The organism is Bacillus sp. FSL W8-0848 (assembly GCF_038007805.1).
Lineage (GTDB): Bacteria > Bacillota > Bacilli > Bacillales > Bacillaceae > Bacillus > Bacillus glycinifermentans.
In genome coordinates this window covers 3,441,229-3,498,675 of record NZ_JBBOYB010000001.1, presented here as the reverse complement: position 1 = coordinate 3,498,675, position 57,447 = coordinate 3,441,229, and the positions used below count along the sequence as shown (strand labels likewise).

General features: G+C 47.9%; 55 protein-coding genes and 4 pseudogenes (2 of these 59 cut by a window edge). 36 read left to right on the top strand and 23 right to left on the bottom strand.

Features of this window, described 5'->3' with window-relative positions; translation table 11 throughout:
* Window positions 1-236 carry the 3' portion of a large conductance mechanosensitive channel protein MscL gene (gene mscL / locus NSQ39_RS18505; RefSeq protein ID WP_175075825.1) on the top strand. It extends 151 nt beyond the left edge of the window, so the window shows 236 of its 387 coding nt (coding positions 152-387); its start codon lies beyond the left edge, outside the window; it ends in the stop codon at window positions 234-236.
* A gap of 33 nt (window positions 237-269) precedes the next feature.
* Here the strand turns inward: mscL and NSQ39_RS18500 are convergent, their stop codons facing one another.
* Window positions 270-683 carry a YwpF-like family protein gene (locus NSQ39_RS18500; RefSeq protein ID WP_046130156.1) on the bottom strand — a complete coding sequence of 138 codons (414 nt, stop codon included), beginning with the start codon at window positions 681-683 and terminating at the stop codon, window positions 270-272.
* Window positions 684-865: 182 nt separating this feature from the next.
* On the opposite strand from NSQ39_RS18500, the gene NSQ39_RS18495 reads away from it, so the two are divergent.
* The 11 genes from NSQ39_RS18495 (at window position 866) to NSQ39_RS18445 (ending at window position 8,537) form a co-directional block, all read left to right on the top strand.
* Window positions 866-1,240: a hypothetical protein gene (locus NSQ39_RS18495; protein ID WP_175075824.1), complete on the top strand. Its 375-nt coding sequence runs from the start codon at window positions 866-868 to the stop codon at window positions 1,238-1,240.
* 101 nt (window positions 1,241-1,341) lie between these two features.
* Complete coding sequence (locus tag NSQ39_RS18490) at window positions 1,342-1,683, top strand: single-stranded DNA-binding protein (protein WP_046130154.1); 342 nt, start codon at window positions 1,342-1,344, stop codon at window positions 1,681-1,683.
* 218 nt (window positions 1,684-1,901) lie between these two features.
* A complete protein-coding gene (locus NSQ39_RS18485; protein ID WP_175075823.1) occupies window positions 1,902-2,864 on the top strand; it encodes a sugar-binding transcriptional regulator in 963 nt (320 codons plus the stop codon).
* Window positions 2,861-3,298 (top strand): transcriptional regulator GutM, encoded by a 438-nt coding sequence (locus tag NSQ39_RS18480; protein WP_046130152.1) that lies wholly within the window; start codon window positions 2,861-2,863, stop codon window positions 3,296-3,298. Before NSQ39_RS18485 ends, NSQ39_RS18480 begins: the two co-directional genes overlap by 4 nt.
* Window positions 3,295-3,843, top strand: a complete 549-nt coding sequence (srlA, locus tag NSQ39_RS18475) for a PTS glucitol/sorbitol transporter subunit IIC (protein ID WP_046130151.1) — start codon at window positions 3,295-3,297, stop codon at window positions 3,841-3,843. Before NSQ39_RS18480 ends, srlA begins: the two co-directional genes overlap by 4 nt.
* A gap of 16 nt (window positions 3,844-3,859) precedes the next feature.
* Window positions 3,860-4,867 (top strand): PTS glucitol/sorbitol transporter subunit IIB, encoded by a 1,008-nt coding sequence (srlE, locus tag NSQ39_RS18470; protein WP_046130150.1) that lies wholly within the window; start codon window positions 3,860-3,862, stop codon window positions 4,865-4,867.
* A gap of 15 nt (window positions 4,868-4,882) precedes the next feature.
* Window positions 4,883-5,248, top strand: coding sequence for a PTS glucitol/sorbitol transporter subunit IIA (locus NSQ39_RS18465; RefSeq protein WP_046130149.1), 366 nt, complete (start codon window positions 4,883-4,885; stop codon window positions 5,246-5,248).
* Between the two features lie 17 nt (window positions 5,249-5,265).
* Complete coding sequence (gene srlD / locus NSQ39_RS18460) at window positions 5,266-6,051, top strand: sorbitol-6-phosphate dehydrogenase (RefSeq protein WP_046130148.1); 786 nt, start codon at window positions 5,266-5,268, stop codon at window positions 6,049-6,051.
* A 24-nt stretch (window positions 6,052-6,075) separates the two neighbouring features.
* Window positions 6,076-6,741, top strand: a complete 666-nt coding sequence (locus NSQ39_RS18455) for a transaldolase family protein (RefSeq protein ID WP_175075822.1) — start codon at window positions 6,076-6,078, stop codon at window positions 6,739-6,741.
* A 137-nt stretch (window positions 6,742-6,878) separates the two neighbouring features.
* A complete protein-coding gene (locus tag NSQ39_RS18450) occupies window positions 6,879-7,637 on the top strand; it encodes a DeoR/GlpR family DNA-binding transcription regulator (RefSeq protein ID WP_046130147.1) in 759 nt (252 codons plus the stop codon).
* Between the two features lie 27 nt (window positions 7,638-7,664).
* The gene (locus NSQ39_RS18445; RefSeq protein WP_046130146.1) at window positions 7,665-8,537 is read left to right on the top strand and encodes a Cof-type HAD-IIB family hydrolase; all 873 of its coding nucleotides are present in this window, start codon (window positions 7,665-7,667) and stop codon (window positions 8,535-8,537) included.
* A gap of 199 nt (window positions 8,538-8,736) precedes the next feature.
* Here NSQ39_RS18445 and ureC read toward each other — a convergent pair.
* The 5 genes and pseudogenes from ureC to NSQ39_RS18420 form a co-directional block, all read right to left on the bottom strand.
* A pseudogene (ureC, locus tag NSQ39_RS18440) lies at window positions 8,737-10,445 on the bottom strand (urease subunit alpha).
* A complete protein-coding gene (gene ureB / locus NSQ39_RS18435) occupies window positions 10,442-10,816 on the bottom strand; it encodes an urease subunit beta (RefSeq protein ID WP_175075821.1) in 375 nt (124 codons plus the stop codon). The pseudogene ureC and the gene ureB overlap by 4 nt, the downstream one beginning before the upstream one ends.
* Window positions 10,813-11,130 (bottom strand): urease subunit gamma, encoded by a 318-nt coding sequence (ureA, locus tag NSQ39_RS18430; RefSeq protein WP_046130144.1) that lies wholly within the window; start codon window positions 11,128-11,130, stop codon window positions 10,813-10,815. The genes ureB and ureA overlap by 4 nt, the downstream gene beginning before the upstream one ends.
* Before the next feature lie 413 nt (window positions 11,131-11,543).
* Window positions 11,544-14,309 (bottom strand): DEAD/DEAH box helicase, encoded by a 2,766-nt coding sequence (locus NSQ39_RS18425; protein ID WP_175075820.1) that lies wholly within the window; start codon window positions 14,307-14,309, stop codon window positions 11,544-11,546.
* A complete protein-coding gene (locus NSQ39_RS18420; RefSeq protein WP_175075819.1) occupies window positions 14,296-15,894 on the bottom strand; it encodes an SWIM zinc finger family protein in 1,599 nt (532 codons plus the stop codon). Before NSQ39_RS18420 ends, NSQ39_RS18425 begins: the two co-directional genes overlap by 14 nt.
* Before the next feature lie 217 nt (window positions 15,895-16,111).
* Between NSQ39_RS18420 and NSQ39_RS18415 the strand changes: the two genes are divergently transcribed.
* The 4 genes from NSQ39_RS18415 (at window position 16,112) to NSQ39_RS18400 (ending at window position 19,400) form a co-directional block, all read left to right on the top strand.
* Window positions 16,112-16,255, top strand: coding sequence for a hypothetical protein (locus NSQ39_RS18415; protein ID WP_175075818.1), 144 nt, complete (start codon window positions 16,112-16,114; stop codon window positions 16,253-16,255).
* Between the two features lie 220 nt (window positions 16,256-16,475).
* A complete protein-coding gene (locus NSQ39_RS18410) occupies window positions 16,476-17,201 on the top strand; it encodes a YveK family protein (protein WP_046130141.1) in 726 nt (241 codons plus the stop codon).
* A gap of 22 nt (window positions 17,202-17,223) precedes the next feature.
* Window positions 17,224-17,976: a tyrosine-protein phosphatase gene (locus NSQ39_RS18405; protein ID WP_046130140.1), complete on the top strand. Its 753-nt coding sequence runs from the start codon at window positions 17,224-17,226 to the stop codon at window positions 17,974-17,976.
* A gap of 44 nt (window positions 17,977-18,020) precedes the next feature.
* Complete coding sequence (locus NSQ39_RS18400) at window positions 18,021-19,400, top strand: UDP-glucose dehydrogenase family protein (RefSeq protein ID WP_175075817.1); 1,380 nt, start codon at window positions 18,021-18,023, stop codon at window positions 19,398-19,400.
* On the opposite strand, the gene NSQ39_RS18395 is transcribed toward NSQ39_RS18400, so the two are convergent.
* From NSQ39_RS18395 to NSQ39_RS18385, 3 genes are read right to left on the bottom strand one after another with little or no spacing between them, the layout of a single operon-like run.
* Window positions 19,350-19,886: a chromate transporter gene (locus NSQ39_RS18395; protein WP_046130138.1), complete on the bottom strand. Its 537-nt coding sequence runs from the start codon at window positions 19,884-19,886 to the stop codon at window positions 19,350-19,352. The two genes, NSQ39_RS18400 and NSQ39_RS18395, sit on opposite strands and share 51 nt — an antisense overlap.
* Window positions 19,883-20,467: a chromate transporter gene (locus tag NSQ39_RS18390; protein WP_175075816.1), complete on the bottom strand. Its 585-nt coding sequence runs from the start codon at window positions 20,465-20,467 to the stop codon at window positions 19,883-19,885. The genes NSQ39_RS18395 and NSQ39_RS18390 overlap by 4 nt, the downstream gene beginning before the upstream one ends.
* Window positions 20,468-20,482: 15 nt before the next feature.
* A complete protein-coding gene (locus tag NSQ39_RS18385) occupies window positions 20,483-20,959 on the bottom strand; it encodes an Lrp/AsnC family transcriptional regulator (protein ID WP_046130136.1) in 477 nt (158 codons plus the stop codon).
* Window positions 20,960-21,190: 231 nt separating this feature from the next.
* On the opposite strand from NSQ39_RS18385, the pseudogene ggt reads away from it, so the two are divergent.
* Window positions 21,191-22,769: pseudogene (gene ggt, locus NSQ39_RS18380) on the top strand (gamma-glutamyltransferase).
* Between the two features lie 83 nt (window positions 22,770-22,852).
* Window positions 22,853-23,452, top strand: coding sequence for a nitroreductase family protein (locus NSQ39_RS18375; RefSeq protein ID WP_175075815.1), 600 nt, complete (start codon window positions 22,853-22,855; stop codon window positions 23,450-23,452).
* A 62-nt stretch (window positions 23,453-23,514) separates the two neighbouring features.
* Here NSQ39_RS18375 and alsR read toward each other — a convergent pair whose 3' ends face one another.
* Complete coding sequence (gene alsR / locus NSQ39_RS18370; RefSeq protein ID WP_046130135.1) at window positions 23,515-24,399, bottom strand: acetoin biosynthesis transcriptional regulator AlsR; 885 nt, start codon at window positions 24,397-24,399, stop codon at window positions 23,515-23,517.
* 160 nt (window positions 24,400-24,559) lie between these two features.
* Here alsR and alsS point away from each other — a divergent pair, with 160 nt between their 5' ends.
* Window positions 24,560-26,278, top strand: coding sequence for an acetolactate synthase AlsS (gene alsS / locus NSQ39_RS18365; protein WP_175075814.1), 1,719 nt, complete (start codon window positions 24,560-24,562; stop codon window positions 26,276-26,278).
* A gap of 51 nt (window positions 26,279-26,329) precedes the next feature.
* Complete coding sequence (gene budA / locus NSQ39_RS18360; RefSeq protein ID WP_175075813.1) at window positions 26,330-27,094, top strand: acetolactate decarboxylase; 765 nt, start codon at window positions 26,330-26,332, stop codon at window positions 27,092-27,094.
* 46 nt (window positions 27,095-27,140) lie between these two features.
* Here budA and NSQ39_RS18355 read toward each other — a convergent pair whose 3' ends face one another.
* Complete coding sequence (locus tag NSQ39_RS18355) at window positions 27,141-27,908, bottom strand: class I SAM-dependent methyltransferase (protein ID WP_082094067.1); 768 nt, start codon at window positions 27,906-27,908, stop codon at window positions 27,141-27,143.
* A 112-nt stretch (window positions 27,909-28,020) separates the two neighbouring features.
* Between NSQ39_RS18355 and NSQ39_RS18350 the strand changes: the two are divergent.
* Window positions 28,021-28,954, top strand: a pseudogene (locus tag NSQ39_RS18350) (LysR family transcriptional regulator).
* 53 nt (window positions 28,955-29,007) lie between these two features.
* On the opposite strand, the gene rbsB reads toward NSQ39_RS18350, so the two are convergent.
* From rbsB to NSQ39_RS18320, 6 genes are read right to left on the bottom strand one after another with little or no spacing between them, the layout of a single operon-like run.
* Window positions 29,008-29,922: a ribose ABC transporter substrate-binding protein RbsB gene (gene rbsB / locus NSQ39_RS18345; protein WP_046130130.1), complete on the bottom strand. Its 915-nt coding sequence runs from the start codon at window positions 29,920-29,922 to the stop codon at window positions 29,008-29,010.
* A 14-nt stretch (window positions 29,923-29,936) separates the two neighbouring features.
* Complete coding sequence (gene rbsC, locus NSQ39_RS18340) at window positions 29,937-30,905, bottom strand: ribose ABC transporter permease RbsC (protein ID WP_175075812.1); 969 nt, start codon at window positions 30,903-30,905, stop codon at window positions 29,937-29,939.
* Between the two features lies 1 nt (window position 30,906).
* Entirely contained in the window at window positions 30,907-32,388 is a 1,482-nt protein-coding gene (locus tag NSQ39_RS18335; protein WP_175075811.1) for a sugar ABC transporter ATP-binding protein, read from the bottom strand.
* A 20-nt stretch (window positions 32,389-32,408) separates the two neighbouring features.
* Complete coding sequence (rbsD, locus tag NSQ39_RS18330; RefSeq protein ID WP_046130127.1) at window positions 32,409-32,804, bottom strand: D-ribose pyranase; 396 nt, start codon at window positions 32,802-32,804, stop codon at window positions 32,409-32,411.
* Window positions 32,801-33,682: a ribokinase gene (rbsK, locus tag NSQ39_RS18325; RefSeq protein ID WP_175075810.1), complete on the bottom strand. Its 882-nt coding sequence runs from the start codon at window positions 33,680-33,682 to the stop codon at window positions 32,801-32,803. The genes rbsD and rbsK overlap by 4 nt, the downstream gene beginning before the upstream one ends.
* Complete coding sequence (locus NSQ39_RS18320) at window positions 33,675-34,664, bottom strand: LacI family DNA-binding transcriptional regulator (protein WP_175075809.1); 990 nt, start codon at window positions 34,662-34,664, stop codon at window positions 33,675-33,677. Before NSQ39_RS18320 ends, rbsK begins: the two co-directional genes overlap by 8 nt.
* Window positions 34,665-35,450: 786 nt before the next feature.
* On the opposite strand from NSQ39_RS18320, the gene pgsB reads away from it, so the two are divergent.
* The 5 genes from pgsB to NSQ39_RS18295 all read left to right on the top strand — a co-directional run bounded on the left by pgsB (window position 35,451) and on the right by NSQ39_RS18295 (window position 40,095).
* Window positions 35,451-36,632, top strand: a complete 1,182-nt coding sequence (gene pgsB, locus NSQ39_RS18315) for a poly-gamma-glutamate synthase PgsB (RefSeq protein WP_046130124.1) — start codon at window positions 35,451-35,453, stop codon at window positions 36,630-36,632.
* 15 nt (window positions 36,633-36,647) lie between these two features.
* On the top strand, window positions 36,648-37,097 hold the full coding sequence (gene pgsC / locus NSQ39_RS18310) for a poly-gamma-glutamate biosynthesis protein PgsC (protein WP_046130123.1): 450 nt from the start codon (window positions 36,648-36,650) through the stop codon (window positions 37,095-37,097).
* Window positions 37,098-37,116: 19 nt separating this feature from the next.
* Entirely contained in the window at window positions 37,117-38,286 is a 1,170-nt protein-coding gene (locus NSQ39_RS18305) for a CapA family protein (RefSeq protein ID WP_175075808.1), read from the top strand.
* A complete protein-coding gene (locus tag NSQ39_RS18300; RefSeq protein ID WP_099047078.1) occupies window positions 38,283-38,450 on the top strand; it encodes a hypothetical protein in 168 nt (55 codons plus the stop codon). The genes NSQ39_RS18305 and NSQ39_RS18300 overlap by 4 nt, the downstream gene beginning before the upstream one ends.
* 424 nt (window positions 38,451-38,874) lie before the next feature.
* Entirely contained in the window at window positions 38,875-40,095 is a 1,221-nt protein-coding gene (locus NSQ39_RS18295; protein ID WP_175075834.1) for a C40 family peptidase, read from the top strand.
* Window positions 40,096-40,356: 261 nt separating this feature from the next.
* Here NSQ39_RS18295 and NSQ39_RS18290 read toward each other — a convergent pair whose 3' ends face one another.
* Both NSQ39_RS18290 and NSQ39_RS18285 read right to left on the bottom strand, forming a co-directional pair.
* A complete protein-coding gene (locus NSQ39_RS18290) occupies window positions 40,357-41,217 on the bottom strand; it encodes a Cof-type HAD-IIB family hydrolase (protein WP_046130120.1) in 861 nt (286 codons plus the stop codon).
* Window positions 41,218-41,388: 171 nt separating this feature from the next.
* Window positions 41,389-42,345 carry an LCP family protein gene (locus NSQ39_RS18285; RefSeq protein WP_175075807.1) on the bottom strand — a complete coding sequence of 319 codons (957 nt, stop codon included), beginning with the start codon at window positions 42,343-42,345 and terminating at the stop codon, window positions 41,389-41,391.
* Between the two features lie 303 nt (window positions 42,346-42,648).
* Here NSQ39_RS18285 and NSQ39_RS18280 point away from each other — a divergent pair, with 303 nt between their 5' ends.
* Window positions 42,649-43,932, top strand: a complete 1,284-nt coding sequence (locus NSQ39_RS18280) for a sugar porter family MFS transporter (RefSeq protein ID WP_175075806.1) — start codon at window positions 42,649-42,651, stop codon at window positions 43,930-43,932.
* Between the two features lie 24 nt (window positions 43,933-43,956).
* Here the strand turns inward: NSQ39_RS18280 and NSQ39_RS18275 are convergent, their stop codons facing one another.
* Window positions 43,957-44,103 carry a hypothetical protein gene (locus tag NSQ39_RS18275; RefSeq protein WP_175075746.1) on the bottom strand — a complete coding sequence of 49 codons (147 nt, stop codon included), beginning with the start codon at window positions 44,101-44,103 and terminating at the stop codon, window positions 43,957-43,959.
* Between the two features lie 150 nt (window positions 44,104-44,253).
* Between NSQ39_RS18275 and NSQ39_RS18270 the strand changes: the two are divergent.
* A pseudogene (locus NSQ39_RS18270) lies at window positions 44,254-45,385 on the top strand (zinc-dependent alcohol dehydrogenase).
* A gap of 47 nt (window positions 45,386-45,432) precedes the next feature.
* On the opposite strand, the gene kduD reads toward NSQ39_RS18270, so the two are convergent.
* Window positions 45,433-46,197, bottom strand: a complete 765-nt coding sequence (gene kduD / locus NSQ39_RS18265; RefSeq protein ID WP_175075805.1) for a 2-dehydro-3-deoxy-D-gluconate 5-dehydrogenase KduD — start codon at window positions 46,195-46,197, stop codon at window positions 45,433-45,435.
* A 14-nt stretch (window positions 46,198-46,211) separates the two neighbouring features.
* Window positions 46,212-47,039 (bottom strand): 5-dehydro-4-deoxy-D-glucuronate isomerase, encoded by an 828-nt coding sequence (gene kduI / locus NSQ39_RS18260; RefSeq protein WP_046130116.1) that lies wholly within the window; start codon window positions 47,037-47,039, stop codon window positions 46,212-46,214.
* Between the two features lie 252 nt (window positions 47,040-47,291).
* Between kduI and NSQ39_RS18255 the strand changes: the two genes are divergently transcribed.
* The 8 genes from NSQ39_RS18255 (at window position 47,292) to NSQ39_RS18220 (ending at window position 57,380) form a co-directional block, all read left to right on the top strand.
* Window positions 47,292-48,314 (top strand): LacI family DNA-binding transcriptional regulator, encoded by a 1,023-nt coding sequence (locus NSQ39_RS18255; RefSeq protein ID WP_046130115.1) that lies wholly within the window; start codon window positions 47,292-47,294, stop codon window positions 48,312-48,314.
* 89 nt (window positions 48,315-48,403) lie between these two features.
* Entirely contained in the window at window positions 48,404-49,366 is a 963-nt protein-coding gene (locus NSQ39_RS18250; protein WP_175075804.1) for a sugar kinase, read from the top strand.
* 5 nt (window positions 49,367-49,371) lie between these two features.
* Window positions 49,372-49,983 carry a bifunctional 4-hydroxy-2-oxoglutarate aldolase/2-dehydro-3-deoxy-phosphogluconate aldolase gene (locus tag NSQ39_RS18245; RefSeq protein WP_175075803.1) on the top strand — a complete coding sequence of 204 codons (612 nt, stop codon included), beginning with the start codon at window positions 49,372-49,374 and terminating at the stop codon, window positions 49,981-49,983.
* A gap of 75 nt (window positions 49,984-50,058) precedes the next feature.
* Window positions 50,059-51,042, top strand: coding sequence for a 2-keto-3-deoxygluconate transporter (kdgT, locus tag NSQ39_RS18240; RefSeq protein WP_046130112.1), 984 nt, complete (start codon window positions 50,059-50,061; stop codon window positions 51,040-51,042).
* 175 nt (window positions 51,043-51,217) lie between these two features.
* Window positions 51,218-53,086 carry an anaerobic ribonucleoside triphosphate reductase gene (locus tag NSQ39_RS18235; RefSeq protein WP_175075802.1) on the top strand — a complete coding sequence of 623 codons (1,869 nt, stop codon included), beginning with the start codon at window positions 51,218-51,220 and terminating at the stop codon, window positions 53,084-53,086.
* On the top strand, window positions 53,083-53,529 hold the full coding sequence (gene nrdG / locus NSQ39_RS18230; RefSeq protein ID WP_046130110.1) for an anaerobic ribonucleoside-triphosphate reductase activating protein: 447 nt from the start codon (window positions 53,083-53,085) through the stop codon (window positions 53,527-53,529). Before NSQ39_RS18235 ends, nrdG begins: the two co-directional genes overlap by 4 nt.
* Before the next feature lie 143 nt (window positions 53,530-53,672).
* Entirely contained in the window at window positions 53,673-54,620 is a 948-nt protein-coding gene (manA, locus tag NSQ39_RS18225; RefSeq protein WP_175075801.1) for a mannose-6-phosphate isomerase, class I, read from the top strand.
* Between the two features lie 126 nt (window positions 54,621-54,746).
* Window positions 54,747-57,380, top strand: a complete 2,634-nt coding sequence (locus tag NSQ39_RS18220; RefSeq protein ID WP_309245925.1) for an N-acetylglucosaminidase — start codon at window positions 54,747-54,749, stop codon at window positions 57,378-57,380.
* Between the two features lie 30 nt (window positions 57,381-57,410).
* Here the strand turns inward: NSQ39_RS18220 and NSQ39_RS18215 are convergent, their stop codons facing one another.
* A protein-coding gene (locus tag NSQ39_RS18215) for a CDP-glycerol--glycerophosphate glycerophosphotransferase (protein ID WP_046130108.1) crosses the window boundary here: on the bottom strand, window positions 57,411-57,447 show its final stretch. The gene runs 1,127 nt beyond the window's last position; 37 of the gene's 1,164 nt are visible here — the last part of the coding sequence; its start codon lies beyond the right edge, outside the window; it ends in the stop codon at window positions 57,411-57,413.

The window sequence follows — 57,447 nt, the reverse complement described above, 5'->3', positions numbered from 1 at the left end:
ACTTTTCAGCGCTCTCCTTTACATTCGGCGATGCCCAAATCAAGTACGGGATGTTCATTCAGACAATCGTCAACTTCTTTATCATTTCATTCTCAATTTTTATTTTTGTCCGGTATTTGTCTAAACTGAAGAAGAAGAAAGAAATTCAGGAGGAAAAAGAAGCCGGGCCTGATCCTCAGGAAGAACTTCTCAAAGAGATTCGCGACCTGTTAAAAAAGCGCGTGAACCATTCATAAAAAAAGGCTGTCGCTTTTACAGGACAGCCTTTTCTATATATTTTGCTTGAACGCTGCAAGAAGCTGATCCCCGGTATACCCTTCTTTGATCAACCCTTCTAAAATCTTGTCGGAATCCTTCCTCAGCTTGGAACTCACCATTTTTCCGTTCATTAAAACGGAGACATGCTCTCCGAGGACCGTAATGTTTTTTACTTTTGCCAAAAGCTGGGCGGGCCGGTTGCTTTTCTTTGTAATTGTTACGAACGCCTTCACTTCTTTGCCTTCTTGCAAAAGGTATTCAAAAAAATATCGATACTCTTTGGAGACAAGCCCTTCCACCATCCAATGGTTTTCTCCGTCTTCCTTGTTAATGATCAGGCCGTCGATCAGGGGGAACTCCTCAAGCCGTTTTGCCGAATCATCCTGGCGCACGATTTTCAAATCAATAAGCCTAAAGGTTTTCACTGCTATCACCTCACAAGCTTCAATAGTTGTAACACCATTATAGCATAATCAGGTTAAAAGCCTGTAAACGCTGTTTGTTTTGTTTACTAGTATAATACTAACATTTTTAAATTTTGAAAAAAGTATTTTATCGTACTTTGTTTTTCATTATACTTTAGAGTACATCGAACAGGGGGTGACATATGAACCGATTTTACTTAAAGGAAGTACTTGTAATCAGCGGCAATCCGGAGGCTGACCGCAGACGGTATAAGCTGATGATCCGTTTTTCATCCGACAGCGCCGGAAAATGCGATATCGATGTGGACTATGACGAAAGTATTGTATTTCGCTATGAAACAAAGGATAAAATGGAGATTTACGAATTCCAATTAACATTCAAAGAAAAAGAACTGTCATTCAGGCTGTTCGCCTGGGACGGAGGCTCATACGTCCGCTTATATTCAGAGCGGTGGCTGGCATCTCCTGTTTTTTTTCAGTTTTTAAAAAATACATATTTCTCTAATCAAAAAGACATGATGTTTTTGATGATTAGGAGGAAAAGCCATAAATTATAATGGTAAATTACTTTTTTCAGAATATTTTCTCTTTATCCGCATTTTTCTTCCCCGGGCTTCTCTTATAAACTGGTGATATCGCTGATGAAGGGAGGAACGGAATGTTTAACCACATCATGCTGGTCGGGCGTTTAACGAAGGACCCGGAGCTTCGGTATACATCTGACGGTGTCCCTGTTGCCAATATCACACTGGCCGTCAGCAGGCATTTCAAAAATGCCGCGGGCGACATTGAAACGGATTTCATCAATTGCACGCTGTGGAGAAAAACGGCTGAAAACACAGCCGATTACTGCAGAAAAGGTTCAATCGTCGGATTGAACGGCAGACTTCAAACGCGCAGCTATGTAAATTCAGAAGGGAACCGCGTCTTTATAACAGAAGTCGTCGCCCGCTCCGTTCATTTTTTGGGCGGGAAACCCCGCGAGCCCGCAGATGTCTGAAGAATGAACGATTCCCGTCTCAAGCCTCTTTCCTATATAAAATCAATCAATTCCCCATTTTCTCCTCAAATAGCCGGTCTTTGAGACCGGTTTTTTTACGCCGTCAAAAAAAAGACAAATTTAAATTGACTCGGGAATTTGCCGTATGTATAATGTAAGCGAATACACAACAAATGACCAGTATTTGCACAAATGTGCAAAGTGTAAAGGGTGATCATATGGAAATAAGAGATGATAATCGCCTCTTAGTCAAAATTTGCAAAATGTACTATGAAGAGGATTTGACACAAAGCCAGATTGCAAAGGCAACGGGAATATACAGAACAACCGTCGGACGGATGCTGAAGAAGGCGCGGGAAGAAGGCATCGTGAAAATTACGATCGATGATCATGTCGGGGTCTACTACGATTTGGAACGAGAGCTTGAACAGCTTCTCGGGCTTAAAGAGGTGTATATATGCGAGACAAAACCGCAGCAGACGGCGGAGGAGAAGAAGAAAAGCGTCGGGAGAGCGGGTGCCGATATTTTAAAACGCGTCATTAAAGACGGGGATACGGTCGGTTTTGCCTGGGGCACGACGATGGCGGGCATGATCGGAGAGTTTCACGGCGTCAGACAGCGCAGCGCTTCTTTCGTACCGCTTGTCGGCGGTCCCGGAACGATGGATACAAAATATCACGTCAACAGCATCGTATACAGCATTGCCAGCGATTTTGGCGGAACCCCCCATTTTATCGATGCGGCAGCGGTTGTTGAGAAAAAAGAAACAAAGGACGAGATCGTGAAGTCCCACTACTTTCAAAAAATCGAACGTCTCTGGAAAGACTTGACGGTGGCAGCCGTCGGAATCGGAGCGCCGTTTAGTTCGTCGAACATGATCTGGACCGGCTTTTACGGTGACCGCGATATGGAGCGGTTGAAAGAAAAACATGCCGTCGGAGATATCTGTTCCCGATTTTTTGACCGTTCCGGAACATTAGTAGATACAGAGATTAATGACAGAACGATCGCGATTGACATCAACCGCCTGAAGGATCTTAAATATTCCATCGGCCTTGCCGAATCGCGGGAAAAGGTCCCGTCGATTATCGCAGCCGCCAAAGGGCAATACATAAATATTTTAGTGACGACTGCCGAAACAGCCAGCGAAATTGCCGCGGAGGTGAAAAAGGAAATATGATCATTTATTTTATCATCGCACTCGGGATAGCCTGGCTTCTACAAAGCGTATTGGGCTTTTGGCAAATCAGGCACTTCAATCAAAAGTTCGCGGAATACAGGCGGCTCGGACGGGTGGCTGTCGGGAGACGGACCGGGCTGTTCAGAGCCGGAACGGTCGTTTTATTTGTCATTGATAAACGAAACAAAATCATTCAGGCATCCAAAATGCAAGGGGTGACAGTTTTTTCAAGAATCAGGCCTTTAAAAGGCTTTGAAGGAAAATTTCTGCCTAAAATCGGTCAGGCTGACCTTGCCCCGCATGACCGTCTGACCAGGCTGGCGATCCAAGACGCGTTAAAAACGTTCAGCATCGTCACTAAAGGAGGTGATGTTCCGCCGAAGAAATCGCTGCTTCAAAGGCTTTTGACTACGAAAAGAAGAGGTGAAATATGAAAAGTGTAACATGGCTTGCAGAAAAATTTATGGATTTGTTCAGACATGGCGGAGAAGTATTTGTCGGCATGCTTACAGACATTGTCCCTTTATTGATCATGCTGCTTGTCGCCATGAATGCAATGATCCGCCTGATCGGTGAAAAAAGAGTGGAAGCGCTTGCGAAAAAATCGGGAAAAAACCCGCTGACGCGATATGTTGTTTTGCCTGTCATCGGAACGTTTATGCTGGCTAACCCGATGACGCTGTCACTCGGAAAGTTTCTTCCCGAAAAGTATAAACCGAGCTATTATGCCGCAGCTTCTTATTCCTGCCACACCCATAACGGGCTGTTCCCCCATGTGAATCCCGGAGAGCTGTTTGTTTTTCTTGGGATCGCCGCAGGCATCACGACATTGGGGTATGAAACGACAGAGCTGGCCCTCCGCTACTTTTTAGTCGGTATTTTGACGAATTTTCTCAGGGGCTGGGTGACGGATTTCACGACGGCTTATGTGGCGAAACAGCAGGGCGTTAAATTGAAGGATGCGGTTGACCTTAAATAAGAAAGGCGGTTTACAGATGAGTTCCTATCGTTCGGTAGTAGTTTCAAAAGGGCCGGGAGGATTTGGCGGGCCGCTTTTGATCACCCCAGATGAACAGAAAAATAAAATCGTTTATGTAACGGGGGGAAACAAGCCGGAGTTTGCCGATGACTTGGCAGAGCTGACCGGATGTACGCTTGTCGACGGTTTTAAAACGACGGTGCCGGAAAAGGAAATGGCGGCCGTGATCATCGATTGCGGCGGGACGCTGAGATGCGGACTATACCCGCAAAAACGGATTCCGACCATCAATGTGATGGCCACCGGAAAAAGCGGACCGCTCGCTGCCCATATCACGGAAGATATTTATGTTTCAGGCGTAAAAAAAGAGAATATCAAACTGTACGAGGCTGAAGAGGAGCCTGAACAGTCCAATATTCTAACAGATCATCAGATTAATGATAAACAAAACCATTATAGCACAGAGAAAAAAATTAGTGAACAGCAGGCGCCAAAAGGCGTCATGGCGAAAATCGGCATGGCGATGGGATCGGTGGTCAGCGTGTTTTATCAGGCCGGCCGGGAAGCGGTTGAAACCGTTATCAAAACGATTCTTCCGTTCATGGCATTTGTCGCATTGTTAATCGGCATCATTAAAGAGTCGGGAATCGGAGATCTTTTCGCCAAATTTTTGTCTCCTTTTGCAGGCTCTCTGCCCGGACTGCTATTAATCTCGCTTGTTTGTTCTTTTCCGCTCCTGTCCCCGTTTCTCGGACCGGGCGCCGTGATCGCCCAGGTTGTCGGGTCGCTGATCGGCGTTGAGATCGGAAAAGGAAACATTCCGCCGAATTTGGCCCTGCCGGCGTTGTTCGCCATCAATTCGCAGGCGGCCGCCGACTTTGTTCCCGTCGGTCTAGGCCTTGCTGAAGCAGAGGTCGAAACCGTCGAAGTCGGTGTGCCGTCGGTACTGTATTCCCGGTTTTTAACGGGAGCGCCGACTGTTTTCATTGCCTGGCTGGCAAGCTTTGGACTGTACGACAGCTAAGGAGGGGGAAAAAGCATGTCCATGCTTTATGAAACGAAAATCACAAAAAAAGGAGCGCTTGCATCCGCTTTCCAAGATGAAAGCATGCTGATTTTATTCGGCGACGGTGCGCCTGACGAATTAAGAGACTATTGTTTGTCGATTGATATACAGCCTGTTGAAGGCGAATTCAGGGAAGGCGATCAGCTTCTGCTTGGCGGCGAGTCTTACAAAGTCACCGCAGTCGGGGAAGCCGTGGTGCAGAATCTGGCCAATCTGGGACATATTACGCTCAAATTTGACGGATCGCGTTCCGCCGAGCTGCCTGGAACGCTGTATCTTGAACAGAAAGAACTGCCCGAAGTTTTGGCCGGAGACCGGATTCAAATTAAGAGATCTTGATAAGGAGCGAGTACGATATGAACATAAATGAAGGGAAAACGGCGTTGATTTGCGGCGGAGGACAAAGCCTTGGGGAAGCGCTGTCCCACCGCATGGCCGAAGCTGGATATACGGTTGCAGTTGCAGATATCAACGGTGAAAAGGCTAAAAAAACCGCTGATCAGGCCGCTGAAAAGTACGGTAAACAGTCGTTGGCGATTCAAGCCGATTTTACGAAGGAAGACGATGTCAAACGAATGATTGAAAACGTCTGTGCACAATTTGGCAAAATCGATGTGATGGTATACAGCGCAGGTATCGCCAAAAGCAATAAAATTACGGACTTTCAATTGGAAGATTGGGAGAAGACCATCGATGTCAACCTGACCGGATACTTTCTGTGCGCAAAGGAAACGGCAAAAGTTATGATCGGGCAGGGCAAAGGATCCATTATCCAAATCAATTCGAAATCCGGTAAAGTCGGCAGCAAGCATAACACGGCATATTCAGCCTCAAAGTTCGGCGGCGTCGGCTTAACCCAAAGCCTTGCGCTCGATCTTGCCGAGCACAATATACGCGTGAATAGCATTATGCCGGGGAACCTATTGAAATCGCCGATGTTTCAAAGCTTAATTCCGCAGTACGCGAAAAAGCTCGGCATTCCCGAAAATGAAGTGGAGCGCGTCTATACTGAGAAGGTTCCGCTGAAGCGCGGCTGTACGTACGACGATATCGCCAACGCGGTTTTATTTTACGCATCTGATCAGGCGTCCTATATGACGGGCCAATCGATCAATGTGACCGGAGGACAAGTCATGCATTAAAAACGGAGGGGATTCTAAAACGAAATGAAAATGCTCGTCGATTCTGCAAATTTATCCGAGATAGAAAGATTGTTAGACTCGTTTCCCGTTGACGGCGTTACTACTAATCCCGCGCTCATTGCCGGGGAAAAGCGTCCTTTTAAACAGCAGATCCAGGAAATACGTCGCCTTCTTCCCGATCAATTGCCGCTTCATGCCCAAATAATTGCCAAAGACAGCTCGGGCATGGTGAGCCAGGCAAGGGATTTGTACCATTGGCTGGACGGAAACGCATGGATCAAGATTCCGGTCACAAAGGAAGGATTAAAGGCGATTGAACAGCTATCGAGAGAAAATATCCGCGTCACCGGAACAGCGGTTTATACGGCTCTCCAAGCCGTGCTTGCAGCTAAGGCGGGAGCGGATTATGTTGCGCCATATGTGAGCCGCATCGACAACGAGTTCGGCGATGGACCAGGAACAGTCAAAACGATTGTTGATTTGTTCAGTGCTTACAGTTTCGGCTGCAAGGTGCTTGCGGCAAGCTTTAAACATAACAGCCAAATTCTGGACGTAATGGAGGCGGGAAGCCATGAAGCGACGATCGGTCCGGCGCTGTACGGGCGCTTGGCCGACCATCCTGCTTGCGGCCGGGATATTGAGGCGTTTCGCGAAACATGGCAATCTCAATACGGAACATTTTCTCTTTAACCGAAAGAGCCTGCATGCCGATGGCATACAGGCTCTTTTTTTACTTAACTTCGCTTAATTATTATTGATTTATTAACGTTTATTAGCTTATAATTACTTAATATAAAGGAATTTTACTTAAAAAAAGGAATGATGACGTGTACCAGGAGGAAAGGTTAATTTCCATCATCGACTATTTGAAGGAGCATAAACGGATTTCAGTCGACCAGATTTGTTCTTTGCTCCATGTATCAAGAGACACCGCCAGGCGTGATCTTGTCAAGCTGAAGGAGCGGGGCGTGATCATCCGGACAAGGGGAGGCGCCATTTTGCCGACGAACCATGATGAGATTAAAGATTATTCAGGAAGACTGAATATCGTGTCTGAAGAAAAGAACATGATCGGAAAGGCGGCTGCTTCGTTAATCAGGGAAGGCGACCGCGTGATTTTTGACGCTTCCACAACAGTTCAGGCGTGCGCCGAGCACCTGCCGGATCTGAACTGCACGATCATTACCAACTCGATAAACCAGGCGGAGGTGCTTTCATCACGAAAGGGAGTTGACATTCATCTGCTCGGCGGAAAGCTGCAAAAAGAGCACCGTTTTTTATACGGTGCTTCGGTGATCGAAAAGCTGTCCAGCTATCATGTTGATAAAGCATTAATCGGAGTTGTGGGGGTTTCTGAACACGGGCTTTCGATTGCCCATGAAGAGGATGGAATGGTCAAACGGAAAATCATATCCCAGGCGGAACAGGTTATCGCGCTTGCGGATCACTCCAAAATCGGAAGGACGGACTTTTTTCAGTATGCTGAATTGAGCGACATTGATCTTCTGATAACAGACCGGCTGCCGGATAAGGAATTCCAAAGGCTGCTCGATCAACACGGAGTAGAACTGCTTTTGGCAGAATAAGAAGGGACTTAAGGGGGAATACAGCTGATGAGAATGATTGCCCTGGATTTGGACGGGACGCTGTTAAACAGTGAAAGCAAGGTCACAAAAGCAAGTATAGATGCGATAAAGGAAGCACAGGCAAACGGAATTGAAGTAGTGATTGCCACAGGGAGAGCCTCATTTGACGTTCGGGAGATTTTTCGGTCCACCGGTATCAAAACGTGGATTATCAGCGCCAACGGAGCGGTGATTCACGATCCGGAGGGACGCCTGTACCACTCCGTTTCGATCGATCGGGAAAAAGCGAAAGGTATTCTTCGGTGGCTTGAAGAAGAGAATTACTATTATGAGGTGTTCAGCGATGACGCGATCTTTACCCCGCAAAACGGGAGAGAGCTCCTTGATATCGAACTGGACCGCCTGAGAAGTGCCAATCCGGCTGCCGACCTGTCAAAGCTTGAGCTCGCCGCCAGCCAACAGCTCAGCCAAAACGGGTATGCGTATATCCGCTCTTACCGCGAGCTGTTTGAAGCGGATGAAGATATAAACGTATACAACATATTAGCTTTTTCTTTTCATAAAGAAAAGCTTCAAAAGGGCTGGAAACGCTTTGAAAAGGAAAAAGGCCTAACGCTTGTCACCTCAGCCGAACACAACTTTGAGCTTGAGCATATTGACGCTTCGAAGGGGCTTGCTTTAGAAAAACTGTCGCAAAATCTCGGTATTCCGCTTTCGGAAACCGCTGCCGCCGGTGACAGCCAGAACGATTATTCCATGCTGAAAATCGTGGGAAAAAGCTTCGCAATGGGCAATGCCCGCGAGGATATTAAGGAGATGGCTGATGAGGTGGCGCCTGCAAATGATGAAAACGGCGTTGCCCATATTCTGCGGCATTTTATTGATCAAAAAAAGGTTTAAAAATGTGTTAACTCGCACACCCTTTTCATATCGGCGTGATGCCGGCGCACACCCGGCAGCGTAACGATAAGGGCTGCGATTAACAAGCGGATTGAATGTTTAATCCGCAGGCTGCCGGCTATACCGGCAGCCTTTATTTGTTTCAAAAGCACGAAAAAAGATGAACACCTTCCGCGCGTTCATCTTTTTTAGCGTTCATTTAAAAAAGAAAGTATTTTTGGCCGAGCGGCACGCGGCTGACCGGCTGGCAGGACAATTCTTTCCCGTCCGCGTACACCTGATATGTCGCCGGATCGATTTCGATTTTCGGCAGCGCGCTGTTCCATTTCATGTCCATTTTGCTGAGCTGTCGAATGCCGCGGGCCGGGGAGATCATTTTCTCAAGCCCCAATGCTTTATGCACTCCGCAGTCAATGGCAGCCTGAGACATGAATGTAATGGATGTGGAGCGGTTCGCTTTGCCGTACGAAGCATACATCTGACGCATTAGAACGGGTTCGGGAGTCGGGATGGAGGCGTTCGGATCGCCCATTTGCGCCCGTGCAATCATTCCGCCTTTTAAAACGAGCTCCGGTTTTACGCCGAAAAACATCGGATCCCATAAGACGAGGTCGGCCAATTTGCCTTTCTCGATTGAACCGACTTCATGGCTGATCCCATGAGTAATGGCTGGGTTGACGGTGTATTTTGCGATATAGCGTTTTGCGCGCACATTATCATTTCCGTTTACCCCAGTTAAAGCGCCGCGCTGCTTTTTCATTTTGTCTGCCGTCTGCCATGTACGAATGATGACTTCTCCGATTCGGCCCATCGCCTGCGAGTCGGAGGATGTCATGCTGATGGCGCCGATGTCATGCAGAATGTCCTCTGCCGCTATCGTAGCCGCTCTGATTCTCGAATGGCTGAATGCGACGTCTTCGGGGACCTTGGCATCGAGGTGGTGGCAAACCATCATCATATCCAAATGTTCATCCATTGTATTGACGGTATACGGAATCGTCGGAGTCGTAGAAGACGGCAGGATATTTGCATAAGAGGCGAGTTTCATAATATCAGGGGCATGTCCTCCGCCGGCGCCTTCAATATGATAAGTATGAATGACACGGTCGCCTATCGCTTCAAGCGTGTTTTCGAGAAATCCCGCTTCATTAATCGTGTCCGTATGAATCGCCACTTGAATGTCCGCTTCTTCCGCAACATCCATACACGTTTGAATCGCTCTCGGCGTCGTACCCCAGTCTTCGTGAAGCTTGAGCCCGATCGCGCCCGCTTCCACCTGCTCGATCAGCGGCGCTTTGTCCGAAGCATTGCCTTTCGCCGTAAAACCGACATTAACCGGGAACTCTTCGGCGGCTTCCAGCATTCTCTGCATATACCAGACTCCCGAAGTACAAGTCGTTGCTTTGCTGCCTGTTGCAGGGCCTGTCCCGCCGCCGATTAGCGTCGTCACTCCCGACGACAGCGCGACTTCCATTGCTGAGGACAAATGAAATGGACGTGGGTGTCGACTCCGCCGGCTGTCAAAATTTTTCCTTCACCGGAGATGACTTCTGTTCCGGCTCCTATGATCATATGCGGATCTACTTGATCCATGATGTCCGGATTTCCGCTTTTTCCGATTCCTGCGATTCGGCCGTCTTTGATGCCGACATCGGCTTTCACGATTCCCGAATAATCAAGCACGACAACGTTTGTGATCACAAGATCAAGCGCGCCGTCTTTTGCGGTGATTCGGCCATTTTGTCCCATACCGTCGCGAATCGTTTTTCCTCCGCCAAAAATCATTTCTTCCCCGTAAACAGTGAAATCTCTTTCGACTTCGATCCAAAGATCGGTATCCCCGAGCCTGATTTTATCGCCTGTCGTCGGTCCGAACAGCTCAGCGTATCGTTTTCTCGTGATTTTCACCGCTTAACCCCCTCTATCCAGCCGGCTTCCTTAAGCTGATTCAATGCTTTTTCTTTGCCTCTTTCATCAAGCAATGTCTCTGTCATGCCGTTTAATCCGCGGACTGTCCTGCGGCCTCCCAGCTCAACCAGTGAAACGGTTTTTTCTTCCCCGGGTTCAAACCGGATAGAGGTGCCTGACGGAATATCAAGCCGCATCCCTAAAGCCGCTGCTCTGTCAAACGCCAACGCGCGGTTGGCTTCCGCAAAATGAAAATGCGATCCGACTTGAATCGAGCGCGTCCCTGTATTTTTCACGGTAATCTCTTTAGTTGCCCGCCCTTCGTTAATCGAAATCATGCCATCCGCAACTTGGATTGCTCCCGGCTTCATTGGTTCACCCCCTGAGAAATCGGCTGATGAACCGTGACAAGCTTAACGCCGTCAGGAAATGTCGCTTCGACTTGAATGCTTTCAAGCATTTCGGGAACGCCTTCCATCAGGTCGTCAGCCGCAAGGACGTGCCGGCCCGCTTCCATCAGTTCGGCTACGCTTTTCCCTTCGCGCGCACCTTCCATTATAAAGCAGGTCAAAATGGCTACAGCTTCCGGATAATTCAGGAGCACGCCCCGTTTCTTTCTTTGTTTTGCAAGCTCCCCGGCAGCAAAAATAAGCAGCTTTTCTTGTTCGACCGGTGTTAGTTTCATCCTTTCTCCTCCTTTTGTGCAAATTGAAATGAAAAAGAAATGGACAGGATCTCCCGGTACCACCCCCTTTAAAGATCAAAAATATGTAAACATATAAATGTTCATGTCATAAATTAACAAGTTCATGTAATTATTATATAATTAACGGAAATATTTTTTAAAGAATATTTCTAAAATTCAGTTAATGGTTTGTGACAAATTTCAAAACTTAGGGAGGAACTACACTGCTTCAACAGTAACGTTACTGTGCCGGGGTAACACTGTGTGATGTATCGGCGTTTCGTTCCTTTTCAGACAAAAGCAGCGATACCCGGCATCGGGTTACCGACAGCGATTTTGTCGCCGTAGGGCGGGAAGTTGCCAGTCTTTTGAAAATAAAAAACAGCCGCCCTCTTAGGCGGCTGTTTTTGGAGTCACCCCGACATTGCGGATGCGCTTAATGTAAACAGTTCTTCGAGTTCTTCTTCGGAAAGCTCGGTAATCCAGTTTTCGCTTTGAATGATCTGGTCGTTCAGCGATTGCTTTGATTCGAGCATGCGGTCGATTTTTTCTTCGATCGTTCCGGTTGTTATGAGCTTATGGACATGCACAAATCGTTTTTGGCCGATCCGGTATGCACGGTCTGTCGCCTGGTTTTCAACGGCCGGATTCCACCATCTGTCATAATGGATGACATGATTGGCTGCGGTGAGATTCAGGCCTGTTCCTCCCGCCTTCAAGGACAAGATCAGAAAAGGGAATTCCTTATTTTGAAATTGCTCGACCATCTTGTCGCGTTCAAGCTTTGATAAGCTTCCGTTTAAAAACTTGACCGGTTCGCCGAATGACGTTTCGAGCAGCCGCTTCATCATCTCGCCCATTCCGATATACTGGGTGAAAATCAGGCAGCTTTCATCCCGGTCGCGGATCGTTTTCGTCAGCTCGAGCAGTTTTTCCAGCTTGGCTGATCTGCCGTCTAGGAGTTCCGTTTCCATTTCTTTTAGATAGAGGGCCGGATGGTCGCAAATTTGTTTTAATTTGCCGAGCATGCTGAGGATCAGCGCTTTCCGCTGCATTCCGGCGAGAGTCGACATGTGCTCAAACGTGTCTTTTACAAGCTGCTCGTAAAGGGAAGCCTGCTCTGCAGAAAGCGGAACGAATTCCTTTTCCTCCTGTTTATCGGGAAGGTTGAGGGCGACTTCCTGATCCTGCTTTGTCCGTCTTAATAAAAACGGCTTAATGAGCTGTTGAAGCTGTTCAATCCGCTTTTCATCGCGGTCTTTTTCGATCGGCAGGACGAAGCGCTTATGAAAGCTTCCGAGGCTTCCGAGGAAGCCTTTGTTCATAAAGTCATAAATCGACCACAGCTCTGTCAGGCGGTTTTCCATCGGAGTCCCGCTTAGCGCGATATGGTGAATCCCTTTCAGTTTTCTGATCGAGCGTGATTGCTTCGTATGCGCGTTTTTAATATTTTGCGCTTCATCAAGGCAAATACAGTTCCACGTCACGCCTCTGAGATCGTCAAAATCGGATTGGGCGAGGCCGTATGACGTCAGCACGATATCGGTGTCTTTGTAGCGCTCCTGAAAAGCTTCTCCCCTCGGGCGCTTTGGTCCGTAATGGAGCGCTGCCGATAACTCGGGGGCAAAGGACTGAAGCTCGCGCTGCCAGTTCCCGAGCACCGAAGTCGGCGCGATGATCAGCGACGGCGTTTTTTGCCCTTTTTCTTTTAAATAAGAAAAGTACGCGATCATCTGAATCGTTTTCCCGAGCCCCATATCGTCTGCCAGGCAGGCGCCGAAGCCGCATTTGCGAAGGAAAAGCAGCCAGTTCAGCCCGTCTTTCTGATACGCTCTGAGCGTGCCTTTAAAATGTTTGCTGACGGGGTATGAAGGGAGCTCATCACGATTGTTCAGCTTCCTGATCATGTTTTTCAGCTGGTAGGATAATTCAAACTGCACTTCGCTGAAAGCGGACGTATCAAACAGGTCGTCTTCTTTCTGTTCCGAGCCGCGGTCCGTCAGCTCGCGGGCAAGAATGTCTGACATGTGAAGTCCTTCGGTTTCGGCGCGTTCCATCAGCTTTTTCATTTGTTTGATAAAGTTCGGATCGATTTTGATCCATTGGCCGCGGATGTTGACGAGCCGCCTTTTATTCGCGACAAGCTGGTTAAACTCCTCTTCCGAAAGCTCAATACCGTTTGTCGCAAACCGCCAGTTAAAGTCCATGAGAGCGTTTATCCCGACGAAAGATTCGCCCCTCGGGGCTGATGAAACTTTCGCTTTCAAAAGCATATTGCTGTCTTTGACGATCTGCCACCAGGACGGCAGCAGGATTTCGATCCCCATGCTGACGAGTGTTTCGCTCGCTTCCGACAAGAAGATCCATGCTTCTTCTTCAGAAAGCAGCGTTGTGCCTGAGTCGATCGAAAGCCATGGGACGGTTTGGCGGAAGCGGTCCTGTTCGCGGGCGATTCGATCGGCATATGCGCGCCACGATTTTTTCAGCCCTTTCAAGCCGTCGAAAAACTGGATGTCCCCGCTTTTTTTATCGCGTAAAAACAATTCGATTTTCCAATCATCACCGTCAAAATCGGGCTCGTTTAATCTGAGTCCGACGGTGAACGGGACGGGGTTTTCAATCCAGCCGATCGTTTCAAGAAAATCCTCTTCATCAAGAAAATGTCCCTTAAATGAGGTGACGGCGGGGGAATGTTCAACGATCCTCTCCCATTTTGCCTTCAGTTCTCCGTTATAATCGATGTAGTCGTCGACTGCCCGGGAAAACCATTCGGCCGTATAACCTTCCAAAAAGCCTTCTTTGTCTTTCCAGCGCAGCATTCCCTTTTTCCACGCTCCATAATCGGGGACAAAATCCTGATCCAGGATAAATTCGTAAATCGTTGAAGCTGTTTTCATCAAAGGCTCTGTTTCCTCAGTCAGCAAAATATCACTAAAGGAATTAAACGAGTTTTTGCCGAGAAATTCAGCAGCCATCCAGGGAGATAGAAGCACGGCCGGTTTTTCCAGGCCTGCATCCTCCAGAAAAGTGCCGTAAAAGGATGATTCGTGCCATTGAAATAAATGCCTTTCCATCTGGCTGTGCGTGAGCTGCTGATGGTCCTTGTCATAGCAGGATAAAATGAATGTATAGTCTTCGGACTGTTCGACATGTATCACGATTTCTTTAAGACTCGCCATCGATCAACTTTCCTTTCTTTAGCTCCTCCTGGAATGCCCGCAGCCTTTTGTGGCGGGCTGTCAGCTGTTCCATGTAGCGCTTCCAGACATCTTGTTTTTTCATCTTATTATAAAGAGTGCGCAGCTTTTTCAAGCAGCGGACGGCTTCTTTATATGCGCTGCGGTTCCGCTGTTCAATCAAGCCGGAAATTTCCCTGTGGTAGGAAGGAACAAGCGCCTCGGGAACCTCTGCTGCGATGTCCTTCAACGCATTCTGACCGATTTCCTCGATTGAAAAGCCGACGAGGCTGTGAATTTCCATCCACTCGATAAACCGTTTCCTGCTGTATAGAAATTGGCTGTATTCTGTAAATGTGTACGGCAGGCACTTTTTGCAGTACCTTTCATATAATTGCTCATCGTTCGCGTTTTTGCTGTAGTTGTCGAGAAACAGGAAGAATTCGCTCAAGGCGTCGCGGATTTCCCGGTAAGGTCTATCAAGCTTTGAGAAGCCTTCGACAATCCCTTCCATCCGTTCATACCATTTTTTCAGGCGCTTCCAATCCTTTTTGGCTGTCATGACGCTGAGCCACTGAAACGTATAAGGCAGAATGTCAGGAGAAAAAGTTCCGGCTTTTTCAAAGATGGCCTCGTCGTTTTTCAGCAGGAATTCAAGGTGAAGCCGGGCAAACTGAATTTCGGGAGTGTCAGGCAGTCCGTGCAAAACGTCAAGTTCCCGCTTCAGCCATTTCGGCCGGGACAGAAGGGCGCTCCAAATCTCCCCGAATATCCGAAGTCTTTCATATTGAAAAATGTCTTTCTTGAGCAGGAGTTCGCGAACGGCGCCTGGCGTTTTTTCTAAAAACGGATCGAGCGAAAAAGAGAGCGCATACGTTTTCAGCTCATCAATCGAGCTGTAAATCGTGTCCATCAGCTGTTCGATATAAGGGTTGAGCGAATAAAAATCTTTTTCCGGATCGATGCGCATGTTTTCGATCAGCGTATGCATCGCAAGCCATGTCGCAAGGGCTGCATGGATCTGGTACATTTTTTTCAGCTCCGGTTCAGACGGCGTCCGCTTTTTTAGCGCTGAAAAATAGCCGTAGTAAAGGTATTGCATCGTTTGCTGGCCTTTCGGCGTCCGCTGTTCCCAATGCCTGAATTCCGATTCGAAAAAACGTTTCCAGTTTTCGAACGTTGGCCGCACGTTTTCAGGGCTGAGCCGAAGCTGGTTTAACAAAAGCCGCTGATCAAAGGATTGGCGCTGTTCTTTCCAATATTCCGTAAAAGTTCCCAATCGTTCATATTGTGCATATAAATATAAGTAAACGGCAAGGATGTGGCGGCAGATTTTTTTTGCCGGGCATGAACAACTGCTTTTTTTGACGTCGGACAGATCGATTGTCACTTTCACCGGCACGACGTCCTGTACGTAGGCTGCCGCCGTATGCCCGCTGAGCGGTTTGACCCGATAGACCGAATCCTGCCTGTATAAAATAAGGGCTTTTTTTAGAAGCTGAATGTTATCTTCATCGTGCGGAAGCACATGCTTAAACTGTTCAGCGGCTTCCATTACAACTGTTTTTGAGATCATTTCCTGAAGCATGTCTATCGCTCCTAACCGAATGACTTTTAAAAAGTTTCCAATCTCTCTATTATAGCTTAATCCGCTGATGCAAAAAAGATTTTCTCTGGAAAAGGACATAAAAACGGACAGCTGTCGAATAATGTAATAGACTATGGCAAATCGATACTTAACAGCATATAATCTGAATATAACGCAAAAATGAGTATGATTTCATGGAAGCTGAAAGGAAAAAGGTATGGATGATAAGGAATTGAATCAGGAAGAGTTTTTGAAAATTCTCATGCACGCTTATGACATTGGCGAAAAGTCGCATGACATTACGACAAAAGAATTGCTTGAAGATCTGATTGTTCATATCAAAAATGGTTATACAACGTAAAAAGCCGCAAACTCTGTTTGGCGGCTTTTTCGTTCAGCAAAAACAGCCCCATTCCTGCAAAAACCGCTATGTTACATCATATAAAGACCCTCCATCCCCGGAATCTCCCGCTATTTGTCAGGATTCATTTCTTTCAGAACCGCGATAAATATGTATAATCAAGGTAAAGGTGAAATTTGCTGAAAATTTAAATAAATGAAAGAAGCTTAGGGGGGCTCTTATGCGGGACAAGCTCGGCTTTAAAGACGTGTTCTTCGTTTTGAAAAAAAGGTGCGCGATCATCATTCTGATCACGATGGCGGCGGCTGCATCGAGCGCCGCAGTCAATTATTTTCTGCTCACACCGATCTACCAGGCAACCGCCCAAATCCTCGTCAATGGCCGCCAAACCTCAAATTTTGCCGACATTCAGACCAATCTTGAACTCATCAATACGTATAACGTCATCATGAAAAGCCCTGTCATTTTGAATAAAGTGAAAGATGATCTCGGCCTTCGCGAAACGGCGGACGAACTCAAGAATAAAATGACCGTTGTCAGCGAAAACGAATCACAGATTGTCAGTATTTCCGCGACTGACAAGGATTATTCCAAAGCGGCCGCCATCGCAAATACAGTCGCTTCCGTTTTTCAAAGAGACATTCAAGACATCATGAACGATAAAGCCGAGGTCACCATCGTCACAAAAGCCGTACCGTACGGTTCACCTGCGCCTGTCAGCCCGAACAAAACATTCAATATCGCTGTCTTCACGATGTTTGGATTGCTGTTTGGAGCCGGGCTCGCCTTTATTCTTGAGCTTTTGAACAACACGGTGAAAAACGAGGGTGACGTTGAAAATAGGCTGGAACTTCCCGTATTGGGGAACATTTTATTCACGAAGCCGAAAAAAGGACAGGCCGTCAGCCGGATGAACGGTACGGTCGGAAAAGGTCAGGCGCTTTGACCGCTTTACGGGAGGTTTGGTTATGATTGATATTCACTGCCATATTCTTGCGGCCCTTGATGACGGGGCAGGGTGTATGGACGACAGTCTTGAAATGGCGAAACAAGCCGTTTCTCAGGGAATAGACACCGTCATTGCCACCCCGCACCACAGAATCGGCATATGCGAAAATCCAAAAGAGGCGGTCCTCGCCCGCATGACAGCATTGAAGACAAGGCTCAGGCAGGAAAGCATTCCGCTGACCATCCTGCCTGGCCAGGAAATCCGCTTATACGGCGAAATAAAAGATGACCTCGAACGCGGCAGGCTGCTAAGTCTCTCCGGAACAAAATATGTGCTGATCGAGCTTCCTTATCACCATGTGCCGCGCTATGCAGAAAAGCTGATGTTTGATCTTCTGCTGAACGGATTCATCCCGGTCATCGCCCACCCTGAGCGGAATATGGAAATAATGGAAAACCCCGACCGTTTATATCGGCTCGTCAAAACAGGCGCATGCGTCCAGATTACTTGCTCAAGTCTGACCGGGCATTTCGGGAGAAACGTCAAAAAGCTGGCCCGCCGCTTCATCGAAGCCAATCTCGTCCACTTCATCGCATCGGATGCACATAATGTAAAGGTTCGCTCCTTCTTTTTTGACGTATTGGAAAACGAATATGGCCCTGATTTTTTGAGTATGTTTATAGAAAATGCCGGGCTTCTTATCAAAAACCGTGATATTCATAAGATTACGCCGCTACCGGTCAAAAAGAAAAAGCTCTTGGGTCTGCTCTAAAGCGTTGCATCAACCGGCATATATACAGACAGAGGAGGAGCACCATGAACATTTCCATCGTTGGCACCGGGTATGTCGGTCTTGTGACAGGCGCCTGCCTGTCGGACATCGGCCACTATGTTACATGTATCGATATCGATGAACAAAAGGTCGGGCTGTTGAGAAAAGGGTTATCGCCGATTTATGAACCTGGGCTCCAGGATTTGATCCGGAGGAACCTCGCCCGCCGCAGACTCGCCTTTGAAACGGATTTTAAAAAAGGCATTTCAGGGGCTGATATTATATTTATTGCGGTCGGCACTCCGCAAAAGGAAAACGGCCAGGCCGACCTCCGATATATTGAGAGTGCGGCTGTAATGATCGGCCGCCATGTAAAGCGGGACTGCCTCGTGGTCACGAAAAGCACCGTCCCCGTGGGCACGAGCGAATGGATTTCAAACATCATTAAACGCTACGCAAGGAATCGTGTGCAAATATCGGCTGCATCCAATCCCGAATTTTTGCGGGAGGGCTCAGCGATTTATGATACGTTTCACGGAGACCGGATCGTGATCGGCGCCGAGAATGAACAAACGGCCGCTATTCTCGAACAAGTCTTTGCTCCTTTTGGCATTCCTGTTTTTAAAACGGATATCAGAAGTGCAGAGATGATTAAATATGCATCAAACGCCTTTCTTGCCACGAAAATCAGCTTTATAAACGAAATTTCGAATATTTGCGAGAAGGTCGGCGCAGATATTGAGTCTGTCGCATACGGAATGGGACAGGACAAAAGAATCGGCCACCGGTTTCTAAAAGCCGGCATCGGCTACGGCGGCTCTTGTTTTCCGAAAGATACGAACGCCCTTGTCCAAATTGCCGGCCATGTGGAGCACGATTTCGAACTGCTCAAGTCTGTGATCAAGGTGAACAATGAGCAGCCGATCCTGTTGGTCGAGAAAGCGGAAAGGCGGCTCGGAGGCTTGAAAGACAAAGTGATTTCTCTGCTTGGCCTTTCCTTTAAACCGAATACTGACGATATGAGGGAGGCTCCGTCAATCGTCATTGCCGAAGCGCTTGCCGAAAGGGGAGCGAAGATGAAAGCGTTCGACCCGATTGCGGCTGAAAATGCAAAACGGGTCTTAGCAGAAGGCGTTCAATATGCGGAGACGATTGAAGAAGCGGTAAAACGCTCTGATGCGGTGATGATTTTGACAGACTGGGAAGACATAAAAGCATTCCCTTTAGCATCCTACAGAGAGCTGATGGATGCCCCGATCATTTTTGACGGGCGAAACTGCCACGAATTGCGGGAAGCGATAGAAGCCGGTGTTGAATACCATTCCGTCGGCAGGCGGCAAGTTGTCCCCGTTCATATGCAGGCGGCGCATCTTTTACAGCAGTGGAATGACAATCCCGCCGTATGCGAACGCTGCTGCGATTAAGAACGCCGGATGAACGCGGAATTTTGTCAAGGCGATCAAAGAGACCAATGCGATTGCAAGCGCTTGGATCAAGCCGATGGAATAAATCGCATCACCGCCGATTTCCCATGTCAACAACAGCATCATAACGGCGAGCACGGGCTGGACGGACAGCGTCATTCCTTTTACCGCATCTGACTTTCGGAAGCGGCGGATCAGTTTAAGCAATAAAATAAGAGCGATTGCTGAAGGCAGCACGGTCGCTATCAGAGCGACGATTATTCCGGGCCATCCCAATACGCTGTAGCCGACATATGCGGCAATTTTCGTGGCGATCGGGCCGGGCAAAGCGTTCGCAAGCGCCAGCATGTTGGAAAATTCATCTTTTGAAAGCCAATGAAAATGGCGGACGACCTCTTCAAAATTAAGGGGAATCGAAGCGGGACCGCCGCCGTACCCGAGCAGGTTTGCGATAAAAAACGCCCAAAACAAGTACAATGCGATCATGAAGCAGACACTCCTTTATCCTTTCGCTCTGCGGCCTTTCGTTTCAATTTAAAATGGAAAGCGCCGTAAGCCAGAAACACCGTGACGACGATGCCCGAATGAATCGAAAACACCTGAAGACCCAAAAATGCAATAATGAAAAAAAGGACGCCGGTGACGATTCCGAAGCCTTTCAGCGCTTTTTGGCCAAATTCGTATGCCATCTGCCCTAGCATCACGGCGATGACCGGGGTAACAGCGCCGATCATGCCGTTTACGACCTTCGAATGGCTGAGCACGTTGACTGCAGCAAACAGCATGGCCATCGCTGTGCAAGTCGGCAAAATGTGCGCCGCTGTCGCCACGACGGCCCCGGGAATACTTTTTATTTTATACCCTAAGTACGCCGACATCTTTGTTGCGATCGGCCCTGGCAGCGCATTGGCAAGCGCCAGGATTTCTCCGAATTCACCATCATCGATCCATTTGAATTTTGTAACGGCTTCATGGCGGATCAGCGGAATAACGGAAGGTCCGCCGCCGAACCCCAATATCCCGGCCCTCATCATCGCGATGATCAGTTCGCGGTAAGGATGCTTCATGTCACTTCCTCCTTTTTACAGCTTCATTCCCATGCGGCTCTTATAGCGCTTGATCAGCATCTGGCAGTCCACGCTGACGACGCCTTCCAAAGGGTAGAGGCGCTTTGTCAGGAATTCCTCCATTTCGTGATCATTGGCAAAGATTCCGTGCATATGGAGCTTGCTCGGCCCGGTCATATGATAGAGGCTTGTGACGGCAGGTTCCTTTTCGAGCGCAGCGGCAACGGCCTCTAAATATTTGGGCTCGACTTCTACATTAAAAAAGACCGATACGGGAATTCCGACCTTCACTGGGTTGATCACGGCGGTGAACTTTTCGATGATGCCTTCTTCCATCAAATTGTTGATCCTCGTTTGAACGGCAACCCGCGACAGACCTACACGCTTCCCCAGATCAGTATAAGAAATCCTTCCTTCCTCATGGAGAATCGATAGAATTTTTTTATCTGTTTCATCAAGAACTAAATTTGGCATATGGTAATCAAGACTCATACACGTACCTTCCTTTCATATCGTCTTTCATCGTATCGCAATCTTTTTTGTTTTTTGAAAAACGTTTTGTAAATTGTATCATATATTGGATTTCGGTATGAATGGTTTTATCGATTTTATTCAACTTTATGAAAAATGATTGGAAGGTTTTCTTCCGCGGAGGTAGAACCTGGAGATTCCGGCCGATATACTTCAAAAGAAAAACAGACGTTTTAACAGAAAGGAAGGAATATGGAGAAATTAAGAATCGGAACGAAACAGATGGTCGTCAGTCCCCATTATCTCGCGTCGCTTGCCGGACACCGGATGCTGGAAAAAGGGGGAAACGCGTTTGATGCAGCCGTTTGCGTCAGCGCTTGCCTCGCGGTCGTCTATCCCCATATGACGGGACTCGGCGGGGATTCTTTTTGGCTGATGTACCGTTCGGAGAGCGGAGAGGTAACGGGTTTCAACGGCAGCGGAAGATCGGGCATGCGGGTGACCCGCGAATGCTACAAAGGGGAGCCTGTCATCCCGGAGAGAGGCGTTTTGAGCGCAATTACGGTTCCGGGCATGGCTGACAGCTGGGACGAAGTTTTGAAAACTTACGGTCGTTTAACGCTGAAAGAGGTGCTTGAGCCGGCGATCGCGTACGCTGAAGAGGGGTTCCCCGCCTCGACGGATCAATGCCGGACCACCGAAAAACATGCCGAATGGCTTTCCGGAATCCCGGTGACATCAGACATTTTTCTTCCGGGCGGAAGGCCTCCCGCCGAAGGTGAACGCTTTGTGCAAAAAGAGCTGGCCGGGACGTTAGCCCTTCTTGCGGAAAAAGGAAAAAACGCATTTTATAAAGGGGAAATCGCCCAATCGATAGCCGGTTATTTGCAAAACAACGGAGGATTGCTCACACTGGAAGATTTCATGCGCCATAAAGGGGAATGGGTCACACCGCTTTCTTCCTCATACAGAGGGTATGACGTCTATAAAATGCCGCCTAATTCCCAAGGGTTTGCAGGGCTCATGACGCTGAACATCCTGGAACACTATGATTTTACGAAAATCCCCCATGGTACCTTTGAATACTATCATCTCTTGATCGAAGCATTAAAGCGAAGCTTTGCCGACCGCAACGAGGTTCTGACAGATCCCGATTTTTCGCCGGTGCCGCTCGAACGTTTGCTTGACAAGGAGTACGCGAGAGATATCGCGGAGAATATCGGCGATGAAGCGAAGCCGCTTGCAAGCCCGCTGGTCGGCAGCGATACGGCATATGCAGCGGTTGCAGACGAAGAAGGAAATGCTGTGTCTTTTATTCAAAGCCTCTATTTTGAATTCGGATCAGGCGTGACGGCGGGCGAAACGGGAATCATTCTGCAAAACAGAGGATCGTTTTTCTCTCTTGACCCCGGGCATGTCAACAGACTGGAGCCCGGAAAAAGAACGTTCCATACATTGATGCCGGCCATGGCGTGCAAAGGCGGCAGACCGAAAATCCTTTACGGGACACAGGGAGGGGAAGGGCAGCCGCAAACCCAAACCGCTCTTTTGACGAGAATGATCGATTACGGAATGGACCCGCAAACGGCTATCAATGAGCCGAGATGGTTGTGGGGCAGAACGTGGGGAGATTATGTCGCAGGCGTGAGAATCGAAAACAGGGTGGACGAAGAAGTGATTCAAAAGCTGAAAGAGCGGGGGCATCTGGTCACCGTTGTCGATGATTTTGACGGCGTGATGGGACATGCGGCAGCGATCCAAATCGATGATCAAGGCTTCCCGAGGGGGGGGAACTGATCCGCGCTGCGACGGGGCAGCGATAGGAAAGTAAATGTTCGAAACAAATCTTTTGACACAATTTTTTCCACGAGCTATAATTATCTCGAAATCGAGATAATTTGGGAGGCGAAAACGTTGGCTAAAGATTTTTACACCGCGATTAAAGAAAGGCGTTCAATTTATGGAATCTCTAAAGATGTAAAGGTATCGGACGACAAAATTCGGGAAATCGTCGAGTTTGCCGTCAACCACACCCCGTCATCATTCAATTCGCAAAGCTCAAGGGCCGTTGTTCTATTGGGCGGGCAGCATGATAAGTTTTGGGAAATCACAACCGAAACGCTGCGAAAAATCGTTCCTGCCGATCAATTTGCAAGCACGGAAGAAAAAATGAACGCTTTCGGCAGCGGCTACGGCACGGTTCTGTTTTTCGAAGATCAAAACGTCATTAAAGGACTTCAAGAACAATTTGCATTGTATAAAGACAATTTCCCAATCTGGTCTGAGCAGTCTTCTGGCATGCTCCAGCTTGTCGTATGGACCGCTTTGGAGAGCGAAGGTCTCGGAGCTACTTTGCAGCACTACAACCCGCTCGTTGATGAGGAAGTCAAAAAAGAATGGAACATCCCTGAAAGCTGGAAGCTGATCGCGCAAATGCCGTTCGGCCATCCAGTAGCAGAGCCTGGAGAAAAAGATTTCGCGCCGATTTCAGAACGCGTGAAAATCCATAAATAAAAGGAACAAAAATACCCAATGAACGGCCGTTCATTGGGTATTTTGCTGCATATTCTACCAGTCTATGATGTTGAAACCTCATTCGAAACTTCTATAAAATGCTGCAAAGCCGGATTGCGGTTGTCCTTTCTGTGGGCGGTGACCCATTCTGCCCGAAGCGAAAGGTCATCGATTTCCCTGTAGACCACATCAAGGTTAAACAGCCGTTTGGCCGCCGTCGGCACGACCGCAACCCCCATTCCGGCAGATACGAGGCCGATCACCATTTGATATTCGGTCGCTTCCTGGGCGATGTTGGGAACGAAGCCGGCCTGCTCGCACGAAAAAATGAAGTCAGTGTATAAAGAAGGCCATGCTGATTTGTCGATCGCAATCAGTGACTCGTCTTCAAGATCACGCAGATAAATCCGGGATTTTTTAGTAAGCGGGTGGTATTTAGGAAGCGCGAGTACGCAATGGCTTTTCTTCACTGTGTATGACTTCAGTTCATCGTTTCCTAACGGAGGGTGCAAAACGCCGATGTCGATGTGTCCGTTTAATAAGGCTTCGATTTGGTTTGGGGTCGACAGCTCCCGCAATTCAATGTTGACTGAAGGGAATTGTCTGCGGTACTCCCTGATGATCGGCGGCATAATTTCGTATGTCGCCGAGCCGACAAAGCCGATCACGAGCCTGCCGAGTTCACCCCGGGCGGTCCGCTGGGCCATGTCAACCGCCTGATCGATCTGGGACAGGCCTTCTTTTATCTGCTTTAAAAAAACGCCGCCTGCCGCCGTCAGCTTGACGGCTCTTTTTGACCTCTTCAGCAAGGTGACGCCAATCTCACTTTCTAGCTGCTTAATCTGCTGGCTGAGCGGAGGCTGAGTCATTTTCAGCCGAAGAGCTGCTTTTCCGAAATGCAGCTCTTCGGCTACAACCATAAAATAACGAAGGTGGCGCAGCTCCATTTTTCACTCATTCCTTTCTGAATGCGATTTCAGTCGTTTTACATATTAATTGTAAGACAAAGAAGTATTGGAAAACAATTTCCACAAGATGTATATTTAATAATACAATAATTTTATTAAAAATTCATTGTAAATGAATGAAAATGGAGGAGTGAGGGCTTTGAAAAAAGTAGCCGCTGAAAATGAAACTCTTACGGTAAGAGGAGCAGAGCTTGTGGTGGATAGTCTCATTCAGCAGGGTGTCACTCATGTTTTCGGTATTCCGGGAGCAAAAATCGATGCGGTATTTGACGTGTTGAAAGACAAAGGGCCTGAATTGATCGTATGCCGTCACGAGCAAAATGCAGCATTTATGGCGGCGGCAGTCGGACGATTGACTGGAAAGCCCGGTGTTTGCCTGGTGACCTCAGGTCCGGGAGCTTCTAATTTAGCTACCGGTCTTGTAACAGCCAATACAGAAGGAGATCCGGTTGTTGCTCTTGCTGGTGCTGTAAAGAGAGCGGATCGTCTTAAAAAGACCCATCAATCAATGGATAATGCGGCGTTATTTCAGCCGATTACGAAATACAGCGCAGAAGTTGAAGATCCTAACAATATTCCTGAAGCCGTAACAAATGCGTTCAGAGCGGCAGCTTCTGGACAGGCCGGCGCAGCCTTTCTCAGCTTTCCGCAGGACGTAACAGCCGGTCCGGCTACCGCTAAACCGGTAGGAACCTTGCCTGCGCCGAAACTGGGCGCAGCTCCGGATGAACTCATCAGTGCGGCCATCGCCAAAATTCAAAATGCAAACCTTCCTGTCGTGCTTGTCGGAATGAAAGGCGGAAGACCTGAAGCAATAGAAGCTGTCCGCCGTCTGCTGAGAAAAGTGAAGCTTCCGTTTGTCGAAACGTATCAGGCAGCGGGAACGCTTGCTCATGATTTGGAAGACCAATACTTCGGACGAATTGGATTATTCTGCAATCAGCCCGGAGATATTTTATTGGAAAAAGCGGATGTCGTCTTGACGGTCGGGTACGATCCGATTGAATACGATCCGGTATTGTGGAATAAAAAAGGCGAACGAAGCATTATTCACCTAGATGAAATTCAAGCGGAAATCGATCACGATTATCAGCCGGACATCGAACTAATCGGGGATATCGCAGCGACTTTGGACCATATTGAACACGATTCGCTTCCTGTCTCAATCGACAAATCGCTCGTGCCTGTGCTACATCAGTTAAGCAAAGCATTGAAGGAACAAAGCGAGCCCCCTAAAGAGAAGCAATCAGACCGCGTGCATCCGCTGCAAATCATTCACGATTTGCGCAATTTGGTGAGCGATGATGTCACGGTGACATGCGATATTGGCTCTCATGCCATTTGGATGTCTAGATATTTCCGATGCTACCGTCCGCTTGGCCTGCTGATTTCAAACGGCATGCAGACGCTCGGCGTCGCTTTGCCTTGGGCGATTGCAGCATCTATTGTAAACCCGGGACAAAAAATCGTATCCGTTTCAGGAGACGGCGGCTTCCTGTTCTCGGCGATGGAATTGGAAACAGCGGTCAGATTAAAAGCTCCGATCGTACACCTTGTATGGAATGACAGCGCATATGACATGGTGGCGTTCCAGCAGGAAATGAAATACAACCGGACTTCCGGAGTCGACTTTGGCAATATAGATATTGTAAAATACGCTGAAAGCTTTGGAGCAAAAGGCTTAAGGGTTAATTCGCCGGAAGAATTGAAAGAAGTGCTTCAGCAGGGTCTTGATGCAGAGGGTCCTGTCGTCATTGATATTCCTGTCGATTACAGCGACAACATTCATTTGGCAGACCAACGTTTCCCTAAAGCGTTTGAGGAACAATTAAAAAAAGAAACCTCTAAGCAATCTTGATCACAGCACGTTCAGTCATCATATTAAAATCAAGGGAGTGAAAAGAGGAAAATGAAAAGTATAAGCAAGCAGAAAGTCATTCAATCCATCGATAAAAATCTTGACCAGGTCTATCAGGTCTCAACGATGGTTTCCCTATTGGACGGTATTTATGACGGGGACTTTTACATGTCGGAAATAAAAGAGCACGGCGACTTCGGGATCGGCACGTTTAATCAGCTCGACGGGGAACTGATCGGGTTTGACGGCGAGTTTTACCGTCTCCGTTCAGATGGAAAAGCCTATCCCGTTCAAGAAACGGACTGTTCTCCTTTTTGTTCGCTGACGTTCTTCCGTCCGGACATTTACCATGAGATCAATCAGCGAATGACGCTCGAAGAGTTTGAAAAAGAGATGAAGAAGATCATGCCGAGCGAAAACCTGTTTTACGCGATCCGCATGGACGGCGTCTTTAAAAAAGTAAAAACGAGAACGGTGGAATTGCAGGAAAAACCGTACGTGCCGATGGTCGAAGCGGTGAAATCCCAGCCGATCTTCGATTTTGACGACATCAAAGGCACGATCGTCGGTTTTTGGACGCCTCAGTTTGCCCACGGCATCGCCGTATCAGGCTTCCACCTTCATTTTATTGATGAAGATCGCAATGGCGGCGGACATGTATTTGATTATGAAATCGAAAAATGTACGGTTCAGATTTCGCAAAAACTGAATATGAACCTCAGATTGCCGAATACGAAGGATTTCTTTAAAGCTGATTTAGCAAGCCACGATCTTGTGGCAGGCATTGAAGCGACGGAAGGAAATCCGGAGCAATAATGAAGTGAAGCCCTCTTTCCGAAAAAAGAGGGCTTTTTTTCAGCCATTACCGCTTCTTTCCTAAAATCAACACCCCTTTAAGGCAGAATGAAAGCGGATGGCCGTTTTCGGCCAGGACAATTTGGAATTCATCGCGGCATGCTTGTGATGATCCGGTCAAATGGGCGGCAATGTCCGGCCTTTTTTCCTCAGGTACCGCTCCCCGGTGAATCCAGTTGTCGTATTCAATGGGGATGTTCCACCTTCCCTGTTCCATATAATCCAGGCCGTTTTCTTCAAACCATTTGTTCCATTCGGCCAGCGAATATTCCCGGACGTGCGACGGGTCTCTCATCCGATTGAGCCGATTGATAAACTGGTCGAGGGCCTTGTCTTCAGGTGCGTGATGGTCCACGAGGATAAAGTTGCCCCCCTGCTTTAATACGCGGGCGATTTCTGACATCGCCCGGCTGATGTCAGGGAAATGATGAGCCGCAAACCGGCATGTGACGATATCAAAAGAAGCGTCCGGGAAATCGAGCTTTTCCGCATCTCCTTGAAGAAACGTCACATTGCAGGCGTTTTTTTCTTTCGCATAAAGGGCAGCGGTCTTGACCATTTCCTCAGTAACATCGATGCCTGTGCACTGCATGACGAAGGGCGAAAATGCAATCGCTGTATGCCCCGCTCCCGCTCCGACGTCAAGCAGGGCTTCATCTCCTGCAAGCGGCACGCTTTTTACCATTGCTTCAAGATCCTTTCCTGCTGAAAACAGCGGTTCATCACGGTATTGCTCAGCGTTTTTCGAAAATTGCTGTTGTGCTCTCGTTTTCATAACCATCATCCTCCTTAAAATGGTTATAGATTTATCGTAACGACATCGACATCTATCAGTCCAAGATATAAAATGTATGAATACAATAGTCTGAAACTATGGAGGTGCGGCCATGGATATGAGGCTTTTTGAATACACGGCGGAAATATATAAAAAAGGCAGCTTTACGAAGGCGGCTGACAGCCTCCACATCGCCCAGCCATCGCTGAGCCAGCAGATCAAAAAACTGGAGGGCGAGCTCGGTTTTCCTTTGTTATCGAAAAAGGGGAGCCGTGTCACCCACTCCGCAAGGAATGAGGTTTATTCAAAGAGCCCAGGACATATTGCGGGCAAGAGACGATCTGCTGCGCGAAATGCAGGATCAGCGCCAGGGGATGGGTACGGGGCTGTCGATCGGTGTACCTGCGGTAACGGGAGGGCACCTTTTGCCTCCGCTATTGAAGACGTTTTTTGAAAAACATCCGGGCGTGCGCGTTCAGCTGATAGAAGAATCACCTGCAGCATTAGAACAAATGACGGAAAAAGGCGAAATTGATTTGGCGATTTTGCCGCTGCCCATCGATAATGAACGGCTCGTTACCGTTCCGATATTGACGGAGCCGCTTTTTCTCGCCGTTCCGTTTGAAAAGCAGAGCTGGATGACTGAACAGATGCAGTCGTTCATTTATTCTGTTCGGAGAGAGACCGAAAAAAGAGCCGTTTCCTTGCAAGCTGCCGAGGATGTGCCGTTTATTTTATTAAAAGAGGGATACGGTTTCCGCAGAACGGTGCTTGATTTGTGCGCAAAAGCAGGGTTCAAACCAAAGGTCACATTCAAAACGAGCAGCATTGAAACCGCACAGTCCCTCGTTGAAAACGGAATGGGCGTCACGATTGTCCCGCAAATGGTGATGAGGAAATCGTCTCCGCGTCTCGTCTATGTCCCTTTGCAATCTGCACCGACCCGAACGATTGTGTTTGCTTATTCGGAAAGCTGTTATGTCAGTCTCGCCGCACAAGCTTTTATGGAGACGGCGCAAAACAGCTTGAAAAAAGACCTCTTGTGATCAAGAGGTCTAGCCGTTTCGCTCCGCAGGCCGCCTGGCGGGTTACCCGAGAATCATTTTGATTTTTCCAGCTTTAGCGGAGCAGGTATGGTTTTATCGACTTTTTTGCCGTTCAGAATATCTTGCGCCGCCTGGACGGCAAGCTTTCCGATCAATTCAGGCTGCTGGGCGATCGTTGCCGCCATTTCTCCCGTTTTGACCGCTTTAATCGCATCTTCATTTCCGTCAAATCCAACGACGAGAATGTCTTTCCCCGAGCTTCTGATCGCTTCGATCGCACCGAGCGCCATTTCGTCATTGTGGGCGAATACGGCTTGAATATCAGGATTTCCCTGCAGGAGGTTCTCCATGACGTTTAATCCCTTTGTGCGGTCAAAGTCGGCCGTTTGCCTTGCGATGACATCGAGCTTTTGGTCGGCTGTTTTGTGAAAGCCTGAACCCCGTTCCCGCGTAGCAGACGCGCCCGGAACGCCCTCGAGCTCGGCGACTTTTGCGCTTTTGCCGAGCCGTTCAACGATGTAATCGGCCGCCATTTGTCCGCCCTTGACATTATCTGAAGCCACAAGGGTTTCAACTTTTCCTTTTTCGGCAGATCTGTCAAGGGTAACGACCGGGATGCCGAGCGAATTTGCCGATTGGACGGCGGTGGAAATCGCCGATGAATCGGCCGGATTAATCAGCAGCGCGTCAACGCCTTGCTGAAGAAGGTCCTCGACATCGTTTGTCTGTTTTGCCGAATCGTCCTGGGCGTCAACGACGATCACTTTGATGCCGCGTTTTTTCGCTTCATTCACAACGCCGTTTTTTAACGATACGAAAAACGGGTTTTTCAGCGTTGAGACAGATAAACCGATTTTGATTTCTTTTCCGTTTTCTTTTTTGGGCTTCGCCCACTCAGGCGGCTCCAATGAACAGGCTGACAGGAAAAGCAGCGCCAGCGCCGTAACTACCGTTAGCAATTTTTTCATGAATCGTGTCCCCCTTATGCGGATTTCTTGCGGTCAAGCAAAACTGCGATCAAGATGACGATCCCTTTGACGACCATTTGGAAAAACGAAGAAACGCCGAGCAGGTTCAAGCCGTTGTTTAATGTCCCGATGATCAGCACGCCGATCAACGTGCCGGCGATTCTTCCCCTTCCTCCGGCAAGGCTTGTTCCGCCCAATACGACCGCGGCGATGGCGTCCAGCTCATAAGAGGTCCCTGCCGTCGGCTGCGCCGAATTGAGGCGCGACGTCAAAATGGCGCCCGCTAATGCAGATAAAAGGCCTGCGAGAGAATAGATCATGATCTTGATGCGGGATACCTTGATGCCTGAAATGAGCGCCGCTTTTTCATTGCCGCCGATCGCATATGTGCGGCGGCCGAACGGCGTCTTGTGAAGGATGGCCCAAAGCAGGATAAAGGCGGCTGCCATCGTGACGGCGGGGACGGGGATGCCTAAAAAGTATCCGCGTCCGAATAGCTGAAAGCCGTAGTGGTTACCGAGCCCCGTAATCGGATTTCCGTCCGTATACACCATCGTGAGGCCGCGGAAAATCGTCATTGTCGCCAGCGTTGCGATAAATGGAGCCATTTTCCCCTTCGTGATCAAAAGTCCGTTTACCATGCCGAGCAATGCCCCGATCAGACAGCCGATGACGACCGCGAGTATCGGGTCGATTCCGCCCGTGATCATCCCTGCGATTAAAGCGCTTGAAAGGGCGAGAATTGCTCCGACGGACAGGTCGATCCCCCCGGTCAGAATAACAAAAGTCATACCGAACGCAATCAAAGCATTAATGGCGACCTGTCTTAACAGGTTTAAAATATTTAATGGTTCTAAAAAGCCCGGGTTTAACAGCGATACGATAACAACAAGAATGATGAGGCCGAGAAACGCACCGAGCTTTTGCAAAATAGAGTCGAGATACACGTTTTTTCCCATTTCTTTTGCGGGTTGAGTGTTCATGTTACAGCCCTCCTGTAGCGAGTGTCATAATCCGTTCTTGTGTGGCGTCTTGCCGCGATAGTTCTCCGCTTAAGCTTCCTTCGCGGATGACAAGCACGCGGTCGCTCATGCCGAGAATCTCGGGAAGCTCGGAGGAGACCATTAAGATCGCGACGCCGCGGTCTGTCAGCTCATTCATCAGCTGATAAATTTCCCGTTTTGCCCCGACATCGACGCCCCGTGTCGGCTCATCCAGGATCAGCACTTTCGGCCCGATGCCGATCCATTTGGCGATCACCGCTTTTTGCTGGTTTCCGCCTGAAAGGCTGCCGACCGGCGTTTCCGAAGAATCCGTTTTGATCATAAGCCGCTTGATCAAAAGGTCGACGAATTGCTGTTCGCTTTTGTGATCGATCCATCCTTTAGGGGAAAAGCTTGCAAGATTCGGCAGTGCGATGTTTTCCCGAATCGATGCGTCAAGCACAAGCCCTTCGTCCTTCCGGTTTTCGGTAATCAGGCCGATGCCTTTTTGCACCGCATCGCTCGGCGTTTTGATCACCGCTTTTTTGCCGTCGATCAAAATGGCGCCCGCATCGAGCGGATCGAGGCCGAAGATCGCTCTCATGATTTCCATGCGGCCCGCGCCCATCAGCCCGGAGACGCCGACGATTTCACCGGCGCGGACGTGAAAGCTGATATTTTCGAATAATCCTTTTTTCGTTGCGCCCCTGACCTCAAGAACGATTCGGCCGGGCTTTGGATTCCGCTCAGGATAGCGCTCTGTGAGCTCCCGGCCGACCATCTTTTTGACGACTTCATGAAAATCGGTATCGGAAATGTTTTTCGTATCGACCGTATTTCCGTCGCGCATCACCGTAATCCTGTCGCAAATCGCAAAAATTTCTTCCATGCGATGGGAAATATAAACGATGGAAACGCCGTTTTTCTTTAACGATTCGATAACGGCAAACAATTTGTTGATTTCCCGGTCGGTCAGGGCCGCGGTCGGTTCGTCCATGATGATCACCTTTGCATCGGTCATCAGCGCTTTGGCGATTTCTATCATTTGCTGCTGGCCCACCGAACAGAGCCCGGCTTCTTTTTCAAGAGAAATGGAGACTCCGAGTTTTTCAAATTGCTCTTTTGCTAGCGCTTTCATTTTCTTGCTGTTTAAAAATCCGAGTTTTGAAGACAGTTCCCGGCCGATATACAGATTTTCCAATACGGTCATGTCAGGCCAAATATTCAGCTCTTGATGGATAAAGGCAATGCCGTGTTGTTCAGCTTCTTTCGGACCGGAAAAATAGGTTTCTCTGCCGTTGATTTTGATCGTTCCGCTGTCAAGCTTGTGAAGGCCTGTTAATAGATTCATCAATGTTGATTTTCCGGCGCCGTTTTCTCCCATCAAGGCATGGACTTCGCCTTCGTGAAGCTCGAAGGAAACGCCTGTTAACACCCGGTTTTGACCAAATGCTTTATAGATGTCCTTCATTTCGATATACACCTGCTGCACCTTCCTTCTATTTAAAAAATCACCCCGGCATGCAATATGCAGTTTGCATAAGGGGTTGCTTCCCCGGTACGGATCACGGCTTTTGCCTGCTTTGTCGCTTCTTTAAATGCCTCGTGTGACATATATTCAATCGTCTGCTTTGCAAAGTGTCCGTGTAAAAATGCGTTCTGCTCCGGATTGCCTGTTTTAATTTCTTCAGCCGCGGTTACTTTTTCGACTGCCATTTCTCCGGCAATCAGCTTTGCGACGTCTTGAAAGCCGGGGGTTCCCAGTGTCAGAGCCAAATCGATTTTCAGAACCCCGGGCGGAACGGGCAAACCGGCGTCTGCGATGACGATGGTGTCGGTATGCCCGAGGTCGGCGAGCACTTTGGCGATATGGCTGTTTAATATGCCGTGTTTTTTCATGACAGCGCCCGCTCCACTTCGGCCCGTTTTGGCATTCCGCCTTGTGCCCCGAATTGTAATACGGACAGGGATGCTGCACGGTTGGCAAAACGCAGGGCTGCTTCGATATCCTTACCTTCTGAAAGAGCGACGGCAAGTCCGGCATTGAAGGTGTCTCCGGCGCCTGTTGTATCAACTGGTTCAACCGGAAATGAAGGGATGAGCCGTTCCTCGGTCCCATTGTGATAGCGGACGCCGTTTTTGCCTTCTGTGATGAACAGTTTGCACGGGAACCGTTTTAGCGCTTCTTCACGGGAAAGGCCTTGAAACAAAATCGATGCTTCGTGTTCATTCGGCGTCATGTACGCCGCATTTTCGATCGTTTCCGGTCTGAGAGGCCGGGCCGGCGCCGGGTTAAGCAGCAGAGGGATGCTAAGCGATTTGCACAGCCCGCTGACATAATCGACGGTGTCCTCCGGAATTTCCTGCTGGATCAGCACGATATCCGCCTGCTGAACCGCCGGGAGCGCCTGTTTGACATAGTCGGGCGTTATATGGTCGTTTGCTCCTTTGACAACGATGATGCTGTTGTCTCCTTCTGCAAGTACGATGTGGGCTGTGCCGCTTTCTGTACCTGTAACCGGTTCCACATAGTCTGTCAAAACACCGTTCGCTTTTAAATTGTCCAGGATCGCTTTCCCGTAATGGTCATCGCCTACGCAGCCGATCATGTACACGTCTGCGCCCAATCTCGCCGCAGCGACCGCCTGGTTTGCGCCCTTTCCCCCGGGAACGGTCTGAAATGAATCGCCAAGCACCGTTTCCCCGGCTTTCGGACGTTTTTTGGACGTCACGACCAAATCCATTGAAGAGCTGCCGATTACGCATATTTTACTCATTGTCATCCGCCTTTCTCGTCGTTTGTCTTTCAATAAAAGTCACCGGCATTTGCACAGCCGATTGTCCAATATATTCGTTTTTCATGACCGAAAGCAGCAATTTTGCCGCTTCTTTTCCCATCTCATAAGCGGGCTGTCTGATCGTGGACAGGGGAGGAAACAGCAATTCGCTTTGCGGAATATCGTCAAAGCCGATAATTTGCAGATCCTCCGGAACTTTGATCTTCCGTTTTAATGCTTCGTGCAGAACGGCCGTTGCCACAATGTCATTGCTTGCGACAATACCGTCTGTTCCGGGATATAGGGAAAACAGCTCGGCAGCCCGCTGCTGTGCTTCCTGAAAAGAAAACGTCTCGGTCGCCATGACATGAAAATCGACGTCGGCTTCGCCTAATATATCGAGGGCCCCGTTAAACCGGTCTCTTGCCGTCTGCAAATGGCCCGGCCCTTTCATAAGAGTGATTCGCTTCGAGTGTCGTTTTATGATTTCTGAAGCGGCGATCTGGCCGCCTTCTCTGCCGTCCGCAAAAACAGACGGCGCATGCGCACCCGTTCTGTCCAGAAAGACGATCGGCATTGATGAATCTTTGTAATTTGGCGCATCTGGATGATTTGTCGCTGAAATCACGCCCACGACGTGATTTTGTTTAAATGTCTGCAAATAGTCGAGCTCTTTTTCAAGATCTTCATCGCTGTTTCCGAAGATAAGACGAAAGCCATGCTGATGAATCTCATCTTCGACGCCTCTGGCCAGCTGCGGAAAAAACGGGTTTGTAATGTCGGGAAGCAGCAGCCCGACCAGCCGCGATTCCCTTTTATAGAGGGATCTGGCTACTTCATTCGGGTGATAATTCAGTTCTTCCATCGCTTTTAGAACCCGGGTTTTCGTCTCTTCATGGACGTATCCGGACTCATTTAGAACGCGGGAAACCGTAGCGACGGATACTTTAGCGGCGAGTGCGACATCCTTAATCGTGGCCAACGAAGACTTCACCCCCTCTTTATGTAACCGTTTACACAAAGAGTATCACGAGCTTGAAGAATTGACAATGAAAAAAACTGCCAGACTGTATTTCTGCAAAGCAATGATATATGAAAGAAAAATATAGGGACGGGATCATAAATATGTCGAATTCATAAACAATAGAATAGTAAGAAAAATTAAAAATGTTAAAGTTTGATGAAATATAGATCAAAAAATTTAAGAGCCGTTTAAAACCTAGGATTATAACCTAAAAAACGATAAAACGAGGTGAATCGATCGGCTCACAAATTGTTTGGTTTTGTTAATCAATCCCGTTCATTGAAGAAAGGAAATGAGCGTTTTTTAGATATAGTCTTTGTGTCATAGGACGGATTTTTCTTTATCAGTCAGAAATGGTGACTTTTTTAACTGTATGCCGATTAAAAAATAAACGGAAACACCGGTGTTTTCCCTATGATAAGCGGATTTCGGACGTTTAAAGATTCATTGCCAGTCCATCTTTCAGCCTTTCTCAGAAAATAGGGATAAACGTACAAAACGAAATGTGAGTAATTTTGAAAACGCATACATCGAAATGTGTTGAAAAATAAGTGAGAGATAAGAACTGTCGATTTCCAAAATTATCAATATGAGGGTAGGTATTAGTAACGTAAGTGAGATGATCTTTGTCACAAAAAATAAAGTCGTTTTCTGTTACATAATGCCGATTGTGATTTCATATTGAACCTATATACTGATGAATGAATTTACAATCAGATTCCAAGAAGGAGATGTAGACAAACAATGTGGGTAATGCTATTAGCCTGTGTGGTCGTTGTTGGGATCGGCATTTATGAAAAGAGGCGCCATCAGCAAAACATCGATGCACTGCCGGTCCGGGTAAACATCAACGGGATACGCGGAAAGTCCACGGTGACAAGGTTAACAACAGGGATATTAATCGAAGCAGGTTACAAAACAGTTGGAAAAACAACCGGGACTGATGCAAGGATGATTTATTGGGACACACCGGAAGAAAAGCCGATTAAAAGAAAGCCTCAAGGGCCGAATATCGGTGAACAAAAGGAAGTCATGAAAGAGACGGTGGAAAGGGGAGCCAATGCGATCGTCAGCGAGTGTATGGCCGTTAACCCTGATTACCAAATCATCTTTCAGGAAGAATTGCTTCAGGCTAATATCGGGGTAATTGTAAACGTTCTTGAAGATCACATGGATGTCATGGGACCGACTTTGGATGAAATCGCAGAAGCGTTTACGGCAACGATTCCTTATAACGGCCATTTGGTTATTACGGATAGCCCTTACACGGATTTCTTTAAAGAAGTAGCTGAAAAACGGAATACGAAAGTCATCATCGCAGATAACTCGAAAATAACGGATGATTATCTCCGCCAGTTTGAGTATATGGTGTTCCCGGATAATGCGTCGCTTGCTCTCGGGGTTGCGCAAGCATTGGGAATTGATGAAGAAACAGCCTTTAAAGGCATGTTGAATGCGCCGCCTGATCCGGGAGCGATGAGGGTGCTGCCGCTGATGAACGCCAAAAACCCTGGCCATTTCGTCAACGGTTTTGCGGCAAATGACGCAGCTTCCACGCTGAACATTTGGAAGCGCGTGAAGGAAATAGGCTACCCGACGGATCAGCCGATCATCATTATGAACTGCCGCGCCGACCGGGTAGACAGGACACAGCAGTTTGCAGATGATGTTCTTCCTTATATTGAGGCAAGTGAACTTGTGCTGATTGGGGAAACGACAGAGCCGATCGTCAAAGCGTATGAAGCGGGCAAAATTCCTGCGGACAAGCTGTTTGATTTGGAGCACAAAACGACAGAAGAAATTATGTTCATGCTGAAAAATAAATTAGAGGGCCGCGTCATTTACGGAATCGGCAATATTCACGGGGCAGCGGAGCCTCTCATCGAAAAAATTCAAGATTACAAGATTAAACAGCTCGTTAGCTAGGAGGAAGAGAACAAAATGTTTGGATCAGATTTATATATCGCCCTCATATTAGGAGTTTTACTCAGTCTAATATTTGCAGAAAAAACGGGAATTGTACCGGCGGGACTTGTCGTACCGGGTTATTTGGGGCTTGTGTTCAATCAGCCGATTTTCATGCTGCTCGTCCTTTTTGTCAGTCTCTTGACATATGTGATCGTAAAATTCGGACTTTCAAAGATCATGATTTTGTACGGACGCAGAAAATTTGCGGCCATGCTGATTACAGGTATTCTTCTTAAAATCGGATTTGATTTCATCTACCCGGCCATGCCGTTTGAGATTGCGGAATTCAGGGGAATCGGTATCATCGTTCCGGGATTAATAGCCAATACGATCCAAAGACAAGGGCTGACCATTACGCTCGGAAGTACGCTTTTGTTAAGCGGAGCAACATTCGTCATTATGTATGCTTACTATCTAATCTAAAGTTAGGTGTGTCAAAACGATGAAAAAACAACTGAACTTTCAGGAAAAGCTGCTGAAATTGACAAAGCAGGAGAAAAAGAAAACGAATAAACACGTTCTTATCGCATTGCCTGTAATATTTTGTCTCATGTTTGTCTTCACCTGGATTGGAAGCGCCAAAACTCCTCCACAAGTCGCGAAGCAAACGGACGCTAAACTGACGGCAACCTTTGTCGGCGATATCATGATGGGCAGAAATGTAGAAAAAGTGACGAATCTGCACGGTTCGGAAAGTGTCTTTAAACATGTGAAGCCATACTTTGATGTGTCAGATTATATAACAGGGAACTTTGAAAACCCGGCAACCAATAAAAAAGACTACCAGCCCGCAGAAAAGAACATTCACCTTCAAACCAATCTGGAGTCTGTGGAAACCTTGAAAAAAATGAATTTCAATGTGCTGAATTTCGCCAACAACCATGCGATGGATTACGGGCAAAACGGTTTGGATGATACGCTTAATAAGTTCACAGAAGAGAATCTGGACATCGTGGGCGCAGGCAAAAACCTCGATGATGCGAAGCAGCATGTATCTTATCAGAATGTGAACGGTGAAACCATTGCCACGCTCGGATTTACAGACACCTACACGAAAAATTTCACAGCGAAAAAGGACAGAGGCGGAGTATTGCCGTTAAGCCCGAAAATTTTCATTCCGATGATTGCGGAAGCGTCCAAAAAAGCCGATCTCGTCATCGTGCATGTTCACTGGGGTCAGGAGTATGACAACGAACCGAACGACAGGCAGAAAGATTTGGCAAAAGCGATCGCCGATGCGGGAGCCGACATTATCATCGGCGCTCACCCGCACGTTCTTGAACCGATTGAAGTGTATAAAGGCACAGTTATTTTTTACAGCCTTGGAAACTTCGTCTTTGACCAGGGATGGTCAAGAACTCGCGACAGCGCGCTTGTTCAATACCATTTAATGAACGACGGCAAAGGCCGTTTCGAGGTCACGCCTCTCAATATTCGCGAAGCAACGCCGTCGCCGTTGGGCAAGAGCGATTTCATGAAGCGGGAAGCGATTTTCCGCCAATTGACAAAAGGGACAAACCTGGATTGGAAAGAGGAAAACGGAAAATTAACGTTTGAAGTCGATCATACCGACAAACTGAAAAATAACGAAAACGGAGTGACGAACAAATGAAATTTGTTAAAGCGCTATGGCCGTTTGTAGGACTCGTTCTGATCATTTCCTTCATGTCCGCTTTTAAATACACTGATGAATTGTCAAACGATGAAAAAGCAAAGATTTCAACGGAAATGCAGAAAGTGCGTCAGCAGGACAACACAACAGGCGCTGAGCAATAAGTAATCCCTAAGACTGTTCGAGAGCATCTCGGCAGTCTTTTTTTCTGAACCAGCGACAAATTTCATAATCAATCAGGGAAAAAAGTTTTATAAAAATTCAGGAGGATTTTGGTGTTGGTAACAGCCGGCGTTTATTGTATTCTTTTAAGGGGTAAAAGCCCGGTCAAAGAAGAAACTGCGAATGATACCCGGATTTGTTGAAAACGGCCGATCGGGATGAAACAAACACCTCATGTCTATCACCTGCTGCATCATATCCCTCAGATGTTTTGAAATGCAAGATCATTCGTTGCCTGCCATTTCTTCTCACGCTTCAAACGATATATTGAATCAGCCCAGCCCTTAAATATCCCAGTAAAACCGACGATGATAGAGAAAAAGAGGAGGAAAAGATCAATTGGAGAAAATAACTGCGTACAAACGGATGCTCTTATTTATCGGGATGGCAGCGTTTTTAATGCTTCCATTTTGGCATGGCGGCAAAGTCGCCAAGGCTCAGGAGAAAGGCGAATATATTGCAGAAACGGCAAAAAAACTCGAAGGAACAAAATACGCTTATGGCGGCGCTTCGCCTAAGGAAGGTTTTGATCCGTCAGGCTTTGTGCAGTACGTGTTTCAAAAAGCGCTTGATGTCTCGCTTCCGAGAACGGTAAAGGAGCAGGCGAAGCTAGGGACAAAGGTGGATCGGAAAGACCTTGAGAAAGGCGACCTTGTCTTTTTCAAAAACGCTGCCCTTGAAGCAGACGGTCCGACGCATGTCGCCATTTATTTAGGACAAGATCAAATCATTCACAGCACGAAAACAGGCGGAATCTCCATTACAAAACTTGAAGGCAGCACCTATTGGAGTTCGGCCTATCAACAGGCGAGAAGAATTACGAAAGAGCCGAAAATATCCAATGATCCCGTCGTTCAAAAAGCCCTCGATTACATTGGAGTTCCTTATGTGTTTGGAAGTGCGTTCCCTGATATCGGATTTGATTGTTCCGGCCTGACCCAATATGTGTTTAGAGAGACGCTCGGCGTATATTTGCCGAGATCGGCTGAACAGCAATGGGCAGTCGGCAAAAAAGTGAAATTGGAGGATATACAGCCGGGAGATGTCATCTTCTTCAGCAACACGTACAAGCCAGGCATATCACACAACGGTATTTATGTCGGCGGCGGCAGGTTCATCCATGCGAGCCGCTCGGATAAAGTGACGATCTCTTACTTGTCTGCTTCATACTGGCAAAAGAAATTTACGGGTATTCGCCGATTTGACAATCTGTCGCTCCCGAAAAATCCGATCGTATCTGAAGCGATCAAGTATATTGGCGAAGTCCCTTACAAAAAAGGCGGTACAACGCCTAAGCACGGTTTTGATACAGCCGGGTTTATCCAGTATGTTTATAAAACGGCAGCAGGCATCGACCTTCCGCGCTATGCCGATAAGCAGTACAAAGCAGGCGCAAGCATTAAAAAAAGAGAGCTTCAGGCAGGAGATATCGTGTTCTTCAAAGGAACGACGACCCTTATTCCTTCGATTTACATCGGAAACGGCCAAGTCGCCTTGGTCACCCTGTCTTCTGGCGTGACGACCGCCGATATGGAGACGAGCTCGTATTGGAAGGATAAATACGTTGGAAGCATCAGAATTCAATAAAACCGCTTGAAGCATCAAGCGGTGTGACAAACCCTCGCATTCGCTGCCAGACCTTACAAGCCGGTGCTCACCGAAACGTCGAGGAAACGGCTTCCGTCACCACGAAGTGCAAGGACGCCCTATCCGAATACCGTCGTCATTACGTCTTGTGAAAGTCCGATGCTCGGTCTTCCTAGACTGCAGAGGTTTAGGGCCGTACGGAAAAGATGACAACATCCTAAAACTTTAAACCTTTTTAGGATGTTGTCATCAATCTGTTTTTTAATGATATTCGTTTTCCAGCAGCTTATTGATAAAATAAGCGACGCCATTTTCGTCATTGCTTTTCGTAATAAACGTGCTCATATGTTTTAACTCATCGATCGCATTTCCCATCGCGATTCGGTGGCCGGCCTCTTCAAACATTGATAAATCGTTCGGACTGTCGCCGATTGCATAAATATCCTGTTTCTCAATACCGTAGTGTTTCGCAAATTCTCTGAGGGCCCGGCCTTTGCCTGATTCGGCGGGGAGAATTTCGATAATATGCTTTCCTGATGAAGTGAGTCCGAGCTTCGGATTTGCCGACAAATCAGCTTTTGCTTTTTTGAGTTTCTCCGTATCAAACGAAAAGCAAAGCAGCTTATAAATGTTTTCATCGCTTTCAAATACTTTGCGAATATCGGGAACCGGCTTGATCCCGAATTGTTTGAACTGTGTCAGCGCTCCCTGCCACAGCGTGTCCCTGTCTTCATCCGGATTGGCGCTTGCGACAATATCAAGCTCGGCTTCGAGTTTTTGTTTGCCGTCAAACGGCGATAAAAGGGCATCATCCGTATATACTTCAAAATAAATATCCTGTTCTGTCAAATATTTGGCGGTTTTCTGCCCGGCTTCCCGATCCATCAAGGTCCGGCTGAGCAGTTTATAGTTAAAATCGTGAACCGTTCCCCCGTTTGCTGCGATAATCGGAATGTCCAAACCGTTGAGCAGCGCTTTCACGTCAAACGTTGCCCTTCCTGTGCAGATCGCTACGATGCAGTCTGAGACAAGCGCCTTTTTGATAGCGGCACGGTTTTCAGCGGAAATTTTGCTTTCGGCGTTTAAAAGGGTTCCGTCTAAATCGATTGCAATTAACCTCATTATGTAAATATGACCTCCTGTAAGAGCGAATTTCTGTTTTTCAGAGGCAAAAAAACAACTTTCTAAAAATCTGTTATGTAAAAAGGCTAAACCTAAATTTCATTTTTTTCAATAGTAAATCGTGAGGATATAAAGCAGAAAAAGGATGATGCCAGATCATCCTTTTTCGTATTATGAGCCTAATTGCTGCTTTAATTCCTGTTTGATTTCGGCGAGGGTTGTTTGATCAAGCTTGAAATAATAGATATCCCCCGGCTGATAATCGCTTCCTTTCAACTGAAGGGAATCAACTGATTGGAGCGATGAAATAAACGGAATCAATCCGATCGCGTCATTTAGTGACAAGTTCATCGAAACATTTTTTCCAAGTGTGTCAAGGATATCGTCATATGCAGGAATGGAAGTAATCGATTTGGATTTGCTGATGATCGCCTTTATCACTTCCATCTGCCGCTGCCCGCGCATTAAGTCGGTATCCGCTTTTCTCGTTCTGACATAAGCCAGGGCTTCTTCGCCGTTCAAAGTCTGAGAACCGGTTGTGAGATTGACTTTGCCTTTTGTATCTTTTGTAATTTGTTTGACGATATATTCATTTTTAATCGTAACCGGAACGCCGCCCAGCTCATCGATAATTTCTTCGAAGGCGGTAAAATTGATATCCACTACATAATCCACTGGTACATCAAGCAAATTCTCAACGGTTTCCACACTGAGATCCCGGCCGCCAAGCGAGTGGGCGTGCGTAATTTTATCCAATCCGTGCCCGGGGATATTCACATAGGAATCCCGTGGAATGCTCAGCAGTTTTACCGACTTGTCTTTTCGGTTGAAAGTAGCGAGAATCATGGCATCGCTTCGCTCTTTATTCATATCCTGGCCAGGTCGTGCGTCATTTCCCATCAGGAGGACTGTAAAATTATCTTTGGCCGGATTGAATTCTTTAATCCGTTTAACGGATTGGCTTCCCCTAGCGAGGTCGATATGCGCCTCTTTTGATGCGCTGGCGACTTTATAGTAGGCGTAACCGCCTGCAGCTACTGTAGCCGTCACAATTAAAGCGATCAAGAACAATGAGTATTTGACCCATTTTCTCAGTTTTCTTTTCTTCGTTCGTTGCGATCGTGACATTTTGTAATCTCCTCTTCTATTTATTGAAACGTACCATTATTGTTGAATAAGTTCAAATTTTTATAAAAATACTTGTTTCCCAGTATTAGATTTTACCATATATCAAGTTTCCGGGCGCGGGGATTCGGCGTTTTGCTTCTATTTATTTTTGACACCTATAATAGGACGTCAAAAACATAAAAATGTTTCATTTAATTAGATTCCTTTTAATGGAATTTACTTTTGATGTTTGAAGAATTAGAGATAAGGTAAAAGATTCATAAAGACATCAGCACTCTTGTTGAAAAGAGGAGGAGTTCATTCATGAGTAAAAATAGGCCGAATAGATGGCTCTATTTTTTCGGAGCATTGGGAGGGGTTCTTTACGGTTATGACACTGGCGTCATTTCCGGAGCGATCCTGTTTATGAAAAAGGAACTTGGACTGAACGCATTTTCAGAAGGGCTTGTCGTCAGCTCGATTTTAATCGGAGCGATGTTCGGTTCCGGTTTTTCAGGAAAGCTGACAGACCGCTTCGGAAGAAGGAAGGCGATCATGTCTGCGGCCGTCCTGTTTTGCATCGGCGGACTGGGTACGGCGCTAGCGCCAACGATGGAATATATGGTGGCCTTTAGAATCGTGCTCGGACTTGCTGTCGGCTGTTCGACAACGATCGTTCCCCTGTATCTTTCAGAGCTGGCGCCGAAGGAGTCAAGAGGCGCTCTTTCTTCGCTGAATCAGTTGATGATTACGATCGGGATTCTCATTTCTTATTTGATTAATTATGCGTTTAGCGATGCTGGGGCATGGCGCTGGATGCTCGGTTTGGGGCTTGTACCGTCAATCGCTCTTCTGATCGGCATCTTTTTCATGCCTGAGAGCCCGCGCTGGCTGCTCGCAAAGGGGAAAGAGGAAAAAGCGAGAGCGGTTCTGAACAAGATGAGAGGCGAAAAGAGGGTCGAGCAGGAGGTAACTGAGATCAAGAATGCGGAAGAGCAGGATAAAGGGGGGGTGAAAGAACTTTTTGAGCCATGGGTTCGCCCGGCTTTGATTGCAGGTCTCGGCCTCGCATTTCTTCAGCAATTCATCGGGACGGTTAACGTACTGATGACGCTTGTGGCGATCCGCATGATCGACCGGATCGGCAGAAAGCCGCTTTTGCTGTTCGGAAATGCGGGGATGGTCATCAGCCTGATCGTGCTGTCAGCAGCCAACATCTATTTTGGCGATACCACCGGAGCGGCATGGACGACGGTTATTTGCTTGGGCGTCTTCATCGTGGTGTTTGCTGTCAGCTGGGGGCCCATTGTCTGGGTGATGCTCCCCGAACTGTTCCCGCTTCACGTCAGGGGAATCGGAACGGGGGTATCGACGTTCATGCTCCACGCCGGAAACCTCATCGTGACGCTAAGCTTCCCGCCGCTCCTTGAAGTAATGGGCATCAGCTATTTGTTCCTTTGCTATGCTGCAATCGGGATTGCTGCATTCCTGTTCGTCTTTTTCAAAGTAACGGAGACAAAGGGAAAGAGCCTTGAAGAAATAGAACAGGATTTAAAGGAAAAGCACGGCAGCAGCTTGAAAGCCGAAAGCCGGGCAGCGGAGCAGTAAAAAGGATGGATGCCGCCATCCTTTTTACTGCGGTTTGTCGTTTTTTTCTTCAGGGGCGTCCTCTTCCTGCGAATCGTCAAATCGGGGCAAATGCCCTGATTTGATCCCCCGGAAAACCAAAAAGAAAACGATGAACACAAACATTCCGCCGACCAATATTTCTGGCAGCATGGCTGCACCTCCCGCAAAACGTCCGTTTATTTTATGTATGAATGGATGCTCCCGATCATTCGTTTTTTAATCAAACGTTTGTTTAAGTGAATAAGATCGGCGTTTTATCCAAAACTATAGGTACTTCAATATAATGGGAGTGTTCGACGAGTGAAAGCAGTAACTTTTCAGGGGCCTCAGCATATTGAGGTCAGCCGGGTGGAGGACGCCAAAATTGAGAAAAAGGACGATATCGTCGTCAGGATTACATCTACTGCGATTTGCGGGTCTGATCTGCACCTTTATCAGGGGAATTTTCCGCTTCCGAGAGGGTTTCAGCTCGGGCACGAGCCGATGGGCATCGTAGAAGAAACGGGACCTGACGTGACCAAAGTAAAAAAAGGCGACAGGGTCGTCATACCGTTTACGGTTGCCTGCGGGCATTGCTACTATTGTGAAAATAAACTCGAAAGCCAATGCGACAATTCCAACCCGCATTATGATTCGGGCGGATATTTAGGATATTCGGAGAAATTCGGCAACCATCCCGGCGGACAGGCCGAATATTTGAAGGTGCCGTTTGGCAATTTTACGCCGTTTGTCATTCCCGAATCGTGCGAGCTTGAGGATGAGTCCCTCCTGTTTTTATCCGATGTCCTGCCGACCGCCTATTGGAGCGTGCTTCACGCAGGCGTTAAAAAAGGGGATACCGTCATCGTCCTCGGCTGCGGACCGGTCGGCCTGATGGCGCAGAAATTCGCCTGGATGGAGGGCGCGAAGCGGGTTATCGCCGTCGACTACCTGGACTACCGTTTAAAACAGGCCAAAGCTTTGAACAATGTAGAGGTGTTTGATTTTACGGAATATCCCGATATGGGAGAGCACCTGAAGGAAATCACAAAAGGCGGCGCAGACGTCGTCATTGACTGTGTCGGCATGGACGGAAAAAAATCGCCGCTTGAGTATATAGAGCAAAAATTAAAGCTTCAGGGCGGAACGCTCGGACCGATTCAGATTTCCACGAAGGCGGTCAGAAAATGCGGCACGGTGCAAATCACCGGAGTGTATGGAAGCAACTATAACATGTTCCCGCTCGGCGCCTTTTTCGCCAGAAATGTGACGCTGAAAATGGGGCAGGCGCCAGTAATCCATTTAATGCCGGACATTTTTCGGAATCGAAGCCGGGGAATTTGACCCGAAAGAAATCATTACGCACAGGCTTCCGCTTGAGGAAGCGAGCCGCGCCTATCATTTGTTCAACGATCATGAGGATGACTGCATCAAAGTGGTGTTAAAACCATAAGCTGACGCACTGAAGGCTGCCGGCGTTCGCCGGGCAGCCTTCAACTTTTATCTCGCAAGCCATCCGCCGTCGACGGCTAAAACATGCCCGTTTACATAATCGGAGGCAGGCGATGAGAGGAACACCGCCGCGCCTGCGATATCAGCGGGCCGTCCCCAGCGCTCCGCCGGGATCCGTTTTAAAATTTCGGCATTCCGGTTTTCGTCTTCGCGGATTTGCTTTGTATTATTTGTCACAATATAACCGGGAGCAATCGCATTCACCTGAACGTTATGCGCGGCCCATTCGTTTGCGAATGACTTCGTTAATCCAGCGACAGCATGCTTGCTCGCCGTATAAGCGGGAACGAGAATGCCTCCCTGAAACGAAAGGAGGGAAGCGATATTGATGATTTTCCCCTGCTTCCGCCCGATCATTTGCCTGCCGACCGCCTGTGTGAGCGTAAACAGGCTGTTCAAATTGACATTGATGACCGTCTCCCAGTTTTCGCGGGAAAACTCGGCCGCTTTTTCTCTGCGGATCGTCCCAGCGTTGTTGACGAGAATATCGATTTGATGACGGGCGGACACTTCTTTTGCGAAGGCTTCGACTTCATCGACATTCCCCATGTCAAGCTGATAGGAAACAAACGATCTGCCGGCTTCTTCAACGAGCCGCTTTGTTTCATCGAGGCTGCTCGTGTGGGCTGTGCCGATAATATCAGCGCCTGCTTTGGCAAGCGCCTCGGCGATGCCTTGGCCGATTCCTGTGCCCGGGCCCGTGACAAGAGCGGTTTTCCCTTCAAGAGAAAAATATGATTCAAGATAACCCATCTGATTCACGTCCTTTACCGAATGACATTCATCGGGACAGCATCCATGTCCTTAAATGTATAATTTTCACCGGCCATCGCCCAAATAAAGCAGTAGTTCGATGTTCCGGACCCAGAATGAATCGACCAGGCGGGAGAAATAACAGCCTGCTCATTGCCGACGACGAGGTGGCGCGTTTCCGTCGGTTCGCCCATGAAATGAAACACTCTCTCATCTTCGTCGAGGTCAAGGTAAAGATATACTTCCATCCGGCGGTCATGAACATGGGCCGGCATTGTATTCCACGTATTGTTTTGTTCGAGGAACGTAATGCCCATCATGAGCTGGCAGCTTTTGATCCCGTCTGCATGGATCACTTTATAAAGGTTGCGGACATTCGAAGACGCTTCATCCCCAAGGTGATCATACGGAAGTTCGGAAAGCGCGGCTTTTTGCACCGGGTAATGCTGATGCGCCGTTGCCGAAACGAAATAAAATTTGGCAGCGCCTTCATTCAAGCTTGAGAAGTAAACGTCTTTGTTCCCGAGTCCGATATACAGAAAATCTTTATGCCCCAAAACGTGCTTTTCACCGTTAACCTTTACGGCGCCCGCCTGTCCGACGTTCACGATCCCGATCTCGCGCCGTTCGAGGAAATAATCCGTTTTCAAAAAGTCGCCTGCATCGAGTTTAAGCGGCTCCTTGACCGGAACGGCCCCGCCGATTACCACCCTGTCTTCATGCGAATAAAACATATTCACTTGATTTTCCACAAACAATGACTCTATTAAAAAATGCTCGCGAAGTTCTGCGGTCGTGAAGCGTTTTGCCTGTTCAGGATGAACAGAATAACGATTTTCCATACGTTCTCCTCCTTGGATTGGACGTTTTCGGTTTGACTTGAATGAAGCAGAAAAGTTTTTGGTAACGGTTTCAAACACAAATTGTAAAGTAAATAATGGAAATCGTCAACAAAGTTTTCGCTTTTTTCTAAAAATGATCACGATAAATCTTGAAATCTAAAAAAAGATATTCCAAATTTTTGAGAATATGGTATGCTGATTGTATGAAGTTTTTGAAATCGGTTTCAAATTTAGGCGCATAGGAGTACTTGAATGAAGGATAAACAAACATCAAAAGCAACGATCAACGAAGTAGCAGCACATGCGGGCGTATCGAAATCAACGGTTTCCCGGTACATCAACGGCAAAATCGATGCGATATCGCCGGAAAAAGTCAAAAGCATCAAAAAAGCGATCGAGGAGCTGAATTACCGACCAAGCCAGATGGCGCAAGGCCTGAAGGTGAAAAAGAGCAAGCTTATCGGTTTTTTGGTAGCCGATATTACAAACCCGTTTTCCGTTGCAACCTTGAGGGGAGTGGAAGAGGTCTGCGACCAGCACGGGTACAGCATCATGGTCTGCAACACGGATAACAGCCCTGAGAAGGAAAGGGAAATGCTGCACAAGCTGAACGCCCATTACATTGAAGGACTGATTATCAACACAACCGGCCAAAACAACGATGTCCTTATGGATCTGATCAGCCAGGATGTTTCCATCGTGCTAGTCGACCGGAAAGTACCCGGGCTTAAGCTTGATGCGGTTACGACCAATAACCGAGAAGTCACCAGTCAAATCGTCAATCTCATGTATGACAAAGGCTACAGCCGTGTCGGCCTGTTTACAGAACCGATTACGGGAATCAGTCCGAGGGTAGAAAGGGCTTCCGCCTACACCGAAATTGCCCTTGAGAGAAATGCAGGGCGCACCCCTCAAATATATGAAGTTGATGTAAAAGACAAAGAGGTTCTATTGAAGTCTGTCAAAAGTTTTTTGGCGTCAGGCTGTGATCAAGGCAAAAAAGCGATTCTCGGAAACAACGGCCTTCTAATGCTGAAAATCATCAGCTGTCTTTATGAAATCGGTGCAGCGATACCCGAAGATGTCGGCATTGCCGGATTTGACGACACCGAATGGTACAGATTAATCGGACCCGGGATCACGACCATTGCCCAGCCGTCGCACGAAATGGGAAAGGTCGCAATGGAGAGGATCGTCAAACGCCTTGAAGGAGACGAAAGCGCTCCGCAAACGATCCAGCTCGAGGCGGAATTGGTTCTGAGGCATTCGCTGTAGCCAAAAGCACTCATGCCTCCTGGGATTCAGGGGAGAGTGTTTTTTTGCCCGGGTTTGAAACCGGTACCATTTGAAGGAGGAGGGGAAAGATGACAATTGATATTATCACGTTCGGCGAATCGATGACGATGTTTTATGCAAATGAAGCGGGGGAACTCCATGAAGCTTCATCATTTTCAAAGGCGCTCGCTGGAGCCGAGACAAATGTCGCCGTCGGACTCGCCCGTTTAGGCTTCCGGGTGGGCTGGATGAGCAAGGTCGGCGATGATTCGCTCGGAACCTTCATTTTAAACGAACTGACAAAAGAGCGGGTCGACATTTCGGAAGTCAAACGCACGGCGGGAAGGCAGACGGGGATACTGCTCAAGTCTAAAGTTGTAAGCGGTGATCCTGATGTGACGTATTACCGAAAAGGATCTGCCGCAAGCACGATGAGCGTGTTCGACTATCCCGGGGACTATTTTAAACAGGCGAAGCATATGCACATCACAGGCATACCCCCGGCATTGTCAAAAGATATGAGGGAATTCACATGCCATGCCGTCAAACACATGAAGCAAGAGGGGAAAACCATTTCATTTGATCCGAATCTCCGCTTCCAGCTTTGGCCTGATCAGGAGACGATGATTCATACGATCAATGAGATCGCCGCCATGGCCGATTGGTTCCTTCCGGGGATCAGCGAGGGGAAGCTTCTTACCGGTCTAAGCACCCCTGAAGAAATCGCGGAATTCTATTTGAATCAGGGAGTCGGGCTTACAGTCGTCAAGCTCGGAAAAGAAGGGGCCTATTACCGGACGGAGGAAAAAAGCGGCTATGTACCGGGATTTGAAGTTGATCGAGTGGTAGACACCGTTGGTGCGGGAGACGGCTTTGCTGTCGGCATCATCAGCGGTCTTTTGGACCGGCTCCCAATCGAGGAAGCGGTACAGAGAGCGAATGCCATTGGAGCGCTTGCGGTCATGGCCCCGGGGGATATGGATGGCCTCCCGTCAAGAAAACGGTTGAACGAGTTTTTGGCGGCTATGGAAAATCAAAAAATAGGAGGTTGACTTTGATGGAAATGTCCATGATCGAAAAAACGCAGGAACAGCTTGCAAATGCCGGTCTGATTGCGGTGATTCGCGCCAAGGATGCTGAGGCTGCCGAAGCTGCCATACGTCGCCTCATTGACAAAGGCATCACTGCGATTGAAGTCACATACACGACTCCGGGAGCGTCCAATTTGATCGAAAAGTTCGCCAAAATCGACGGTCTTCTTGTGGGAGCGGGCACGGTCATCAACGCGGATCAGGCGCGGGAAGCTGCAGATGCAGGGGCAAAGTTTATCGTCAGCCCCGGGTTTTCAGGAGAGCTGGCCGATGATATTGCCTCATTGCATACGTTCTTTATCCCTGGAGTTATCACGCCGAGCGAAATTATGGAAGCGGTGTCAAAGGGGTTTCGCATTTTAAAGCTGTTTCCCGGCGGCACATCCGGCGTCTCCTATATGAAAAATCTCGCCGGTCCATTCCCGGATATTCGTTTTATTCCGACCGGCGGCATTCATCCCGGAGATGTCGAAAAATGGCTTGACGCCGGAGCGCTGGCCGTAGGGGTCGGAAGTCAGCTTGATAAAGCGTCAGAAGAAGACCTTCAGCGCATTTTTAAAAGGACCAAACAAAAATAACGATATGCCGCAGCGTCATCATGATTCAAGATCAATAGCTTTGTTTTGTCATTAACTGAGATGGGAGAAAAAATGATGAAAATTAAAGCAACGATTGAACGCGTGCCGGGGGGCATGATGATTATTCCGCTGTTTTTGGGGGCGGCGCTGAATACGTTTGCTCCGGGCACGGCAGATTTTTTCGGAGGATTTACAGGTGCCTTGATTACAGGAACGCTGCCGATTCTAGGAGTATTTATTTTTTGCGTGGGGGCAACCATCGATTTTCGTTCTTCCGGCTATATCGCCAGAAAAGGGTTGACCCTCTTGATTGGCAAGGTGGGCTTTGCCGCTTTGCTTGGACTGATCGCCGCACAGTTCATTCCTGACGAAGGGATTCAATCGGGATTTTTCGCGGGCTTGTCCGTACTTGCAATTGTAGCGGTCATGAATGAAACGAACGGCGGGCTGTATTTGGCGCTGATGAACCATTTAGGCCGCAAGGAAGACGCCGGGGCCTTTGCCTTTATCAGCACGGAGTCGGGACCGTTTATGACGATGGTCACGTTCGGGGTCACGGGTCTCGCGGCATTTCCGTGGGAGACGCTCGCCGCCACCGTCATTCCGTTTTTGATCGGCTGCATACTCGGGAATCTTGACCATGAGCTGCGAGATTTATTCAGCAAAGTCGTTCCGGCAATCATTCCGTTTTTTGCATTTTCGCTGGGGAATACGCTCGACTTTAGAATGCTCATCAAATCCGGTATCTTAGGCATTGTTGTCGGCGTGTCAGTCGTTATCCTGTCCGGAGCCTCCCTTTATTTGCTTGACCGTTTCATCGCCAGGGGAGACGGCGTGGCCGGAGTGGCGGCATCATCAACGGCAGGTGCGGCAGTCGCCGTTCCATATGCCTTAGCAGATGCAAACCCGGTCTTCGCCCCGGTGGCTGAGTCGGCTACGGCGATCATCGCGACAAGCGTCATCGTCACCTCCCTTCTGACGCCGCTTGCAACGATTTGGATCGAAAAACGGGTTAAACAAAGAAAACCTCCAAAACAGATCACCATTGACTATAAATAAATCGTCCGGCTGAAAGCGCGCGGAACATTCCGTTCTGCAGCGCTTTTTTTCCGGACTTTTCGGGGAACGTCACGAAATTGCCAAAATTAAAGAATGAAATTTGTGCTAACATCAATATGTAGTATTTTTACTTTAAAAGAAACACAATATATGCTGTTTGATAGGAGAGGGAACGATGACACCTGGCGATAAAGAGCAAGGGTTAGTGCAATTAACGGAAACGTTTCATGACATTGTAGGCTATGGAGACCACGATATTATGCAGGAAAACGCAAATGTCGACGGCCGCTCGCCGATGGGGCAGATGAGCCGGTTTGCGTCAGAGAGCGCAAGGCACTATGCGCTTCATTATTTGATGTCGCCGGAAATTAAAGAAGCAGTCGATGACAATTTTCTGTATCCGCACGATTTGGATTTTATGGCCAGCGGAACGACGACCTGCTGCCAGATCCCTTTGGGGCAGCTGCTGAACGGCGGATTTCATACGGGCCACGGCTCGCTCAGGGAACCGAAAGACATCATGAGCGCGCTGTCTTTGGCTTCGATTATTTTTCAATCCAACCAAAATATGCAGCATGGCGGCCAGTCGTTTCCGATGTTTGACTATGACTTGGCGCCTTACGTCCGCAAAACGTTTGAAAAGCACGTAAACAGGCTCAAAGGGTATCCGGCAGCATTAACCGAAGAGGAGATCACGGCAATCGCCTGGCAGGAAACGGACAATGCCACATACCAGGCCTGTGAAGCGTTCATACATAATGCCAACAGCATGCATTCGAGAGGGGGCGGACAAGTTCCTTTCGTTTCGATTAATTACGGAACTGACACATCAAAGGAAGGCCGCATGCTGATCAAGAACATTCTTAAGGCGACAAAAGCCGGACTCGGCAAGGGTGAGACGCCTATTTTTCCGATTCAAATTTTCAAGATGAAAGAAGGAATCAATGTTCACGAGACAGATCAAAACTACGATTTGTACCGGCTGGCTTTGGAAACGAGCGCCGAACGGCTGTTTCCAAACTTCAGCTTTATCGATTCTCCAGTGAACGAACCGTTTTATGACGGAACGCCTGAAAGCGAAATTGCCTATATGGGATGCAGAACCCGCGTCATGTCCAACATCAATGGGAAAGAAAACAGCATCGGACGGGGAAATCTGTCTTTTACCTCAATCAACATTGTGAAAATTGCCCTGCTGAGTGAAAGCGTCGAGCAGTTTTTCGAACGCTTGAGCCGCTATCTCGATTTAACCATTAAGCAATTGCTGGAGAGGTACGCTTTTCAATGCAAAAAACGAGCACACGATTTTAAATTTCTGTATTCACAAGGCATCTGGCATGAAAGCGAAAGGCTGGAGCCTGATGACACGCTTGAAGACGTCCTCAAGCACGGGACGCTCAGCATCGGATTTATCGGACTGGCTGAGGCTTTGACCGCCTTGACGGGCAAACATCACGGAGAGAGCGATGAAGCGTTCGAATTAGGCAAAAGAATTGTCCAATTTATGAGAGACAAGGCTGATGAAGCAACGGAGAAGCACAAGCTTAACTTTTCGCTGATCGCGACCCCTGCCGAAGGGCTGTCAGGAAAATTCGTCAAAAAAGACAGAATCCAATTCGGATCCATCAAAAATGTAACAGACCGGGTGTACTACACCAACTCGTTTCATATTCCCGTTCACTACAAACTGACGGCGATCGAAAAGATCAGAAAAGAAGCGCCTTTCCACATGATGTGCAACGGCGGGCACATCAGCTATATCGAACTCGACGGAGATCCGAAGAAAAACGTTCAGGCGATGGATACGATCGTAGGTGCGATGCGCCGGGAAGGCATGGGCTACGCTTCCATCAACCATCCGGTCGACCACTGCAAAGCGTGCGGGTTCACCGGCATCATTGACAATGAATGCCCGCAATGCAAAAACAGCGATGAATCTTTAATTGAGAGAATCAGACGGATTACCGGCTATTTGGTCGGAGATATGTCAAAATGGAATTCGGCTAAAAGACAAGAAGAAAAGGACAGAGTGAAGCACCAATGAAAGTGATGAACATTATCCATGACAGCATCGTAGACGGAGAAGGTTTAAGAACCGTTGTATTTTTGGCGGGGTGCCCGCACATGTGTGAAGGCTGCCATAATAAACAAAGCTGGAATATCAACAACGGATTTGACATGACCATTGACGAAGTATTTGAGGAAATTATGACCAACCCTTTGACAAACGTGACCTATTCCGGCGGAGAACCGCTCTTGCACACAGCCGAGCTGATCGAATTATCCAAGAAAATTAAACGGAACTCTGAAAAAGATATTTGGCTGTACAGCGGCTACACGTACGAACAGATTTTAAACAATGACAAACACAGCGCCCTTTTGGAATATTGCGATGTGCTGGTGGACGGGCCGTTCGAGATCAAAAAGAGAGATTTGACATTGCTCTACAGAGGCAGTTCAAATCAAAGAATCATCAAACTGTCATGAAGCAGAAAATCCCGGGCTTTTGGAATAAGTCCGGGATTGACTTCTTTTATAATAGCGTCATAATGAATATGAAAAGGGGTAAGACAAAAAAGAAAGCGTTTTATTTTTAGCGATTAGAGACGACAAAGGGAGGAGAAGGCTGCATGACGCAATCACCGATATTTTTACAGCCTGAATTCACAGAAAGGATATGGGGAGGGACATGTTTAAGGGAGCATTTCGGCTATGACATCCCTTCTGATCTAACAGGTGAATGCTGGGCCGTATCCGCCCGACCGGGCAGAGCGAATGTAGCGGCCTCCGGGCCTTATCAAGGAAAAACGCTCGCCCAGCTTTGGGACGAGCACCGCGAACTGTTCGGCGGAACGGAAGGCGACCGTTTTCCGCTGCTGACAAAAATTCTTGATGCCAGTAAAAACATGCCGGTGCAGGTTCATCCCGATGATCATGATGCAGCAGAACATGACGATGAACCGGGAAAGGCGAAATGCTGGTATATCATCGAATGCAAAGAGAATGCCGAGATAGTATACGGTCACACCGCGAGAACCCGGACGGAGCTTGTCACGATGTTTCACAGCGGCGATTGGGAAACCTGCCTGAAACGGATCAAAATCAAACCGGGCGATTTTTATTACGTGCCGAGCGGAACGATCCATGCCCTTTGCGAAGGCACGCTTGCGCTTGAAATCGGGCAAAACTCCGAAGCGGCGTACCGCGTCTATGATGATGACCGGACAGACCGAAACGGAGAAAAGAGCGAACTCCATCTTGCACAGGCGATCGATGTCACAACCGTGCCGCACGTTGACGGGTATACCGACGAGTCGACGGAAACCCAAAAAGGAATCACGATTAAAACGTTTGTGGAAGCGGAGTATTTTTCAGTGTACAAATGGGAGATTGACGGATGCGCCGAACTGACGCAGGATCATCCTTTCCTGCTGTGCAGCGTCATTAAAGGAGATGCTGAACTGATTCAGGACGGCGAAGCGTACCGTATAAAGAAAGGAACAAACTTTATCCTGCCGGCTGAGACGAACGATTTTACCGTAGACGGATCGTGCGAATTGATCGTTTCACACATTTAGAAAAAGCTTAGGCTGCCTAAAAAGGAGCCTAAGCTTTTTTTATTGTGAAAAAATCGTTTCGGGATGACGATAAAAAAAGAAAGCGAGTTTCATATATTAAGAGTCTCGGGTAGGGGGAAAGGATACGTGAACAAAAACATCAAGAAAGCCGCTTTTTTCGCTGCCGGTCTGCTGATCGTCCAGGCGGGATTTACAGTAAATCCTGCATGTGCAGCATATACGGATACTTCCGTATACAAAATTGAAACACCTAAAGAGTTCAGCAGTAAAACCGAGGCCGTAAAAGCAGCCGAAAAACTAACAAAAGATACGGGGTGGAAAGCCGGTACAAAAGAATCAGGAAAAAACGGCACGACATATGAACTGGCAACGGGCGGCATCGAAGGAGAAGCCAAAACGAAAGACCTGCTTCTTCAATTCGGGAAAGCAACAGGCCTGAAAGGGGCATACGCACCTGTTGGAAAGCAGGAACCTTTTGTACAAGCCGTATCCAAGGAATTTTCCGGAGAAACAAAAGCGAAGGAGCTCGCTCTCCAATTTGAAAAAGAAACCGGTCTGAACGCATCCTATGCATCATCCGGGAAACAAACGCCTTACGTCAAGATCGTGTCTGATCCGGTCAAAGGCGAAAGCCAAACAAAGTCCCTGTTGCCGCGTTTTGAAAAAGAGACAGGACTAAAGGGGACATACGTCCCGTACGGAACGGGACAAAACGTGGTAAAGCTGACTTCCGGTGAAATAAGCGGGGAAAGCAAAGCGAAAACACTGCTGTCGCAATTTGGAAAACAGACCGCTCTGAAAGGATCGCTTGAGACTGTTAAAAAACAGGAAGTTCAATATAAAGTCGTAACAGGCGCCATACAGGGCGAAGCAAACGCCAAAAACCTGCTGAAGCAGTTTGAACAACAGGTGAAAATCAAAGGTTCCTACGAAGCAGCCGGCAGGCCTGAGCAGCTGTACAATGCAGTTTCAGGATATTTCAACGGTGAAAAAAGCGCTAAAAATGCTGCCGCACAGATTAAAAACGGCACAGGCGTTTCCTCAAGCATTGAACGGGTGAAAAAAACGAGCTACTGGGTCGTCACTATGAAAAACGTGAACGGCCAGCAGCTCAACAAAATAAAAGCTTTTTTCAAAAAGAAAACGTGGCGCTACACATCCTCAAAAGCGGGAACAAAGCAAGCGGCTTTCCGGATCGTCTCATCCCAGGTTGCAGCACAAAGCAAAGCAGCCGCAGGCGTCAATTTCTTTAAGGGAAAAAAGGTGCAGGCCTCTGTTCAAAAGAGCGGCACGAAAACGACGAGCCGCTACCGGATCGTCTCATCCGAAACAGCCTCGCAAAGCCAAATGAAAAAAGGGCTTGATTTCTTTAGCAAAAACGGCGCTCCGGGAACAGCAGTTCAGACGGGAAAGAAAATCTACAGCCAATACAGACTGACATCTGAAGCCGTATTCGAACAAGAAAAAATAGCAAAAGCGCTCCGCTTTTTCCAAACGAACGGCATTAAAGCAGTTTCGGAAAAAACAGGACAGGTCTACAGCCAATACAAGCTGATGTCAGAAGCGGTCATCGGCCAGGACAAGCTGAACCAGGCCCTCAAGTTTTACAGCAAGAAAAACATTGCGGGCACCATCCGGCAAACAGGGAAATACGGCTACAGACAGTACAAGATCACTGCAAGCCGGATCACGAGCAAATCAAGCCTTGACAAAGGCATGAATTTTTTCAAAAAGAACGCTGTCAGCGCCTCTTACAGCACGAAAACGACAAGCCTGTACAATGTAGTCATTAACGAACAATTCACGGGCAAAGACCGGGCAGAAGCTGCCGCCGGCGTACTCAAAAAGAATTACGGCTGGACGGCAAATATCGTAAAAATCAAAGACGGTCCGCAAATGATGACGACCGATTACGGAATCACGCTGAGCCAGATGATTGATAAACAGATGAAAGTCAGCCCGCAAACGGATGCCGCGGCATATGTTTCATTAACATACATCAATACCGCAAACCAAACCGTAACTGCGGATGTTCTCAATGTCAGATCAACCCCCCGCGTCACAAGCGGAAATATCATCGGCCAGCTTGAAAAAGGCGATAAGGTCAACATCATCTCACAAGAAAACGGCTGGGGGAAAATCCGGATGAACTGGAGAAACGCCAGCAGGGAAGAAGTCGAGAAATACGTCAATCCGGACAATTTCACACAAGACAGCTCGGCATACTTCCAATTTTTAAAGCTGTCGAAAACAGCCGGTTTGAACGCTGCAGAAGTCAATGCCAAAATCCTTTATAATAAAGGGATTTTAGCCGGAAAGGGCCAGGCATTCATCGATGCCGCGAGAGCATACAGCATCAACGAACTGTATCTCATCTCGCACTCCCTCCTTGAAACAGGGAACGGCACCTCACAATTGGCAAAAGGAACGACATTCAACGGCAAGAAGGTCTACAATATGTACGGCGTCGGGGCGTATGACAGCAACCCGCTCTACTACGGCTCAAAATACGCCTATGAACAAGGCTGGTTCACCCCGGAAGCCGCCATTATCGGCGGAGCCAAATTCATCGGCCAAACGTACATCCACAATCCGGCCTACAAGCAGGATACGCTCTATAAAATGAGATGGTCTCCGAACGCCCTGCATCAATATGCGACAGACGTCGGCTGGGCTTCCAAGCAGGTCAGCAGGATGTACAGTCTTTATACATTGCTTGATGATTATACGCTGTATTATGATGTGCCGGTTTATCGATAGGCTGGCACAAAAAAGACCGGTCCTGCTCCATTAGGAACAGGCCGGTCTTTTTTTTCCTTCAAGCATA

Bases quoted from the DNA above. Each gene is read 5' to 3' on its own strand.
- NSQ39_RS18485 (WP_175075823.1), top strand. From the start codon at position 1,902: ATGGAAATAAGAGATGATAATCGCCTCTTAGTCAAAATTTGCAAAATG.
- kduD (WP_175075805.1), bottom strand. From the start codon at position 46,197: ATGGGTTATCTTGAATCATATTTTTCTCTTGAAGGGAAAACCGCTCTT.
- kdgT (WP_046130112.1), top strand. From the start codon at position 50,059: ATGAAAATTAAAGCAACGATTGAACGCGTGCCGGGGGGCATGATGATT.
- alsR (WP_046130135.1), bottom strand. From the start codon at position 24,399: ATGGAGCTGCGCCACCTTCGTTATTTTATGGTTGTAGCCGAAGAGCTG.
- NSQ39_RS18420 (WP_175075819.1), bottom strand. From the start codon at position 15,894: ATGCTTCAGGAAATGATCTCAAAAACAGTTGTAATGGAAGCCGCTGAA.
- pgsB (WP_046130124.1), top strand. From the start codon at position 35,451: ATGTGGGTAATGCTATTAGCCTGTGTGGTCGTTGTTGGGATCGGCATT.
- ureB (WP_175075821.1), bottom strand. From the start codon at position 10,816: ATGAAGCCGGGAGCAATCCAAGTTGCGGATGGCATGATTTCGATTAAC.
- NSQ39_RS18390 (WP_175075816.1), bottom strand. From the start codon at position 20,467: ATGAAGCATCCTTACCGCGAACTGATCATCGCGATGATGAGGGCCGGG.
- NSQ39_RS18280 (WP_175075806.1), top strand. From the start codon at position 42,649: ATGAGTAAAAATAGGCCGAATAGATGGCTCTATTTTTTCGGAGCATTG.
- NSQ39_RS18285 (WP_175075807.1), bottom strand. From the start codon at position 42,345: ATGTCACGATCGCAACGAACGAAGAAAAGAAAACTGAGAAAATGGGTC.
- manA (WP_175075801.1), top strand. From the start codon at position 53,673: ATGACGCAATCACCGATATTTTTACAGCCTGAATTCACAGAAAGGATA.
- NSQ39_RS18245 (WP_175075803.1), top strand. From the start codon at position 49,372: ATGGAAATGTCCATGATCGAAAAAACGCAGGAACAGCTTGCAAATGCC.
- NSQ39_RS18235 (WP_175075802.1), top strand. From the start codon at position 51,218: ATGACACCTGGCGATAAAGAGCAAGGGTTAGTGCAATTAACGGAAACG.
- srlA (WP_046130151.1), top strand. From the start codon at position 3,295: ATGAAAAGTGTAACATGGCTTGCAGAAAAATTTATGGATTTGTTCAGA.
- srlE (WP_046130150.1), top strand. From the start codon at position 3,860: ATGAGTTCCTATCGTTCGGTAGTAGTTTCAAAAGGGCCGGGAGGATTT.
- NSQ39_RS18275 (WP_175075746.1), bottom strand. From the start codon at position 44,103: ATGCTGCCAGAAATATTGGTCGGCGGAATGTTTGTGTTCATCGTTTTC.
- NSQ39_RS18255 (WP_046130115.1), top strand. From the start codon at position 47,292: ATGAAGGATAAACAAACATCAAAAGCAACGATCAACGAAGTAGCAGCA.
- NSQ39_RS18290 (WP_046130120.1), bottom strand. From the start codon at position 41,217: ATGAGGTTAATTGCAATCGATTTAGACGGAACCCTTTTAAACGCCGAA.
- NSQ39_RS18480 (WP_046130152.1), top strand. From the start codon at position 2,861: ATGATCATTTATTTTATCATCGCACTCGGGATAGCCTGGCTTCTACAA.
- NSQ39_RS18465 (WP_046130149.1), top strand. From the start codon at position 4,883: ATGTCCATGCTTTATGAAACGAAAATCACAAAAAAAGGAGCGCTTGCA.
- NSQ39_RS18355 (WP_082094067.1), bottom strand. From the start codon at position 27,908: ATGAAAACGAGAGCACAACAGCAATTTTCGAAAAACGCTGAGCAATAC.
- NSQ39_RS18425 (WP_175075820.1), bottom strand. From the start codon at position 14,309: ATGGCGAGTCTTAAAGAAATCGTGATACATGTCGAACAGTCCGAAGAC.
- budA (WP_175075813.1), top strand. From the start codon at position 26,330: ATGAAAAGTATAAGCAAGCAGAAAGTCATTCAATCCATCGATAAAAAT.
- ureA (WP_046130144.1), bottom strand. From the start codon at position 11,130: ATGAAACTAACACCGGTCGAACAAGAAAAGCTGCTTATTTTTGCTGCC.
- rbsD (WP_046130127.1), bottom strand. From the start codon at position 32,804: ATGAAAAAACACGGCATATTAAACAGCCATATCGCCAAAGTGCTCGCC.
- NSQ39_RS18250 (WP_175075804.1), top strand. From the start codon at position 48,404: ATGACAATTGATATTATCACGTTCGGCGAATCGATGACGATGTTTTAT.
- NSQ39_RS18395 (WP_046130138.1), bottom strand. From the start codon at position 19,886: ATGATCGCATTGTACTTGTTTTGGGCGTTTTTTATCGCAAACCTGCTC.
- NSQ39_RS18410 (WP_046130141.1), top strand. From the start codon at position 16,476: ATGCGGGACAAGCTCGGCTTTAAAGACGTGTTCTTCGTTTTGAAAAAA.
- NSQ39_RS18305 (WP_175075808.1), top strand. From the start codon at position 37,117: ATGAAAAAACAACTGAACTTTCAGGAAAAGCTGCTGAAATTGACAAAG.
- NSQ39_RS18300 (WP_099047078.1), top strand. From the start codon at position 38,283: ATGAAATTTGTTAAAGCGCTATGGCCGTTTGTAGGACTCGTTCTGATC.
- NSQ39_RS18405 (WP_046130140.1), top strand. From the start codon at position 17,224: ATGATTGATATTCACTGCCATATTCTTGCGGCCCTTGATGACGGGGCA.
- NSQ39_RS18495 (WP_175075824.1), top strand. From the start codon at position 866: ATGAACCGATTTTACTTAAAGGAAGTACTTGTAATCAGCGGCAATCCG.
- pgsC (WP_046130123.1), top strand. From the start codon at position 36,648: ATGTTTGGATCAGATTTATATATCGCCCTCATATTAGGAGTTTTACTC.
- NSQ39_RS18385 (WP_046130136.1), bottom strand. From the start codon at position 20,959: ATGAGTCTTGATTACCATATGCCAAATTTAGTTCTTGATGAAACAGAT.
- rbsC (WP_175075812.1), bottom strand. From the start codon at position 30,905: ATGAACACTCAACCCGCAAAAGAAATGGGAAAAAACGTGTATCTCGAC.
- rbsB (WP_046130130.1), bottom strand. From the start codon at position 29,922: ATGAAAAAATTGCTAACGGTAGTTACGGCGCTGGCGCTGCTTTTCCTG.
- NSQ39_RS18415 (WP_175075818.1), top strand. From the start codon at position 16,112: ATGGATGATAAGGAATTGAATCAGGAAGAGTTTTTGAAAATTCTCATG.
- NSQ39_RS18400 (WP_175075817.1), top strand. From the start codon at position 18,021: ATGAACATTTCCATCGTTGGCACCGGGTATGTCGGTCTTGTGACAGGC.
- NSQ39_RS18295 (WP_175075834.1), top strand. From the start codon at position 38,875: ATGCTCTTATTTATCGGGATGGCAGCGTTTTTAATGCTTCCATTTTGG.
- nrdG (WP_046130110.1), top strand. From the start codon at position 53,083: ATGAAAGTGATGAACATTATCCATGACAGCATCGTAGACGGAGAAGGT.
- srlD (WP_046130148.1), top strand. From the start codon at position 5,266: ATGAACATAAATGAAGGGAAAACGGCGTTGATTTGCGGCGGAGGACAA.
- NSQ39_RS18455 (WP_175075822.1), top strand. From the start codon at position 6,076: ATGAAAATGCTCGTCGATTCTGCAAATTTATCCGAGATAGAAAGATTG.
- rbsK (WP_175075810.1), bottom strand. From the start codon at position 33,682: ATGAGTAAAATATGCGTAATCGGCAGCTCTTCAATGGATTTGGTCGTG.
- NSQ39_RS18490 (WP_046130154.1), top strand. From the start codon at position 1,342: ATGTTTAACCACATCATGCTGGTCGGGCGTTTAACGAAGGACCCGGAG.
- kduI (WP_046130116.1), bottom strand. From the start codon at position 47,039: ATGGAAAATCGTTATTCTGTTCATCCTGAACAGGCAAAACGCTTCACG.
- NSQ39_RS18445 (WP_046130146.1), top strand. From the start codon at position 7,665: ATGAGAATGATTGCCCTGGATTTGGACGGGACGCTGTTAAACAGTGAA.